The 55,518-nt window shown below is 63.6% G+C and carries 55 protein-coding genes (2 of these 55 running past the window's edge); 36 read left to right on the plus strand and 19 right to left on the minus strand.

Features of this window, described 5'->3' with window-relative positions:
- Nucleotides 1–518 carry the beginning of a diguanylate cyclase domain-containing protein gene (locus tag ACO06O_RS17420; RefSeq protein ID WP_421882622.1) on the minus strand. It extends 1,159 nt beyond the left edge of the window, so the window shows 518 of its 1,677 coding nt (coding positions 1–518); the start codon lies at nt 516–518; its stop codon lies off the left edge, out of view.
- A gap of 173 nt (nt 519–691) precedes the next feature.
- Between ACO06O_RS17420 and ACO06O_RS17425 the strand changes: the two genes are divergently transcribed.
- The 13 genes from ACO06O_RS17425 (at nt 692) to ACO06O_RS17485 (ending at nt 18,644) form a co-directional block, all read left to right on the plus strand.
- Nucleotides 692–2,299: a phytoene desaturase family protein gene (locus ACO06O_RS17425; protein ID WP_421882625.1), complete on the plus strand. Its 1,608-nt coding sequence runs from the start codon at nt 692–694 to the stop codon at nt 2,297–2,299.
- A complete protein-coding gene (locus ACO06O_RS17430; RefSeq protein WP_421882627.1) occupies nt 2,296–3,522 on the plus strand; it encodes a multidrug effflux MFS transporter in 1,227 nt (408 codons plus the stop codon). The genes ACO06O_RS17425 and ACO06O_RS17430 overlap by 4 nt, the downstream gene beginning before the upstream one ends.
- A gap of 193 nt (nt 3,523–3,715) precedes the next feature.
- Entirely contained in the window at nt 3,716–4,858 is a 1,143-nt protein-coding gene (gene dctP, locus ACO06O_RS17435) for a TRAP transporter substrate-binding protein DctP (protein ID WP_421882630.1), read from the plus strand.
- A gap of 117 nt (nt 4,859–4,975) precedes the next feature.
- Nucleotides 4,976–6,094, plus strand: coding sequence for a TRAP transporter small permease subunit (locus ACO06O_RS17440; protein WP_421882633.1), 1,119 nt, complete (start codon nt 4,976–4,978; stop codon nt 6,092–6,094).
- 3 nt (nt 6,095–6,097) lie between these two features.
- Nucleotides 6,098–7,450 (plus strand): TRAP transporter large permease, encoded by a 1,353-nt coding sequence (locus ACO06O_RS17445; protein ID WP_421882636.1) that lies wholly within the window; start codon nt 6,098–6,100, stop codon nt 7,448–7,450.
- Nucleotides 7,451–7,559: 109 nt separating this feature from the next.
- A complete protein-coding gene (locus ACO06O_RS17450; protein ID WP_421882639.1) occupies nt 7,560–8,228 on the plus strand; it encodes a glutathione S-transferase family protein in 669 nt (222 codons plus the stop codon).
- A gap of 26 nt (nt 8,229–8,254) precedes the next feature.
- Complete coding sequence (locus ACO06O_RS17455; RefSeq protein WP_421882642.1) at nt 8,255–9,016, plus strand: 3-hydroxyacyl-CoA dehydrogenase; 762 nt, start codon at nt 8,255–8,257, stop codon at nt 9,014–9,016.
- Nucleotides 9,017–9,281: 265 nt separating this feature from the next.
- Nucleotides 9,282–11,225: an acetate--CoA ligase gene (gene acs, locus ACO06O_RS17460; RefSeq protein WP_421882646.1), complete on the plus strand. Its 1,944-nt coding sequence runs from the start codon at nt 9,282–9,284 to the stop codon at nt 11,223–11,225.
- A gap of 245 nt (nt 11,226–11,470) precedes the next feature.
- A complete protein-coding gene (locus ACO06O_RS17465) occupies nt 11,471–13,537 on the plus strand; it encodes a methyl-accepting chemotaxis protein (protein ID WP_421882649.1) in 2,067 nt (688 codons plus the stop codon).
- 271 nt (nt 13,538–13,808) lie between these two features.
- Nucleotides 13,809–14,948, plus strand: a complete 1,140-nt coding sequence (locus ACO06O_RS17470) for an ATP-binding protein (protein WP_421882652.1) — start codon at nt 13,809–13,811, stop codon at nt 14,946–14,948.
- 95 nt (nt 14,949–15,043) lie between these two features.
- The gene (locus tag ACO06O_RS17475) at nt 15,044–17,491 is read left to right on the plus strand and encodes a caspase family protein (RefSeq protein ID WP_421882655.1); all 2,448 of its coding nucleotides are present in this window, start codon (nt 15,044–15,046) and stop codon (nt 17,489–17,491) included.
- Nucleotides 17,492–17,609: 118 nt separating this feature from the next.
- On the plus strand, nt 17,610–18,116 hold the full coding sequence (locus tag ACO06O_RS17480) for a PAS domain-containing protein (protein WP_421882658.1): 507 nt from the start codon (nt 17,610–17,612) through the stop codon (nt 18,114–18,116).
- 36 nt (nt 18,117–18,152) lie between these two features.
- The gene (locus ACO06O_RS17485) at nt 18,153–18,644 is read left to right on the plus strand and encodes a VOC family protein (RefSeq protein WP_421882660.1); all 492 of its coding nucleotides are present in this window, start codon (nt 18,153–18,155) and stop codon (nt 18,642–18,644) included.
- Nucleotides 18,645–18,671: 27 nt separating this feature from the next.
- Here the strand turns inward: ACO06O_RS17485 and ACO06O_RS17490 are convergent, their stop codons facing one another.
- Both ACO06O_RS17490 and ACO06O_RS17495 read right to left on the minus strand, forming a co-directional pair.
- The gene (locus ACO06O_RS17490; RefSeq protein WP_421882663.1) at nt 18,672–19,121 is read right to left on the minus strand and encodes a CBS domain-containing protein; all 450 of its coding nucleotides are present in this window, start codon (nt 19,119–19,121) and stop codon (nt 18,672–18,674) included.
- An 86-nt stretch (nt 19,122–19,207) separates the two neighbouring features.
- Entirely contained in the window at nt 19,208–19,981 is a 774-nt protein-coding gene (locus ACO06O_RS17495; RefSeq protein WP_421882666.1) for a class I SAM-dependent methyltransferase, read from the minus strand.
- Between the two features lie 107 nt (nt 19,982–20,088).
- Here ACO06O_RS17495 and gloB point away from each other — a divergent pair, with 107 nt between their 5' ends.
- From gloB to ACO06O_RS17555, 12 genes are all read left to right on the plus strand, one after another.
- Nucleotides 20,089–20,853: a hydroxyacylglutathione hydrolase gene (gene gloB, locus ACO06O_RS17500; protein WP_421882668.1), complete on the plus strand. Its 765-nt coding sequence runs from the start codon at nt 20,089–20,091 to the stop codon at nt 20,851–20,853.
- A gap of 31 nt (nt 20,854–20,884) precedes the next feature.
- Nucleotides 20,885–21,493, plus strand: coding sequence for a glutathione S-transferase family protein (locus ACO06O_RS17505; RefSeq protein ID WP_421882671.1), 609 nt, complete (start codon nt 20,885–20,887; stop codon nt 21,491–21,493).
- A gap of 9 nt (nt 21,494–21,502) precedes the next feature.
- Entirely contained in the window at nt 21,503–21,961 is a 459-nt protein-coding gene (locus tag ACO06O_RS17510; protein ID WP_421882674.1) for a cupin domain-containing protein, read from the plus strand.
- Complete coding sequence (locus tag ACO06O_RS17515) at nt 21,958–22,614, plus strand: ferredoxin (RefSeq protein WP_421882677.1); 657 nt, start codon at nt 21,958–21,960, stop codon at nt 22,612–22,614. Before ACO06O_RS17510 ends, ACO06O_RS17515 begins: the two co-directional genes overlap by 4 nt.
- 97 nt (nt 22,615–22,711) lie before the next feature.
- Nucleotides 22,712–23,275: a hypothetical protein gene (locus ACO06O_RS17520; RefSeq protein WP_421882680.1), complete on the plus strand. Its 564-nt coding sequence runs from the start codon at nt 22,712–22,714 to the stop codon at nt 23,273–23,275.
- A 13-nt stretch (nt 23,276–23,288) separates the two neighbouring features.
- Nucleotides 23,289–24,185 carry a hypothetical protein gene (locus ACO06O_RS17525; RefSeq protein WP_421882682.1) on the plus strand — a complete coding sequence of 299 codons (897 nt, stop codon included), beginning with the start codon at nt 23,289–23,291 and terminating at the stop codon, nt 24,183–24,185.
- A 17-nt stretch (nt 24,186–24,202) separates the two neighbouring features.
- A complete protein-coding gene (locus ACO06O_RS17530; protein WP_421882684.1) occupies nt 24,203–24,595 on the plus strand; it encodes a hypothetical protein in 393 nt (130 codons plus the stop codon).
- Nucleotides 24,595–25,125 carry a hypothetical protein gene (locus tag ACO06O_RS17535; RefSeq protein WP_421882687.1) on the plus strand — a complete coding sequence of 177 codons (531 nt, stop codon included), beginning with the start codon at nt 24,595–24,597 and terminating at the stop codon, nt 25,123–25,125. Before ACO06O_RS17530 ends, ACO06O_RS17535 begins: the two co-directional genes overlap by 1 nt.
- A gap of 9 nt (nt 25,126–25,134) precedes the next feature.
- Complete coding sequence (locus ACO06O_RS17540; protein ID WP_421882690.1) at nt 25,135–25,572, plus strand: hypothetical protein; 438 nt, start codon at nt 25,135–25,137, stop codon at nt 25,570–25,572.
- Between the two features lie 14 nt (nt 25,573–25,586).
- Nucleotides 25,587–26,615 carry a hypothetical protein gene (locus ACO06O_RS17545; RefSeq protein ID WP_421882693.1) on the plus strand — a complete coding sequence of 343 codons (1,029 nt, stop codon included), beginning with the start codon at nt 25,587–25,589 and terminating at the stop codon, nt 26,613–26,615.
- Nucleotides 26,612–27,325, plus strand: coding sequence for a hypothetical protein (locus ACO06O_RS17550; protein WP_421882696.1), 714 nt, complete (start codon nt 26,612–26,614; stop codon nt 27,323–27,325). Before ACO06O_RS17545 ends, ACO06O_RS17550 begins: the two co-directional genes overlap by 4 nt.
- 48 nt (nt 27,326–27,373) lie before the next feature.
- A complete protein-coding gene (locus ACO06O_RS17555; RefSeq protein WP_421882699.1) occupies nt 27,374–29,032 on the plus strand; it encodes a hypothetical protein in 1,659 nt (552 codons plus the stop codon).
- Between the two features lie 4 nt (nt 29,033–29,036).
- Here ACO06O_RS17555 and ACO06O_RS17560 read toward each other — a convergent pair whose 3' ends face one another.
- Together ACO06O_RS17560 and ACO06O_RS17565 are read right to left on the minus strand one after the other, a co-directional pair.
- On the minus strand, nt 29,037–29,828 hold the full coding sequence (locus tag ACO06O_RS17560) for a double zinc ribbon domain-containing protein (RefSeq protein WP_421882702.1): 792 nt from the start codon (nt 29,826–29,828) through the stop codon (nt 29,037–29,039).
- Nucleotides 29,807–31,390: a rhodanese-like domain-containing protein gene (locus ACO06O_RS17565; protein WP_421882705.1), complete on the minus strand. Its 1,584-nt coding sequence runs from the start codon at nt 31,388–31,390 to the stop codon at nt 29,807–29,809. Before ACO06O_RS17565 ends, ACO06O_RS17560 begins: the two co-directional genes overlap by 22 nt.
- 87 nt (nt 31,391–31,477) lie before the next feature.
- Between ACO06O_RS17565 and ACO06O_RS17570 the strand changes: the two genes are divergently transcribed.
- Genes ACO06O_RS17570 through ACO06O_RS17580 form a run of 3 tightly spaced genes read left to right on the plus strand, consistent with a single transcriptional unit; the run spans nt 31,478 to nt 34,107 of the window.
- A complete protein-coding gene (locus ACO06O_RS17570; RefSeq protein ID WP_421882707.1) occupies nt 31,478–32,404 on the plus strand; it encodes a methyltransferase domain-containing protein in 927 nt (308 codons plus the stop codon).
- A 39-nt stretch (nt 32,405–32,443) separates the two neighbouring features.
- A complete protein-coding gene (locus ACO06O_RS17575; RefSeq protein ID WP_421882710.1) occupies nt 32,444–33,019 on the plus strand; it encodes a TetR/AcrR family transcriptional regulator in 576 nt (191 codons plus the stop codon).
- Nucleotides 33,016–34,107 carry an alcohol dehydrogenase family protein gene (locus ACO06O_RS17580; protein WP_421882713.1) on the plus strand — a complete coding sequence of 364 codons (1,092 nt, stop codon included), beginning with the start codon at nt 33,016–33,018 and terminating at the stop codon, nt 34,105–34,107. The genes ACO06O_RS17575 and ACO06O_RS17580 overlap by 4 nt, the downstream gene beginning before the upstream one ends.
- Before the next feature lie 258 nt (nt 34,108–34,365).
- Here ACO06O_RS17580 and mutT read toward each other — a convergent pair whose 3' ends face one another.
- The 4 genes from mutT to ACO06O_RS17600 are packed head-to-tail and all read right to left on the minus strand — an operon-like array spanning nt 34,366 to nt 37,491.
- Nucleotides 34,366–34,815 carry an 8-oxo-dGTP diphosphatase MutT gene (gene mutT / locus ACO06O_RS17585; protein WP_421882715.1) on the minus strand — a complete coding sequence of 150 codons (450 nt, stop codon included), beginning with the start codon at nt 34,813–34,815 and terminating at the stop codon, nt 34,366–34,368.
- Entirely contained in the window at nt 34,812–35,384 is a 573-nt protein-coding gene (locus ACO06O_RS17590) for a GNAT family N-acetyltransferase (RefSeq protein WP_421882718.1), read from the minus strand. Before ACO06O_RS17590 ends, mutT begins: the two co-directional genes overlap by 4 nt.
- Nucleotides 35,365–36,597, minus strand: coding sequence for a bifunctional glutamate N-acetyltransferase/amino-acid acetyltransferase ArgJ (gene argJ, locus ACO06O_RS17595; protein ID WP_421882721.1), 1,233 nt, complete (start codon nt 36,595–36,597; stop codon nt 35,365–35,367). Before argJ ends, ACO06O_RS17590 begins: the two co-directional genes overlap by 20 nt.
- Nucleotides 36,598–36,627: 30 nt before the next feature.
- Nucleotides 36,628–37,491, minus strand: a complete 864-nt coding sequence (locus ACO06O_RS17600) for a peptidylprolyl isomerase (RefSeq protein WP_421882725.1) — start codon at nt 37,489–37,491, stop codon at nt 36,628–36,630.
- A gap of 287 nt (nt 37,492–37,778) precedes the next feature.
- Here ACO06O_RS17600 and secA point away from each other — a divergent pair, with 287 nt between their 5' ends.
- Nucleotides 37,779–40,556, plus strand: coding sequence for a preprotein translocase subunit SecA (gene secA, locus ACO06O_RS17605; RefSeq protein ID WP_421882728.1), 2,778 nt, complete (start codon nt 37,779–37,781; stop codon nt 40,554–40,556).
- A gap of 9 nt (nt 40,557–40,565) precedes the next feature.
- Entirely contained in the window at nt 40,566–41,198 is a 633-nt protein-coding gene (locus ACO06O_RS17610) for a tetratricopeptide repeat protein (RefSeq protein ID WP_421882731.1), read from the plus strand.
- Here the strand turns inward: ACO06O_RS17610 and ACO06O_RS17615 are convergent.
- Complete coding sequence (locus ACO06O_RS17615; protein ID WP_421882734.1) at nt 41,191–42,126, minus strand: AraC family transcriptional regulator; 936 nt, start codon at nt 42,124–42,126, stop codon at nt 41,191–41,193. The genes ACO06O_RS17610 and ACO06O_RS17615 overlap by 8 nt on opposite strands.
- A 99-nt stretch (nt 42,127–42,225) precedes the next feature.
- Here ACO06O_RS17615 and ACO06O_RS17620 point away from each other — a divergent pair, with 99 nt between their 5' ends.
- Both ACO06O_RS17620 and ACO06O_RS17625 read left to right on the plus strand, forming a co-directional pair.
- Complete coding sequence (locus ACO06O_RS17620; RefSeq protein ID WP_421882737.1) at nt 42,226–42,846, plus strand: LysE family translocator; 621 nt, start codon at nt 42,226–42,228, stop codon at nt 42,844–42,846.
- 113 nt (nt 42,847–42,959) lie between these two features.
- The gene (locus tag ACO06O_RS17625; protein ID WP_421882740.1) at nt 42,960–44,759 is read left to right on the plus strand and encodes an ATP-binding protein; all 1,800 of its coding nucleotides are present in this window, start codon (nt 42,960–42,962) and stop codon (nt 44,757–44,759) included.
- A 7-nt stretch (nt 44,760–44,766) separates the two neighbouring features.
- On the opposite strand, the gene ACO06O_RS17630 is transcribed toward ACO06O_RS17625, so the two are convergent.
- The gene (locus ACO06O_RS17630) at nt 44,767–45,345 is read right to left on the minus strand and encodes a TetR/AcrR family transcriptional regulator (protein WP_421882743.1); all 579 of its coding nucleotides are present in this window, start codon (nt 45,343–45,345) and stop codon (nt 44,767–44,769) included.
- 83 nt (nt 45,346–45,428) lie between these two features.
- Between ACO06O_RS17630 and ACO06O_RS17635 the strand changes: the two genes are divergently transcribed.
- The gene (locus ACO06O_RS17635; protein ID WP_421882745.1) at nt 45,429–45,854 is read left to right on the plus strand and encodes a VOC family protein; all 426 of its coding nucleotides are present in this window, start codon (nt 45,429–45,431) and stop codon (nt 45,852–45,854) included.
- A gap of 297 nt (nt 45,855–46,151) precedes the next feature.
- Here the strand turns inward: ACO06O_RS17635 and ACO06O_RS17640 are convergent, their stop codons facing one another.
- Together ACO06O_RS17640 and ACO06O_RS17645 are read right to left on the minus strand one after the other, a co-directional pair.
- On the minus strand, nt 46,152–46,775 hold the full coding sequence (locus ACO06O_RS17640; RefSeq protein ID WP_421882748.1) for a class I SAM-dependent methyltransferase: 624 nt from the start codon (nt 46,773–46,775) through the stop codon (nt 46,152–46,154).
- Between the two features lie 210 nt (nt 46,776–46,985).
- Nucleotides 46,986–47,405, minus strand: coding sequence for a winged helix-turn-helix transcriptional regulator (locus ACO06O_RS17645; protein ID WP_421882752.1), 420 nt, complete (start codon nt 47,403–47,405; stop codon nt 46,986–46,988).
- Between the two features lie 126 nt (nt 47,406–47,531).
- Between ACO06O_RS17645 and ACO06O_RS17650 the strand changes: the two genes are divergently transcribed.
- A complete protein-coding gene (locus ACO06O_RS17650) occupies nt 47,532–48,425 on the plus strand; it encodes an SDR family oxidoreductase (RefSeq protein WP_421882755.1) in 894 nt (297 codons plus the stop codon).
- A 328-nt stretch (nt 48,426–48,753) separates the two neighbouring features.
- On the opposite strand, the gene ACO06O_RS17655 is transcribed toward ACO06O_RS17650, so the two are convergent.
- The 5 genes from ACO06O_RS17655 to ACO06O_RS17675 all read right to left on the minus strand — a co-directional run bounded on the left by ACO06O_RS17655 (nt 48,754) and on the right by ACO06O_RS17675 (nt 53,668).
- Complete coding sequence (locus ACO06O_RS17655; protein ID WP_421882758.1) at nt 48,754–49,461, minus strand: hypothetical protein; 708 nt, start codon at nt 49,459–49,461, stop codon at nt 48,754–48,756.
- A gap of 1 nt (nt 49,462) precedes the next feature.
- The gene (locus ACO06O_RS17660) at nt 49,463–50,335 is read right to left on the minus strand and encodes an ABC transporter permease (protein ID WP_420418889.1); all 873 of its coding nucleotides are present in this window, start codon (nt 50,333–50,335) and stop codon (nt 49,463–49,465) included.
- A 12-nt stretch (nt 50,336–50,347) separates the two neighbouring features.
- Complete coding sequence (locus tag ACO06O_RS17665; RefSeq protein ID WP_421882761.1) at nt 50,348–51,382, minus strand: ABC transporter permease; 1,035 nt, start codon at nt 51,380–51,382, stop codon at nt 50,348–50,350.
- On the minus strand, nt 51,375–52,457 hold the full coding sequence (locus tag ACO06O_RS17670) for an ABC transporter ATP-binding protein (RefSeq protein WP_421882764.1): 1,083 nt from the start codon (nt 52,455–52,457) through the stop codon (nt 51,375–51,377). Before ACO06O_RS17670 ends, ACO06O_RS17665 begins: the two co-directional genes overlap by 8 nt.
- A 95-nt stretch (nt 52,458–52,552) precedes the next feature.
- Entirely contained in the window at nt 52,553–53,668 is a 1,116-nt protein-coding gene (locus ACO06O_RS17675; protein ID WP_421882767.1) for an extracellular solute-binding protein, read from the minus strand.
- 308 nt (nt 53,669–53,976) lie between these two features.
- On the opposite strand from ACO06O_RS17675, the gene ACO06O_RS17680 reads away from it, so the two are divergent.
- Nucleotides 53,977–54,813, plus strand: coding sequence for a pirin family protein (locus ACO06O_RS17680; protein WP_421882769.1), 837 nt, complete (start codon nt 53,977–53,979; stop codon nt 54,811–54,813).
- Between the two features lie 131 nt (nt 54,814–54,944).
- The gene (locus tag ACO06O_RS17685) at nt 54,945–55,406 is read left to right on the plus strand and encodes a GNAT family N-acetyltransferase (protein ID WP_421882771.1); all 462 of its coding nucleotides are present in this window, start codon (nt 54,945–54,947) and stop codon (nt 55,404–55,406) included.
- A gap of 7 nt (nt 55,407–55,413) precedes the next feature.
- Here the strand turns inward: ACO06O_RS17685 and ACO06O_RS17690 are convergent, their stop codons facing one another.
- Nucleotides 55,414–55,518, minus strand: partial view of a GFA family protein gene (locus ACO06O_RS17690; protein WP_421882774.1) — the 3' portion only. Its footprint extends 285 nt past the window's final position; only the last 105 of its 390 coding nucleotides appear in the window; the start codon falls outside the window, past its right edge; the stop codon is at nt 55,414–55,416.

A 55,518-nucleotide genomic window follows, 5' to 3' on the forward strand; every position in this document is an offset into this window, starting at 1 on the left:
GCGACACCGTCCGCATCCCGCAAGGGATAGGCGATATCGACGAATTTCATCGGCTCGCCGGTCGGATTCGGCAGCAGGGATGCCAGCAGGACCGCGTCATGAACGTCGCCGATGAAACGGTTCTGTATGCCTTCCTGGAAGACCGGGCGCTGGGCGATGTTCACGCCCTCGAGAACGCCACCGGATGCGACCAGAACCGTGCCATCCGACGACAGCAGTCCGATCCAGGAGAAAGTCGGGATCGCCTCCTGCAAGGCGTCGATCAGCTTCCGGGCGCGCTCCGGATCGTCCGGCGTGCTCAGATCGTCGATGACCGTCAGGGTGCGGACCTCGCTGGAGCGGGTCCACATGTCACGGTCCAGCTTGTCCGCCATCTGGAACGCGAGCTCCGCCAAGCCGTCGCCAATGTCGGTTTCCAGCCTTTCCGCCGCCAGATGCGTGACCATCGCGCCGACCGCCAGACTGACGGCAAGAATCGCGACGGCCAACGCCATGGCCGTCTGAAGACGCAAGCTCATCAATTCCGGGACCCGAAGGCCCCTCCCCTTTTTTTGCCCATCTAAATTTTAGCATGGGTGGCGCCGCCTTGTCTCCCGGAAGGTCGGGGCGTATTGGTCTACACGCTTTCGCGCCGGGTGGTTTTGTGTTTATTTGACCAATCGCTCAAAATAATTTGCCAGGGGTAAACGGAATGTCTGTGGAATCGACGGATGCGATCGTGATTGGCGCGGGCCATAACGGCCTGACCTGCGCGGGTTACCTGGCGCGCGCCGGGCTGAAGGTGACGGTGCTGGAACGGCGCGACGTGATCGGCGGCGCGGCCCTGACGGAGGAATTCCATCCCGGCTTCCGCAACTCCGTTTTCTCCTATCTGGTCAGTCTGCTGGACCGGGCGGTCATCCAGGATCTGGATCTCTACAAACACGGCCTGACCCTGCTGGAACGGCCCGGCGGCAGCCTGTCGATCCTGGACGGAGACCACATGTATCTGCCGCGCGATCTGAACGGCGCGCAGCAGGCCCTGGCCCGGTTCTCCAAGGCGGATGCCGAGGCCTATGGCGCGTTCGAGGACGTGCTGGAATCGCTGGGCGATGCGATCCGCGCGATCGCCAGCGAAGTGCCGCCCAATCTCGGCGGCGGACTGGGTGATCTGTGGAAGCTGTTGGGACAAGCCAATGTCCTGCGCAAACTGTCGGCCGAGCGGCAGGCCGATCTGGCGGAACTGATGACCATGTCCGTCGGCGATTATCTGGATCGCTGGTTCGAAAGCGACCCGATCAAGGGCCTGTACGGATTCGAAGGTGTGATCGGTAATTTCGTTGATCCCTATGCTCAGGGATCCGCCTATGTCCTGTTGCACCATGTCTTCGGACAGGTCGACGGCCGTACCGGCGCCTGGGCCTATGCCAAGGGCGGGATGGGGGCGATCACCCAGGCCATGGCGAACAGTTGCCGCGCGAAGGGTGTCGACATCCGCACCGATGCCGGCGTGAAAGAGGTGATTGTCGAGAACGGCAAGGCCGCGGGTGTCGTGCTGGAGGACGGTTCGGTCCTGAAGGCGAAGATCGTCTCGGCCAATGTCCATCCGCAGATCCTGTTCGGCCAATTGATCGACCCCGCCCTGGCCCCGGAACGGTTCGCCAAGCGGATCGACGGCTGGCGCAGCGAAAGCGCCACCTTCCGCATGAATGTCGCGCTGAGCGAGCTGCCGCGCTTCGACAGCGTCGATCACGACGAGGCGGGCCTGACCGCCATGAAGAACACGATCGATATCTGCCCGTCGCTGGATTATATCCGCGACGCCTATGACGACGCCAAGCGGGACGGTTGGGCCAAAGGGCCGATCGTGTCGATGTGCATCCCGACCCTGATGGACGACAGCCTGGCGCCCGAGGGTTGTCATGTCATGAGCCTGTTCTGCCAGCATTTCCGCCGCCACCTGCCGGACGGCCAATCCTGGGACGATGTGCGCGAGGATGTGGCGGATCACATCGTCGACACGGTCGCGCGGTACAGCCCGAATTTCCGCCAGGCCATCGTCGGCCGGCAGATCAACAGCCCGCTGGACATCGAGCGCAAATTGAATATGGTCGGCGGCGATATTTTCCACGGTGCGTTGCACCTGGACCAAATCTTCTCCCTGCGCCCGGCCCCCGGGCATGCCGACCATAGAATGCCGGTACACGGCGTCTATCTGTGCGGATCCGGCGCCCATCCGGGCGGCGGCGTCAGCGGCATTCCGGGTCGAAACGCGGCACGGGAGATCCTGAAAGACGTGAAGAGGAGACGGGTCGCGTGACCGATACCAGCGCCACCGCCGGGCGACAGAGCCTTCCCGAGTTCATTGCCCTTGTGGCGCTGTTGATTTCCATGGTCGCCCTGACCATCGATGCCATGCTGCCGGCCCTGCCGGCCATCGGCCGCGATCTGGCCGTTCTGCGGGCCAATGACACACAATTGGTCGTGTCCCTGTTCTTCCTGGGATTCGCCGTCGGACAATTGATCTACGGTCCGCTGTCGGACTCGCTTGGCCGGAAAGGCGTAATTCTGGCCGGGCTTGCCTTGTTCGGCGCGGGCTGCGTCCTGTCGATGACGGCGACCGATTACACCGTGATGCTGATCGGCCGGGTGCTGCAGGGATTGGGGGTCGCCGCGCCGCGCATCGTCACCCTGGCCATCGTGCGCGACCGTTATGCCGGGCGCGGCATGGCCCGGATCATGTCCTTCGTCATGGCGGTTTTCATCGTCGTGCCCGCCCTGGCACCCAGCCTGGGGCAAGGCATCGAACATCTGGCCGACTGGCGGGCGATCTTCTTCAGTCTGATCGCACTGGGTCTTATCGGTGGATTGTGGATGCACGTCCGGCTGGAGGAGACGCTGCCGCGCGAGAACCGAGCGCCCTTGTCGGCCGGCCGGGTCTGGTCGGCCGTGGTCGAGACCCTGAAGACCCGTGTCGCGGCCGGTTATACCATTGCAGGCGGTTTCATCTTCGGGGCCTTCGTCGGCTATCTCAGCACCGCGCAGCAGGTGTTCCAGACGGTCTATGGCGTCGGCGACGATTTCCCGATCTATTTCGCGGTCCTGGCCCTGTCGATCGGTGCCTCGTCGTTCCTCAACGCGCGGCTGGTGATGCGACTGGGCATGCGGTTCCTGTCTTTCCTCGCGGTCTTCGCCATGTCGGCCCTGTCGGCCGGTTTCGCCCTCGCGGCCTACTTCCTGGACGGCGGCCTGCCCTTCCTCGGCTTCATGGCCTGGGGGGTGCTCAGCTTCTTCTGGGTCGGGTTGCTGTTCGGCAATCTGAACGCGCTGGCCATGGAACCGTTGGGCCATATCGCGGGCACCGCCGCATCGGTCATCGGCGCCGGCAGCACGCTGCTGTCCATGGTGTTCGGTGTCGCCGTCGGTCAGGCTTTCGACGGGTCCGCTGTGCCGCTGATCGCGGGATTCGCGGTTCTGGGCCTGGGATGTGGCGTAACCATGCTGATCACCAATCGTGGGTGGCATGGCGCTGATTCCGCATAACATTCTGTAACCGCGTACAAAACCCAATCTCTGTATATTTTCCGCAGCGCGGAATTAATTCCGGCTGATGGATTCTCATTGCCATTGGTAAGACCAATTGTAATAATTCTAATTCTTGGGTCGCGTGCTACGGACCGCAAAAAAAGACGGTTCGACTCACGGCCTTCCACGGGAGTTAGGAGGAAACCGTCCCATGGCAGACACGAAGCAACCGAAGCCGGGCATCGACCGGCGCAATTTCTTTAAAACAGCCGCCATCACCGGGGCCGCATTCGTCGGCGCCGGCGCGACGGCGGGCGGGCTGGCCAAGCCCTGGATCCGCACCGCCGCGGCGGCCGGCACCAACTGGAAAATCCAGACGTCCTGGCCGGGCGGCGTCGGCCTGCAGATCTTCAAGGATTGGTGCGGCAGCATCGCCGAGAAGACCGGCGGCGAACTGTCCCTGGAACCGTTCGGCGCGAAGGATGTCGTCGGCGATTTTCAGCTTTTCGACGCGGTGAAGAACGGCGTGTTGCAGGCGATGAACCCGTTCACGCTCTATTGGGCGGGCCGGATTCCGGCCTCGGTGTTCCTGAGTTCCTATCCGTTGGGCCTGCGCAATCCGCATGAATGGGATGTCTTCTATTACAGCCTGGGCGGACTGGAGAAGGCGCGCGCGCTGTTCGCGGAACAGGGCATGCATTATGTCGGTCCGATCCATCACGGCCCGAACATCATCCATTCGAAAGTGCCGATTCAGTCGATCGACGACTTCCGGGGCCGCAAGATGCGCCTGCCCGGCGGCATGGTCGCGGAAGTGTTCCAGGCGGCCGGCGCCAAGACGACGCTTCTGCCCGGATCGGAGATCTTCCCGGCGCTGGAAAAGGGCACGATCGACGTGGCGGACTATGTCGGCCCCGCGATCAACTATGCGCTCGGCTTCCACCAGGTCACCAAATACATCTCCATGGGCCCGCCGGGCTTCATGTCGCTGTATCAGCCGGTCGACTTGATGGATCTGACCGTCGGCATGGATGCCTGGAACGCCCTGTCGCCGCAGATGAAGCAATTCGTCGAAATGGAAGTCCACGTCTATTCCGACATGCATCACGCGGCGATCCAGAAGGCCGATCAGGAAGCCTGGAAGAAGTTCGACGAAGCCGGGACCATCGTGACGCGGCTTGGAGAATCCGATGTCGAGAAGTTCACCGAACTGGCGATCCCGCGCTGGTACGCCTGGGCGAACAAGGACAAGCACGCGGCCGAGATCTTCAAGATCCAGCTCGACTACATGATGTCGGGCAGCCTCGGCTATGTGACGCCGGGCATGGTCAAGGATCAGAAGCTCGACCTCTAGTCGGCTCCCCTGTCGGTAGTTCCCTGTACCGGCGGTCCTGGGGGCGCGCGTCCGAAAGGAAGCGCGCCCCGCAGGCACCGTATCCTATTCGCTTATCGACGGTTCGGAGTGACATGAATGCCTGATTTGGAATTCGTACTGCCGCACTGGCTGTACTGGGCGGGGCTTGTCGCCTTCCCGCTCATTGCCATGGCCCTGGTCAAGCGCGCCTCGGCCAAGGGCGGCACCAACCAGACCAATGTCGGCGTCGGCTATCTCTGCCTGATCACGGGCGGGTTCGTCGGCATGCACCGGCACTACCTGAAAAGCGTGCTGGGCTTTCTCTATCTCATCCCCTTCATCGGCATCCTGGTCTGCAACACGTCGGGCCGGGACGCGCGCATCGTCCTGTCGCAGGTCAAGAACGACATCCTGTCCTATGAATTCGAGGTAAAGCATTTCGGCAAACGCGTCGCCGACGGGTATGACGATCAGGACAAGCTGACCGCCGCGCAAACCGCGCTGGAAACCGCCCAAACATCGGTGACCGAGGCGCAGGAAACCGTGGTCTTCTATAACGACCTTGCCGGCTGGCTGGCGATCGCCATTGCCGTGGGCCTGTTGATCGACGCGATCCTGCTGCCCCGGATGGTCGCCCGATACCGCGCAACCGAACCGGTGCGGGCCGACGACCCGCCGGTCGACGACAATCGGATCGATCTGTCCGGCAAGCCGTCCTGGTACCGTCCGATCGCGCATCTGAGCCGCCTGAGCGGTGAATTCGTGGCCTATTGGTGCGTCATCGCGGTCTTCGTCTACTACTACGAAGTCCTGGCGCGCTATGTCTTCAATTCGCCGACGAACTGGGCCCATGAAAGCATGTTCCTGATGTTCGGCATGCAGTATCTGATCTGCGGCGCCCATGCCTATCTGACCGACAGCCATGTGCGGGTCGATGTGTTCTATGCCCGGTTCAGCCGCCGCAAGAAGGCGCTGGCCGATATCGCGACCTCGTTCTTCTTCTTCGTCTTCGCCGGGACCCTGCTGATCACCGGCTGGATCTTCGCGATGGACGCGATGCGACAGATGTCGGGCCCGTCCACAAGCTGGGAGGTCAGCTTCACCGAATGGGCGATCCAGTACTGGCCGGTCAAGCTGGCCATGGTTCTGGGCGCGCTGCTGCTGGTCCTGCAGGGTCTGGCGAAACTGGGCGAGGATATCGCGATCGCGGTCCAGCCAGATGTGAAGGAGGGCTGATCCATGGGCCTCGATATCCCGATTGAATGGCTCACCCTCCTGATGTTCGGCAGCCTCTTGGTGCTGCTGATGGCGGGTCTGCCGCTCGCCTTCGTCACCGGGGGGCTGGCCTGCGTCTTCCTGTTCCTGGTCGGCGACAGTGCCAAGATCCTGAACATCGTGCCGTCCCGCATATTCCCGCTGATGACCGATTATCAGCTCTCCGCCATACCCCTGTTCATCTTCATGGCGGCGATACTGGAAAGGGCGGGCATCATTCAGGACATGTTCGACGTCATCTATAAGCTGCTGGGCGGTCTGCGCGGCGGTCTGGCGTCGGCGACGATCCTGGCCTCCACCATCCTGGCCGCCATGGTCGGCGTGATCGGTGCCGCGGTCGTGACGATGGGCATCATCGCCCTGCCGTCGATGCTGAAACGCCAATACGATCCCAAGATCGCCATGGGCGCGATCATGGCCGGGGGCACGTTGGGCATCCTGATCCCGCCGTCGATCCTGGCGATCATCTATGCCGTCGTTGCGGAACAGTCGGTCGGGGAGCTGTTCATCGGCTCCGTCATTCCGGGCCTGCTGCTGTCGGGCATGTATATCGCCTATGTCTCGATCCGGTGTGCCCTGGACCCGAAGAAGGGCCCGGCCATCCCGATCGAGGAACGCATTTCGGTCCGGCAGAAGTTCGCGCTGATGCGCGAGATGCTGGCCCCGACCGTCCTGATCCTTCTGGTTCTGGGCGTCATCTTCACCGGGGTCGCGACACCGGTGGAGGCAGCGGGGATCGGTACGTTCGGCGCCTTCATGGTGGCGGCCCTGCATCGCCGGCTGAGCTGGATCACGGTGCGCGAGGCGTGCGTCACCACGATCAAGGCCTCGTCCATGGTGCTGTGGATCATCTTCGGCGCCACGGTCTTCGTCGGCCTCTATGTCTTCGAAGGCGGTCAGACCTTCGTGCAGGAGGCGATCGACGCCACCGGCCTGGGCGATTGGGGTGTCCTGATCCTGATGATGTTCATCCTGGTCATTCTGGGCATGTTCCTGGACTGGGTGGGCATCCTGTTGCTGTGCGTTCCGATCTTCATCCCGATCATCAAGACCATGACTTTCGGCGGCCATGTGGCGCCGGAGGAAATCATGGTCTGGTTCGGGGTCCTGTATCTCGTGAACATGCAGATGTCGTTCCTGTCCCCACCATTCGGCTATGCGCTGTTCTACCTTCGGGGTGTGGCGCCGCCGGAAATTCCAATGAGCGACATCTTCAAGTCAGCCCTGCCCTTTCTGGCGCTCCAGATCCTGGGCCTGGTGCTGTGCATGACGTTCCCCGGTCTGATCACCTGGTTGCCGAGACTGGTCTACGGTTGATCCGCCGCACGGAACGAAACCTCAGAAAGCATCCCTGGGCGGGTCGGGAAACCGGCCCGCCGCTTTGTTCGTTGCCGCACTGCAAGATCGGCGCTATATGCGAAGCGTCATGATGCTTCTCTACCACCTCTGGCTTTCCCCGCATTGCCGCAAGGTCCGGCTGATGCTGGGCGAAAAGCAGCTGTCCTTCGAGACACGGATCCAGAAGACCTGGGATCGCGACGAGGCCTTTCTTGCCGTCAATCCGACGGGCGAGGTGCCGGTGCTGGTCGACGAGGACGGCAACCGGGTCTGCGGGTCGCAGCCGATCTGCGAATATCTGGACGAGATGTATGGCGATCAGCCGCTGATCGGCACCGGCGCCGTGATGCGCGCCGAGGTGCGCCGCCTGATCGAGTGGTTCGACAACAAGTTCCACGAAGAGGTCGGCGTCAATCTGGTCGAAGAAAAGATCATGAAGCGGTTCCTCGGCCTGGGTGAGCCCAGCTCGTCCGCCGTGCGCGCCGGGGGCCGGAACATTCACACGCATCTGGGCTATATCGGCTGGCTGGCGGAACGCCGGACCTGGCTGGCGGGGGACGAATTGACCCTGGCCGACCTGACGGCCGCGGCCCATTTGTCCTGCGTCGACTATGTCGGCGACGTGCCCTGGGACGATCATCCGGAGGCCAAGGATTGGTACGCGCGCATCAAGTCGCGCCCGTCCTTCCGGCCGATCCTGGGCGATCACATTCCCGGCGCGCCGCCGCCGAAACATTACGCGGATCTGGATTTCTGACCGCGAAGGCTTAAGGGAGCGAAACCATGAACATCGACGGAATGCCCGCCATCGTGACCGGCGCTGCGTCGGGTCTGGGCGAAGGCACGGCCCGCGCGCTGGCCGCCAAGGGCGCGAAAGTCACCTTGCTGGACATGAACGGCGACCGGTTGGAGCAGGTGGCGGCGGAAATCGGCGGCCTGCCGATCCTGTGCGACGTCACCGACGCGACCGATGCCGAAGTCGCCGTCGCGAAGGCGCATGAAACCCATGGCGCCTGCGCCATCGCGGTGAATTGTGCCGGAATCGCCCCCGCTGCCAAGATCGTCGGCCGCGACGGCCCGATGGACCTGGACGCCTTCCGCCGGGTGATCGAGGTCAATCTGATCGGCACCTTCAACATGCTGCGCCTGACCGCCGCCGACATGGCGACACGGGAGCCGAACGAGGACGGCGAGCGCGGCGTCATCGTAAACACGGCGTCCATCGCCGCTTTCGAAGGCCAGATCGGCCAGGCGGCCTATGCCGCGTCGAAGGGCGGCGTGGTCGGCCTGACCCTGCCGGCGGCGCGGGAATTCGCGCGTACCGGTGTGCGCGTCAATGCCATCGCGCCGGGCCTGTTCGGGACGCCGATGCTGCTGGGCATGCCGCAGGAAGTCCAAGACAGCCTGACCTCGACCCTGCCCTTCCCGCAGCGTTTCGGGAAACCGGAAGAATACGCCGCACTGGTCGTCCACATGGCCGAGAACACGGTCATGAACGGCGAATGCGTCCGCTTGGACAGCGCGCTGCGCATGCAGCCGCGTTAACGTCCCCGAGACGCGCGAACCCTATTTCGTTATCAGATTGACGACCAGCATCAGCTCGGAACCGGTCAGAAAACGCCGTTCGATGGCCGGTGCTGCAGGGATGGTGACCGGGCCCCGTTTTCATGCGACCATCCGCGCAGTTGCGTACCGCGCGGGCCATTGCGATGGTTTGTGGCGCTAGAACGCGGAAAGACGGGTGTTTCAAGCCCGCGCTGGTCAATTCGAGCCCCTGGAATGGGGTGGTCTGAACGAGGGGAAACGCATAATGCAGTCCGAAGTTTTTCCGGTCCCATCCGACGCCGCCGAGCGCGCGCTGATCGACAATTCCAAGTATCTGGAAATGTACGAACAATCCGTGAAAGACCCTGACGCGTTCTGGGGCGAACACGGGAAACGGATCGACTGGATCAAGCCCTACACCAAGGTCAAGAACGTCGATTTCGACATCCCGAACGTCTCGATCAAATGGTACGAGGACGGCACGCTCAATGCCTCCTACAACTGTATCGACCGGCATCTTGAGACGCGCGGCGACCAGACCGCGATCATCTGGGAAGGCGACGATCCCAAGGACGATGCAAAGATCACCTACCGTCAGCTGCACGAGCATGTCTGCCGGCTGTCCAACGCGCTGAAGGATCAGGGCGTCAAGAAGGGTGATCGGGTCTGCATCTATATGCCGATGATCCCCGAAGCCGCCTATGCCATGCTGGCCTGTGCCCGGATCGGCGCCGTGCATTCCATCGTCTTCGGCGGTTTCTCCCCCGATGCGCTGGCCGGCCGTATCCAGGACAGCGACTGCGTCGCGGTCATTACCGCCGACGAGGGCCTGCGCGGCGGCCGCAAGGTGCCGCTGAAGGCCAATACCGACAAGGCGCTGGCCAATTGCCCCTCCGTCAAATCCTGCATCGTCGTGAAGCGCACGGGCGGGGACATCGGCTGGGTCGACGGCCGCGACGTCTGGTATCACGACGTCACCGCCGCCGCCGCGCCGGATTGCGCGCCGGAGGAGATGAATGCGGAAGACCCGCTGTTCATCCTTTATACGTCGGGATCGACCGGCAAGCCGAAGGGTGTCCTGCACACGACCGGCGGCTATATGGTCTATGCCTCGATGACGCATGAATACGTCTTCGACTATCACGACGGCGATATCTACTGGTGCACGGCGGATGTCGGCTGGGTCACCGGCCACAGCTATATCGTCTATGGTCCGCTGGCCAACGGGGCGATCTCGCTGATGTTCGAAGGGGTGCCGAACTACCCGGACAGCTCCCGCTTCTGGCAGGTCTGCGACAAGCACAAGGTGAACACCTTCTATACCGCGCCGACCGCCATCCGCGCGCTAATGCGCGAAGGCAACGGACCGGTCGAGAAATGCTCGCTGGACAGCCTCCGCCTGCTGGGCTCGGTCGGCGAACCGATCAACCCGGAAGCCTGGATGTGGTATCACGAAGTCGTCGGCAAGAAGCGCTGCCCGATCGTCGATACCTGGTGGCAGACGGAAACCGGCGGCATCCTGATCACCCCGCTGCCGGGCGCGATCGACCTGAAGCCTGGATCGGCGACCAAGCCCTTCTTCGGTGTCCAGCCGCAGATCGTCGACAATGACGGTCATCCCCAGGAAGGCGCGACGGAAGGAAATCTGTGCATCGTCGAAAGCTGGCCCGGTCAGATGCGCACGGTCTATGGCGACCATGAGCGCTTCATGCAGACCTACTTCTCGACCTACAAGGGCAAGTATTTCACCGGCGACGGCTGCCGCCGCGACGAAGACGGTTATTACTGGATCACCGGCCGCGTCGACGACGTGATCAACGTGTCCGGCCACCGTATGGGCACGGCCGAGGTAGAAAGCTCCCTGGTCGGTCATGCCAAGGTCGCCGAGGCGGCGGTCGTGGGTGCGCCGCATGACGTGAAGGGCCAGGGCATCTATGCCTATGTCACCCTGAATGTCGGGGAAGAGCCGACGGACGAGCTCAAGAAGGAGCTGGTCCAGTGGGTTCGCAAGGATATCGGCCCGATCGCCAGACCGGACTGGCTGCAATGGGCGCCGGGCCTGCCGAAGACCCGGTCCGGCAAGATCATGCGCCGTATCTTGCGCAAGATCGCGGAGGACGATTTCTCCAATCTGGGCGATACGTCGACCCTGGCCGATCCGGGCGTCGTCGACGACCTGATCGACAACCGGCAGAACAAGAAGAAATAATCGCCTCCCATTTTGCGAAGGCGACGGGAAAGGGGCTGCTTCGGCAGCCCCTTTCTTTTGTCTGCCGGGGTGGAATGTTGCGCGAACGGAGCTCCTTACCATAGCCCGGCGCACTTCCGGCGCCACGCCGGGCAATAAGGCAACAAATGCTCAAACGAGCACCTCATCCTCACAAAACCGTCATGTATTTTGTGCCATTAGAGGCCGCTTCCCAAGTCCCCTGCCACAGGATCCCAGAGCCTCGTATGTCTATCAAGTTACGCATCTATATCGTTATCGGTATTCTCTCCCTCACCCTGGCGGCCGTTGCCGGCCTGGAGTTCGCGAACTCATACGCGCAGGTCAACACCCTCGATCAGATGTTACAGCGCGAAACCGCGTCCCGGCGCCTGGAAACAGCCACCCGCGACCTTGTATCGGTGCGCAACCTGGTCGACCTTTACGCGACGACCAAAGCTTTCCCGGCCGGAACCAGCGAAGAGGACCTGAATCGGATTGCCGCGACATTGACGGACACGGTTTCGGTGCTGCTCATCGCGCCGGAGATCAAGGCCATCACAGGCCACGGGGAAGACATGCTGGTCAAACTTGAGACCGCAATGGCCCTCCGCCGCGAGGTGCAAGCGACGATCGGGCGCGGGGAATCCGCGTCGAAGGAGTTGTTGGCCCGCTGGGACGAAACCGTGGACATGTTGCTGCGCCAGGTCATCAACCTTCGGCGCGACCTGGAAGCCTCCGCAGCCGGGGCGTCCGGTACCGCCGCCCTTTTGGACATTCGAGACATGCTGACCAGTTTGGCGGAGATTTCCGGTCGCGAACGGGTTCAGATCTATCGCTATGTCCTGAAGAACATCCCGATGTTCCCGAACGAGGTCATCCCCCTGCGGGCGCTGGCCGGCGGCATTTCGGTGCGATTGGGCGATATCCGAAACAATGTGACCCGCCTATCAGAGGAACCGGCCATCGCGACGTCCGGCGCGGTCGAGGTCTATGCCACCGAGGTCGAGACGATGCGCGATACCGCGCTGACTTCCGGCCAGGCCGCGATGGATTACCCGATGACTGCGGACGAATGGTATCAGACCTCGCAGCGCGGCACGGCGGCGATCTATGATGCGATCGATGCGATCAACGCGCGGGTCGAGCGGAATCTGAGCGCGGTGCGCGACACGGCCACGACGGGGCTCTATGTTTCGGGCGGCGGCATCGTCTTTATTCTGTTCGCAATCGCTTTCGCCATCTGGACGACGCAATCGCGCATTCAAAAGCCGATATCGCAACTAACCAAAGTCATGACCGAACTGGCACACGGCAATATCGACGTACCGTCGCCGGATTTCCGTGCCATTCCGGAACTGGCGGAAATGGGCGTGGTCATCGACCGCTTCAAAGACGAAGCCCGGGCGAACGAAACCTATCGGAACGAACAGGAAGCCTTCAAAAAGAAGGTTGTCGCGGATCAGGGCCGCCGAAACATCGAATTGGCCGATCAGTTCCAAGCGGCTCTGGGCACGGTTGTTCAAGATTTGGTGTCCAATGCAGAATCCCTCGCGGGTTCAGCCGGGGACGTGCGATCCAAGGCGCGCGATAGCGCTGCGCGCGGTCAACGGATTTCCGAAGATACCGTCAAGGCGGAGGCCGACATCCAGGCGATCGCATCGGCGATCCACGAGCTCGACACGGCGATTCATGAAGTGGCTCAGCAGGTCGGTTCCGCCGCAAGTCAGACCCAGGAAGCGGCAGAGCGTTCCCGAGAGGCTGCTGGGCGCGTCGATCATTTGAACCAGACCTCCGCTGCCATCCGGGACGTGGTGCGGCTCATTTCCGATATCGCGGAACAGACCAACCTGTTGGCGCTCAACGCAACCATTGAGGCCGCGCGGGCCGGGGAATCCGGCAAGGGTTTCGCCGTCGTCGCCAACGAAGTGAAGACCTTGGCAACGGAAACCAAACGCGCCACGACACAGATCGCCGAACAGATCGGCGGCATGCTGAACGACATCAACGCGACAACCGACATCGTCAAACAGATCGCGACAACCGTCGACCGGGTCAGCGAAACCGTCCAAGGCATTACCGCGGCTGCGGAAGAACAGAGCGTCACGACGAATTCCGTAGCCGAGTCTATGTCCGGCTCCTCCCGTCGCATGATCCAGGTTCGAAAGGATGTCGAGACCATGGCCCAACTCGCCCGGGAAACCGGCGACGCCGTCGCCGATGTTGCCACGTCGACCGAAACACTGGCCCAGGCCAGCAGCGCATTGCAGGCCGAAACATCAACTTTCCTGGAAAGTGTTCGGGCGCAGGGTTGAGGAAACTTGTATTCGGAATTCGCTGGATAGCTCCTTCGCTGAAGCGATGGATGCAGACTCGTGAATTCCACTCCCCAAGGTTGCTATCCGTGATATTTTTGACGCATTCGCCCCTTTGCTGAGCAGTTAGAAAGCTTGAATACTTGCGGGTGGCGAGTCCGGACGCCTAGGATAACGGCGCTTACCTTGGGGGCAGGGTTGGCAGGGTACGGTTCCCGGATTTGCGGGTGAGCACCCTAGGTAATGGTGGGATTCGGGTAGTTAACAGGTAATGGACGACGAGAAGAAGGCCGGTCCGCGGCGCCTCTCAGATGACGAAACCCGTGCGCGGCGTGCCGCCGCGATTGCCAAGCTGGGCTATTGGGACGCGGATCTAGAGAACAACATCCTGCACCACTCCAGAGAGTATGTCAGCGTGCACGGCCTGCCGCCGGACACGGTCGTCACACGCCAGGAACAAGTCCTGGAACTGATCCATCCGGACGATATCGAGCGCGTGACTGCTGAATTCAATATGGTCGACCGTGCGAAGATGCCCTACTCGACCGAGTATCGGATCATACGTCCGGACAATGGCGAGATCTCTCATATCCAGGAAATCGGGGAGATCGTCACGGACGAGGCCGGTACGGTCATTGGACATACCGGCACATCCCAGGATGTCACCGAACAGCGGTACAATCGGGCCAAGTTGGAACGCGCCTTGGCGGAATCGGAAATGAATCTGCGGTCGCGCGACCTGTTCCTGGCCAATATGAGTCACGAGTTGCGCACACCCTTGAACGCGATCAGCGGCTATGCCGAACTCCTGACCACTCTGGATGCGACGCGTTTGACGGCCGAGAAGGCCAATGGCTATGTCCGGGCGATTTTACAAGCCTCCCAGCACCTGACGAACATCATCAGCGACATCCTGCTGCAGGTCGAATTGCAACGCGACATGCGCCCTGCAGAACATCAACTGGTCGACATCGCGGAGTTCGTCGACGATGCGATCGGCATTTCGGGCCTGCGCCTGGAGCCCGACTTTGGCCATATCAATATCGACATTCAGCCCGTGGACGCCGTCGCGCGGTTCGATACCCGCCTGGTCAGCCAAGCGTTGATCAATGTGCTGGGCAACGCGGTCAAGTATGCCGGCCTGGAAAAGGGCATAACCGTCGGATTTCGGCCGGATGCGGCCGGCTGCTACCTGTTCGTGGAGGACCACGGAGACGGGATGACGAAGCTGGAAATTCAGCGCGCGCGGGAACCCTTCTTCCGCGGCGCTCAGGCGGTCCGCAAGGCCATACCCGGCACCGGCCTGGGCCTGTCGCTGACCCACCGAATCATGGCCCTGCACGGCGGCAGGCTGGAGATCACCAAAGCCGAGCACGGCGGCACCCGCGTGACCTTCTATTTCCCGTCCTGAATTCCCGTTCCGACTTCGCCCGCCGAGCAAAAACTTCCATATTCCTGCCATTGCGGTACCGTGAGAGGGCTCAGGAGGAAAAGCGGGGGAATGTCATGGACGCGCCACCTCAGCGTCATTGGTTGTTCAGGGCCGTGGGATGGCTCGCATTACTGATCTGCGCGACGGCCTGGTCGGCGCAATCCCATGCCGAACGGCGGCTGGCCCTGGTAATCGGAAACGGCGCTTATACGGTCGGCCCGTTGGCGAATCCGGTCAACGACGCGGCCTTGATGGCGGATACGCTGCGCGGCGCGGGCTTTGAGGTCAGTCAGCATGAAAATCTCGGCTATCGCGATCTCCAGCGGGCGGTGGTCGCATTCGGCCGCGACCTGAAGGCTGCGGGTGAAGATACCGTCGGGATGGTCTTCTATGCCGGACACGCCGTCCAGGCGGATGGCGAAAATTACCTGATCCCGGTCGACGCCAATATCCAGGACTCGCTGGATCTGCGCATCACGACCCTGGAAGTATCGACCTTGATGGCCAGCCTGCGCTCCGCCGGGAACCGTCTCAACCTGGTCGTTCTGGATGCCTGCCGCAACAATCCCTTCCCGTCGATCAGCCGGTCCGGCTCCGGCGGCCTGGCCAAGATCGAGGCGGCCTATGGCACGCTGCTGGCCTATTCGACCGCACCGGGAGAAGTCGCCGCCGACGGTACCGGGCGCAATTCCCCCTATACGGCAGCCCTCGCCAAGGCGATCCGGACACCGGGCCTGGCGGTCGAACATGTCTTCAAGCGGGTCCGCGTCGATGTGATGGAGCGAACCGGGAACCGTCAGGTACCGTGGGAAAGCTCGTCCCTGACCGGCGACTTCATCTTCATCGACCGGCCGCCGGAACCGGTCGTCGCCGCCCCCCAGGCACCGGCCCCGGTACCCAACAACACAGCGGAGATCGAGTACTGGAAGGGCGTCGCGGCCAGCAACGACCCGGCCGCCATCCAAACATATCTGGACGCCTATCCGGACGGATTGTTCACCGCACTGGCACAACAGCGCATCGCCGCGCTGCAAGCCGGCCAGGCACAGGCTGCTCGCAGCCAACACGAAGCCGCGGCCCGGTCAGCGTGGGACGCCGTAAAGGACAGCGACGATCCGGTGCTGCTGCAATCGGTCGTCGATCGCTATGGCGACACCGTCTATGCCGAAATCGCGCGGGTGAAACTGGACAGCCTGGCGCAGCGGGCCGAAGCGCCTCCACAACAGATCGCCGCGCTGCCGCCCCCCGCCGCCGCGCCGCCGCCGGGCGGAACGGAGCGCTATGAAGGATCCTTCGTGGCACAGCGGACCTGTTACGGCGGCGGCACCTGGTGCGGCGGCAATACGACATTCGACATGGCGATCGAAGTGATGGGGAAGTCCGTAACGCTGACTCTCCGCGGCGCGCAAACCAGTCTGACCTTGAACGCTGAAATGCGCGGCGACCGTTTCGCCGCCACCAAATACGTTACCGGCGTGAGCGGCAGCGAAGCCTTTTACTTCACCGGAACGCGTGTCGGGAACTCCTTCCAGGTCGATGCGAGGCGCGGCACTCCCGATGCCGTCTTCCTTGGCGAGGCGAAGCGGGTCGATTCCGGCCTTCCCGCCACCGCCGCCTCTACCCCCGTGAACAATCAGGCGGAGTTGCTGTTCTGGGATTCGATCAAGGATAGCCCGAACAAATCCGACTATGAGGCCTATCTGTCCCAGTTCCCCAATGGCGTATTCGCCGCCATCGCACAGGACCGCGCGCAACGGGGCTATCACCCCCAAATTGCCAGTCTGTCCCCCGCGGGCCACAGCTTTGACGGCACGTGGCAGGGCCGATTTGTGCGCGGCTATGTCGATCGGGGCGATCGATACACGAAATTCGCATACTTCTGTAAGGACGAGGAAACTCTCATTGCAGGGGTCGAGATTCAAAACGGCAGGTTCACCGGAACCTTGGTATCGCCGAACGGGTATGCGCGAAGTTGGGATACCGTCGTTGCGCCCGACGGAAGAATTGAGGGACGGATCGGTACCGATGTTCAGGTCATCGGGCAGGCCTCCGGCAATACGATTGCGATGAAGCTTTCCTACGAACTGACCGGATATGGCGGCTGCAGCGGCGAATTGACGCTGACAAGGCACGCCCAGACACAGGTCGCCGCGCTGCCGCAAGCGGTCGCCCCCGCCGCGCTCCCGCAGGCGCCGCTGGACGGGGAATGGAAACTGATCATCGAGACGGATATCCCGAACCCGCAAGCAAGATGGTGCCGGTGGGGCGAGAGCGTCGAAGAGCTGGTTACGGTGAAGGACGGGAAACTGGATACGCGCGTCTCAACGAATATGGGACACAGCGCCCAGATAAAACTGTCCCTGGCTGAAACCGGCGCGGACTATTTCGCCAAACCGCAGGGCTGGGGACAGCATTTATTCTACGGTGATCTGGACCGGCGGGGCGATGACTTCCACGGCGAGATCTTCATCACCATGTCGAACGCCAGATGCAATCAGATCGTCACCTTGCGCCGCCCCTGATCCCGCCCCCGATGGGCGCGCCCTTGCCTCTCGACCTAAAGTTTATCTTTCGACGTGTCTATTTCATTTTCAGACAGACTTTGGTTAGCTTGGCGCATACCTGAACCGGAGCATAGTCTTGGCGCTGTCGATCGATTTTAGTTTCGTCCGTTCGCGAAAAGTCGTCGCGCTCGCGGAATACTGGCGGATGAAATGCAATGGCGGCACCTGGCCGACACGGGGCGATCTTGCGCCGACCGATCTAAAGGAGCTTCTGCCGAATATCGTCCTTAGTGAGGTGACGCGCAGCCCGCTGCAGGTCTATTACCGATTGGTCGGGACCCGGGTTGCAGAAATGTCGCGTCTCGATTTCACCGGGCGTTGGCTCCACGACATGAACCCGGCCTCCGTCGACCCCGGAATTTGGCACAAAGGTTATGAAATGCTGTTGGAAACCGGGCAGCCGGTTTTCGGCAGGACAGGGATCCCCATCGCCGAGGGCAGCGAAATCATGCTGGAGGAAGAATTCGGCCTGTTTCCCCTTGAACTGGGCGTATCCGACCGGTTCCAATGCGTCGCTGTGGAGGATTACGGCGACGCGCAGCATATCGATCCGGAGATTCTGCGCGCCATGCAGCCGCGCTGACGGCCGGGTCCTGAAATTAGACCGGGAGGAGGAAGGATGTCCGAGATCCAGGGTTTACACCACAACGCCTATCGCTGCCGCGATTCCGAGGCGACCCGCGCCTTCTATGAGGGCTTCCTGGGCCTGCCGCTGGTCCATGCGTTCGAGATACGCGAAACCAAGACCGGGCGGGACACGCGGGTCCTGCACAGCTTCTATCAAATGAAGGACGGGTCCTGTCTGGCCTTCTTCGAAGTCCCCGGATCGCCTTTCGATTTCAAGGACCAGCATGATTACGACCTGCACATCGCCCTGCAGGTGGATCGCGAGACGCTGGTCGCCATGTTCGAAAAGGGCAAACAGGCCGGCATCGAAACGCGCGGCATCGCGGATCATCACTTCATCGAATCGATCTATTTCCGCGACCCGAACGGCTATGTCATCGAATTGACCACGCCGACCGGCAAGGCCCCCGAAATACTGCAAAAGGCGAAGGACGAGGCACACGGAATCCTGTCCCTCTGGCAGGACACCAAACCGTCGGATTAGCCGCCGAGCCCCCGTCCGCTCAGACGGTCACCCGCCGGGTGTCGCATCGCCTGAGAAGAACGCCTGGAACGCCTTCGCCCGTGCCGCGGGGGAAGTCTCCTTCTCGAAATGACGCAGCAGGTCCGACATGCTGATCACCCCGACGATCGCACCGGCCTGGGCGACCGGCATGTGGCGGAACTTTCCGGCCGTCATACGCTCGAAGATATCGTGCGGATCGTCCGTCGGCAGACAGGTCTTCACCGCCGTCGTGGCAATACCGGAAACCGGCCGTTTCGCGTAGTCGCCGCCGCCGACCGCAACGTCATGGACAATATCGCGTTCCGAAATGACGCCGAACAGCGACCCGTCCGCGTTCAGAACCAGCAGAAAGCCGATCCGGTGTTCGGACATGATCTCGGCGGCGTTCTGGATCGTGTTGTCCGGTGCTACGCTCAGCGGTGCCGGATGGCCCTCGATAATCGTTGCGATGGTCATAGCTCTTTCCCAAACATCCCCACCTGACTAGGCCTAACGCGACCCCGTAAAGGCCGCAAAGCAAACCTTTGTGAACGCTGCCCGTTTCAGCCCGCGCCACCCACCCGCACAGACGGTTCGGCACGGCCTCTTCCGGCCACTGCCGGGCCGATTTCCGACACCGGAACCAGGCGCGGTCGGAAGGCGACGCGCCGCGCGGGCGTGGCGGCGTAGACCTGCTTATGCGCCTCGACGAACAGGGCGCCCCCCAGTCGCGGGCACCAGCGCCGCCCGATTCGTTCCACCGCCGGCCCGGTCCGTAATACCAGGTCCCAATCGCTTGGCGGCATGTAGAGCGCCCGGGTCGTCAGCAAGGGTTCGAACAGGCTGTCCTTCAGCAGCTTTTCCATCTGATATTTGCTGTAGGGCTTGCCATGGCCGAAGGGCGTGCGTTCGCTGCGCGCCCAAATTCCCCGCCGGGCCGGAACCACCGCCAGCAGCCGGCCATGCCCGGACAGAACCCGCCAGCATTCGCGCATCATGGCGCGCAGATGTTCGCTGTTCTCCAAGGCGTGCACCAGCAACAGCCGGTCGATGGACAGATCGTCGAAAGGAAGCGACGTCTCATCGGCCAGCGCAACCCGGTTCGGCTTGCCGCGCGGCCAATGGGTCACGCCTTGATGGGCGGGCATGATCGCCAGGATCCGGTTGGCCTCGCCCTCGAACTGTTTCAAATAGGGTGTCGCATAGCCGATCCCGGCGATGGTGCAACCGTTGACGTCCGGCCAATGGGCGCGGATCTCCGCCTGCACGATCCCGCGCGCGGCCTTGCCGAGACGGCTTCGGTAGAAGCGATTGAAATCGACGACGTCACTCCACATGACGCGCACTATATCAGGGACGACGGGCCGGCACATCCGCCGATCGCGTCCCTTGCCAAACCGCCCGGGCCCGTGAAACTGTAGCGCCCGAACCAGGGAGAGTAGCCATGCTGGATATCCGCCAAATCCCCGTCCTGAACGACAATTACGTCTATCTGGTCCGTGAAACGGAAACCGGATCGACCGCCGTCGTCGATCCCGCCGTCGCCGCGCCCGTGCTAGCCGAGGCGGACCGGCTGGGCTGGAAGATCACGCATATCCTAAACACGCACCATCACGGCGACCATGTCGGCGGCAATATCGAAATTCAGTCGGTGACGGGCTGCCACATCGTCGGACCGCGCGCCGACCGGGATCGGATTCCGGGCATCCAGACGGAGGTCGGCGACGGCGATGTCTATCGCTTCGGTTCGGCAGAAGCCCAGGTCTTCGACGTACCGGGTCATACACGGGGCCATATCGCCTATTGGTTCGCCGCGGATGACGCCCTGTTCTGCGGCGACACGCTGTTCGCGTTGGGCTGCGGGCGGGTATTTGAAGGTACCCATCCACAGATGTGGCACAGTCTGGGCAAGCTGCGCGCCCTGCCGGACAGCGCGCGGGTGTTCTGCGCCCATGAATATACCCAGGCCAATGCCCGCTTCGCCCTTTCCGTCGATTCGGCGAATGGCGCGCTGAAGGAGCGCGCGGCGCGGATCGACGCAGCCCGCGCGAAGGGCGAACCGACCGTGCCGTCCCGCCTGGGCGAAGAGAAGGCAACGAATCCTTTCCTGCGGGCGGACGACCCGGATCTGGCCGCGGCCCTCGGCCTGACCGGGGCCAGCGCCGCCGAGGTCTTTTCCGAAGTCCGGACCCGCAAGGACAATTTCTAAAGCGAACCGTCGACCCTGGAGGAAAATGCGAATGAAACTGCTGTTCAGCGACACGTCCCCCTACGCCCGAAAATGCGTTGTCGCCGCCCATGAAAAGGGCCTGGCTGACCGGATCGAAATCGAGCGCCTCAACCCGTTCGAGACCGACTTCCACGAGGTGAACCCGCTAAACAAGGTGCCCTGTCTGGTGCGGGAGGATGGGCCCAGCCTGTTCGACAGCTTTGTCATTTGCGACCATCTGGACCGCTTGGGCGGGGGCAATCCCTTGATCCCGGCTGCCGGGACCGACCGCGACCGGGTGCTGCGCCTACATGCCATCGGTCAGGGCATAACCGACGCCGCCCTGAACCTGCGCAGTCAGGTCATGCGCGACGCGAAGTTGGATACGCCGCTGCCGAAGGACTGGTTCATCGACCGGCAATGGTCGGCGATCCAGAAAAGCTGCAAGCTGTTGGATCAGGAAATCGACAGCCTGCAGGGCGCGTTGGATCTGGGACAGATCTCGGTCGGAACGGCGCTGGGCTATCTCGATCTGCGCTTCCCGGAATCGGCATGGCGGCATCACGCGCCGGCTCTGGCAACCTGGTACGAGACATTCTCGCAGCGCCCGTCCATGCAGGCGACGGCACCCAAGGGCTGAGCATAAGCCATGTCCGATCTGACGGCACAGCGGATCGTCGAGATGCTGAACCTCCAGCCGCATCCCGAAGGCGGCTGGTACAGCGAAACCTACCGCCACGATCCCGGCACCGGCGGACGCGGCGCCTCGACGGCGATCTATTATCTGCTGGAGGCGGGCGACCGGTCGGCATGGCACCGGGTGAAGGATGCCGATGAAGTCTGGCATTGGCATGCCGGGGCGCCGCTGGCCATGACCCTGTCGCCGGACGGGCGCATCAGCACGTCCCATCGGCTGGGGCCGGATCTGGTGTCGGGACAGCGCCCGCAACTGGTCGTCCCGGCCGGTCATTGGCAGACGGCTATGAGCGTCGGGCATTGGACCCTGGTCGGCTGCACCGTCGCCCCGGCCTTCCAGTTCGAAAGCTTCGAAATGGCTCCGCCCGGCTGGGAACCCGGAAAGGGCCCGCCGGACGGTCCAGCGACATGACCTACGATGGAATCGCGACGGATCTGGCGGCGGTCGGCTTGGCCGCGCGCGGCGGATTTCACCCCGGCCCGGCGGATGCGGCCCCGACGACCTGCCGCAGCGTCATCCTGATCGGCAATGTCGGGCCGGACTTCTGGCCGCATTTCGAGGCCGGACGCCGGGACGAGCCCAACGCGCTGGATTCCTGGACCAAACGCCAGGTGGACCGGATCGCGGCCAAAGCCGGCGGCTGGGCCGTCTATCCGTCCGACGGACCGCCTTACTTCCCGTTCCAGCGCTGGGCCATGAAGGCGGAACCGGTTCATCCATCCCCCATCGGCATGTTGATCCATCCCGATTTCGGCCTGTGGCATGCCTATCGCGCGGCGATCTGCCTGCATGACGCGGTACCTTTGCCGGCGCGGGACGAAAGGCCCAGCCCCTGCACCGCCTGCGCTGACAAACCCTGCCTGACCACCTGTCCGGTCGGCGCCTTCACCGGACAAGGCTATGACGTGCCGGCCTGCGCCGCGCATCTGCTCACGGAGGACGGCCGCGATTGCGTCGAGCAGGGATGCCGGGCACGCCGCGCCTGTCCGGTTGCCGGGCCCGACCTTTACGCCGCCGGTCAGGCCGCTTTCCACATGCGTGCCTTCGTCGCCGCCCGCGACTGAATCGACCACCCGCCGCAAACACCCCATCAGAAAAAACGCCTGCCCCTTCGATAGCCGGTTCCGAAAGAAACCCGAACCGACCGATCGGAGGTCACCCATGCGCACCGACCCGTCCCCCATTCTGCGCCGCGCCCTGTTCGCCATGATCGCCGTGGCCGCGCTTGGCGCCTGCACCCTGAACAATCAGAAGCCGACCGACGAGGGGATCGGCTTCCGCAGCCAGCGCTTCGACGACATCGCCGCCATGCGGGAATATCGATCCTGCGTCGATGATGCGGCCGAGCTCGACCGACAGGCCTATGCGACACGGGCGACCGCCAAATACCTGGCCAGCGCGCGTCTGTTGGAAAGCTGCGAAGCGAAACTGGGCGCGGGTGCCGCGACCCTTCCGCCGGAAGAACGGATGCACGCTTACGGGCTTGCCGTTCAGAATTACATCAAGGGCGGCGACATCGATAAGGCGCGGGAAACGCTGAACCGGTTCGAAACCGCCTTTGCCGGGCAGGATCTCTACTATTCGGACGGCTCATCCTTCACCGACACGATGGGCGCCCTGTTGGGCCGGTATGACGGCAAGGATTTCGGTCAGTTCTCGACCCTGAACGTCAGTGCGGACCTGAAGGCGGAAATGCGCCGCGTGTCCTATTGGGCACAGAATTGAGGAGGAGCCGGAGATGCAACGCCTTCGATCCCTCAAGCGCCGATTGACCGCCGGGGCCGCCCCTTTCGCCCTGGCCACCGCCCTCTCGTTCAGCCCTCTTCCCGCCTTCGCGGCAACGGATGGCCCAACCTGGGCGCCGACGGCCTCCGAACGGCTGGTCAAACTGCCCACCGTCTATCTGAAGAAGTCGATCGACCGGGATTTCCAATCCTCCGGTCTGGCCGCCGCGATCCGCGACCGCACGGACGAGTTGGGGTCGACGCAGCAGGCAATCCTTGAACTGCAGGACGCCATGGAGATGGCCGAGGGCGAGGTGCGGATCGAGCTGAAGCATCAGTTGCTGGCCCATAAGCAGGCCTTCGTTCAAGCCCTGGGCACGCGCATCGATCTGCAGCGGCGCGAGGCGGAAACCCGGGCAAAGCTTTACGAGAAACTATTGGACCGGATCGGCGCCGAAGAGGCGGCGATGACGCCGGCGCGCCAGGAGTTGGTTGCGGCCCAGCACCTGGCGCGCCAGCGGTTCGAAAGCGCCATCGGCGATGTCGACATGGACGTCTTCGGCAGCGGCGCGGAGATGAGCCGCTATTCCGAGAAATATGCCGAGAACCGGGCCGCCATCGAGGCCCTTGCCGCCAAGATCGCCGCCCATCCGATGAACCGGATGCCGGTCTTCGACGGCGAGGAAATGGACCGCAAGACCTATCTGCAGCGCCTGGCGGAGGACAGCCGCACCACGCTGGCCCTGTTGGGGCAGGAAGAGGAACTGCTGGGCTATATGGGAAAGCTGGTCGCGCTGGACGCCATGGCGCTGCATGACGAGATCGCCACTGCCCAGGCGGAAGAACAGGGCATCGACCCGGATCAGGCGGGGGTCGAATTGTCCGACGCCGCGCGCCTGTTCCTGAACTGAGCGAAGGGAGACCCGTTATGGTGAAACGCATCCTTTTGGCGGCCTGTTTGACCGCCGCGGCAATGGCGCCGCTGCCGGCCCTGGCCGCTGACACCTTGGAAAACCTGGAACGCGAACGGGCGTTGACCGTGCGGACCCTGATCGACCCGGCATTGGGGCCGGGCGACCGCGCGGGCAAGCTGGAAATCGCCACCCGGCGGCTGACGGACCTGGAACGCATGGCGATCCGCGACGACAGCCTGACCGGCGACACCTCGCCCGTCGTCCGGGTCGCCTTCAAGAACTATGACCTGACCTTCCTGGTCCACGCATCGGTCGAACGCAATGTCACCCTGATCGACCAATGGATGGAGCAGGTCGGCATCTCCACCGACAGCCTGATGACCGCGCGGGTCGGGAGACGCTATTGATGGCCGGGACACGGCGCCTTCCCGCGATGACGACCGGACCGGCGGCCCTGCGCGGCAGTTCGCTGCTGCTTGGCGTCGCCGTTCTGGCGCTCGCCGCCGGGGTGGCGGCGACGGATCTCGGCGCCGCCGACATCCTGGATTGGCTGGCGGATACACTGGGAACCGCCTTTCTGGGTCTGCTTGGACTGCTATGCGGGGTCGCGTTCTGGGCCTGGGTCCGGATCGTCCAGAACCATCCGCGCCGCGATTTCTGGCTGGAGGCCGGATTGCACGCCGCCGCCGCCGTCGCGACCCTGGCGCTGACCTTCACCCTGTTGGGCATCAGTCTGGGGATCGGCACGCTGGCCCATACCGAGCTGACGCCGGAGACGGTGCAGCCGGTCATTGCCGACCTGACCGAACAGTTCAGCCTGGCCTTCATGACCTCCGTCATCGGCCTGCCCGTCTCGGCCGGGCTGCGCGCTGCGCTGCTGCTGACCGACAGCGCCGCATCCCCGCCGGACCTTCCCGATCCTGACGAGAGCGCTTAGGAGACCGCGATGAAATTCCTTGTCTTCAATACCGTGGTTCTGGCCGCTTTGGGATATCTGTTCCTGTCCGACGGGCGTCTGGACATCCCATTCCCACGCAACGCGCCGACGACCGCCGCCGCGCCGGCAGCCACACCGGAAGCGCATGACGTCGCGGTTCTGCCGGAGCCGGCCGAACCGCCGCCGGCAATAGAGGCGCGCGCACCGGAGGAGACCGTCTTCACCCCGCCGCCGGCAATGGAGGAGGCCGAACCCGTCGCGACCCTGCCCGTGCCGGAAATCCCGGCCCCGCAGGAAACCGCCCTTCCAGAACCAGGGCCGTCACCCGCACCCCAAGTGACGCTGGCGGAAGGAACGGAAGTGATGTCCCGGACCGAGCGCACGCGGGAATTGGACCGGCTGATCGAAGATATGGAGTTGTTCTATATCGAGCGGATCGCCCGCTGACGGAAGGGGAGGGCATGGGCACCAAGACCACATCCTGGGACGGCGCCGCCATGATCCTCTGCGGCACGGCGGTGGCCCTGCTGATCCTCTCCGCCTTCCGGATTCCGCCCGCCCCGCCCTTGGAACCGCAGCCCCAAGAGATCGAGGAAGCGCATCTCGATCAACCGTCCGCCGACCGGACGTCCTCCATGCCGGTCGCGATCCTGCTGCCCGCGCCGCCTGCGGTCTCCACTCCCGCCGCGCCGCCGGTGAACACCGCCGAACCGGCGCGACCGGTTCGATCCGAGCCGATCCCCGTCGAGCCCCTCAAACCCCGCCCTCGGGAGACCGCGCCAACGAGGGCCGCCGCCCCGCCTGCGATCCTGCGGCCGGTCGAACCGATCGTTCCGGAACCGCCCAAGACGCGGCAAGAGGACCCGCCGCCCCCTAAAACTCAAGAGGCGATCACCCCGCCAGCCCCGCAATCGGAAACGGAGATCGTCGTTTCCGAGACGGCCCCGGATTCCGCGCAGACCCTGCGGCAGGGCCGGGCCCTGCTGCGCCTGCTGGAACAGGATGCGGGGCCGGATCTGCGGATCGCCTGGCCCGCCGACGGCTCGCGCCGGGAAGCGCTTTACGCCGCGCTGACCGCCTGTTTCGGGATGGAAAGCGTGCTGATGGACGGGACCGGGCGGCTGTATCGCGCGGCGGCCCCTGCCGGTGTATCCCAACCGCCCGACATGGCACGACACAGCGGCTTCGTCCGGGCAGTCGAGGGCGAAATGCCCCGCAGCGAACGGCAGGAACTGGATCCGATTTACCGCCATCACCGCCTGTCCCCTGGCAGCGCAAGGCCGGTGCGGCTGTTTCCGCGCCATGCCGACGCGATGCTGCTGGGGGGCCTGTCCGATCTGCTGGGGGGATTGCGAGGCGGTCAGCGGATCGAGGCCCGCTATACGATGGGCAGCGGCGAAGTCGCGGTGACGGATATCCGTCGTGACGGCACCGTCATTCCCGGCAGCGTCCGCCTGCGGCCACGCCAGAACTGCAGGGCGGCGACATGACCCGGTACATCCTGCTGCTCATCCTGCCCTTGCTGACGGCGGCCTGTGTTCCGGATGGGCCCAGACCCTATGGTGCGCAGGCGGACCTGCCCCCCGATCTGGACCGCTCGACGGAGGTGGACCTGTCCGATGCCTATTTCGCGGCGCTGCCCGACTGCGTCACCATCCTGCCGATGGGGGCAGGCACCGATGGCGGCGCGCCGGTCCTGGAAGCCGCCATGACCCGGCATGCGCGCGACCGGTTCTCGCGTGTGATCGGCGGACCAGAGCGCCGGGCGCTGATGGACCGCCTTCTGGTCGACCTTACCGTCCCGGAAGACCGCGCCTATTTCGCGCACCGGACCCGCTGCGGGCATTTCCTGACCTTCGCGCCCTGGGGCGGAGAAGACCTCTATGCCGTGGTCTATAGCCGGAAGGCGGTCGGGATCGCGGCCCAGTTGACGGATGGCGGAGACAGCGCACCGTTGTGGCGCGCCCGGCATGTTACGGTGCGTTCGGACGGGTCGCTGCCGCTGTCGCCCTTGGGTGTGGTGATCGGTGCCTTTGAGGCGGCCCGACTGGAAGGGGATACCGACCTGCCCAATTCCATGGCGGACGACGTCGCCCGTCGGTTGATCTCGACCCTACCGGATCTCGGATTGCGGACCGGGTCGACGGTTCTGACGAATGGTGGCGTCCTGGATGGCGATCCGCTGACGATGGGCGATTGACGGCGGGTGCCGGTCGATCCACTCTCCGGCGCCTCAGGAGGCGAGGGAATGATGGTCAAGGGTCCGATTCTGATCGCGGCGGCGGCCGGCCTTCTGGCCACGACAGCGACCGCGCAAGTGCCGGGAACCCAGTCGGTACTGGGGGCGACCGGCACGGCGGCCGGTTTGGCGCAGGATATCCTGTCCACCGTGGAACCCGGCAGCCGGGTCGCCCTGCGCCCCTTGCGCGGCACAACCTCAAACCTGACATCCGGCGTCGCACGGGACCTGTATGAAGCCGTTCTGGACGGATTGTTCGAGGCGTCTGGTGGCGCGCATACGATCCTGACCCGCGAACGCCTGAATCAAGTCTATGAGACCTGCGAAGAGTTCTTCACCTGCGGCGATTATGCAGCCCGGTTGGAAGCGGCCCGCGCAGAGGTCGAGGTCCAATGTGCTGCCTCCCCGGGTGTGGAACGGGTGCGCCTGTTCTGTTCGGCGGTCGACATCGAAACAACGGTGACGGTCGGGCGCGGCAGCGGCGATTTCCCGTTGGCAAGCCTCGCCCCGGCGCAGGACTGGGCCCAGGCTATGGCCGGGATCGCCGCCGAGTTAAATGCGGCCGTCGCCTTGCCCGGCAGTTTGGGCCGGGCGCATATCATCGACCAAACGACCGGCACACATACGGATTTCGCCGCCCTGCTGACGAACAAGCTGCGGTTCGAACTGGGGCGGCGCATGACCTTGCGCCAAGGCGACCTTGTCGACGCCGCGCAGGCGCGCCGTCAGCTGGGCTATGAAGACGAACCCTTGCCGGTGTTTCCGGGCTATGTGCTGAACGGCGTGATCTGGCCGGCGGGGGAAAGCCGGGTGACGCTGACCGTCGATCTGAACCATGACGGCCGGACATTGGCGCTGGCCTCGGTCGATATCGCGCGCGACAGCATTCCCGCTCAATTTCGGGAATCGGCATCCCCGAACGGTCTTGTTTCCGCTTCGGCCCAGGCCGTCCCATCCGATAGACTGGATCGGCAGTCGGCGATCCGCGCGGCGACCAACCTGGCCCGGGCGCGATTGATCGCGCAAGCATTGGGGACACAGGGACCGGCCGTCGGGATGATCGCCACCGAGGCCGATGCCACCCAGGCCTTGGGCGGCGCCCTCAGCCTGGGCATGCCCTATGACGAGGTGCTGGAAGTCCTGGAGCCGGCGGAAGCGGATGGGCGCATCTCCGTTCACCTGACCGGCCGGGTCGCGCCGGTTGGCCGGAACAGCGGCCCCGACATCCGCGCCGCCTTGAGCCGGAGCATCTATGAGACCGGGGACGCCATCGCCCTGACCATTTCGTCGGACCGCGCCGCGCGTATCGGGATATTCGCCTGGGGTGCGGACAACCGCGTGGTCCGGGTCTATCCGGTAGACGGGATCGCCGCGCCGGAACTGATGGCCGGGGACGCGGTCACCCTTCCGGCTGCGGCCGAGGACCGGCAGATCCAATCCGCGCCGCTGGAATTGGCCGACATCGACAATCCCGAAGATCACGAAATGCTGATCCTGGTCGCGGCGGACCGGACCCTAGCATTCGAGACCCTGGCCCCGCCGCTGGGCGCCGACGCGCAGGAGACCGCCGCCCGGGCAACGGACGGGTCGGGATTCTTTCAGGCCCTGGCCGCGCATGATCTGTCGGCGGTGACCATCCTGGCGCTGCCCTATCAGATCCGCGAGTGAGGGGTCAGACCGGCGCGGATTCCCGAACCACTCGGGCCAAGGTCAGAATGTCGACCGCCGCCGCACCGTCCCTTTTCAGGCGCCTTGCGGCCGCATCGACCGTCGCGCCGGTGGTCATGACATCGTCGATCAGAAGGATACGCCGGCCGTCGATTTCCGCCTTACGGTCCGGATTTGTCCGGAAGGCCCCCTCGACATTCCGCCGCCGCGCCGACGCAGACAGATGGCCCTGGATCGGCGTATGGCGCTTGCGGATCAGCGCATCGGACAGAAGCGGCTTGCCATAGGCGGCGGCCAAGGGCCGTGCCAGAAGAACCGACTGGTTATAGCGCCGGTCGAACAGGCGGCGGCGATGCAGCGGCACCGGTGCGATCACATCCGCTTCCGCCAGCAAATCGGCACCGGCCCGCATCATCCAGCGCGACAGGCCGGGGGCCAGATCGGTACGGTCACCATGTTTGAATGCGATCAAGATCTTCGCGATCCCATCGTCATAGGCGACGGCCGCCCTGGCCCGGTCGTAATGCGGCGCATTGGCCAGGCAGGCGCCGCAGCGCGCGCCGACGCCGAAATCCAGTTCGAACGGATAACCGCATTGGCCGCATTGCGGCGCGGAGACGAAACGCGTCTTGCGCCAGCAGGCGATGCACATGCCGCCATGACTGCCGGTTTGCACTCCGCACGCGGCGCAGCGCGGTGGCAGGACCAGGTCCAGCAGCGCCGATCCACCGCGCCGCAGCCGGGCCATGGGCCCATCGGGCGCGACGGTCCCGTTCAGGGGTCGAATGTCGGCCATGTCAGGGTGCCTTCCTGCGCCACTTTGGGCACCAGGGCGACCTCCCAATCCAGGTATCGCTGCATCGCCGCCTGGTCCAGTTCCAGGTCATAGGGCTTGTGGAAGACATCGTCTTCCGCCGAATAGGGCTGCCCGATCCCGTCTTCCATTTCGCCGCCGGCGGCACGCCATGCGGCATTGCCGCCGTCCAGGACCTTGACCCGATGCACCCCGGCCCGCGTCAGATCCTGCGCCGCCAGGACCGCCATGCGCGGATCGTCCGCCGTGAAGACGATCCACCGCGACGCCAGGATCGGCGCCAGGTCTTGCATCGCCCGGGCCCGGATCGCGAATTGCGCCCCTTTCGGATGGCCGCGCCGATGGGCCAGACTCTTTGAGAAATTCACCATCGGCGTATCCGTCATGGCCATGGCGTCGGCGGCCGAGATGCGGGCAACGGACATCAGATCCAATTCATAGACATGGTCCTTCGGGATTCCTTCTTCCGAACCGCGTGTGCCGATTCCGCCCGCCAGCACAGCCACATCCGGCCACCCCATCTGGATCAGCCAGGACGCGGTCATGATGGCCCGGACTTCGTTATCGTCGGCCAAGACAATCCGGGCATTCTGCACCCCGACATATTCGTCGGTCGCCTGGACCAACTGACCGCCCGGCGCGTGCCGGAAACCCGGGATATGTCCGGCCTCGAATTCCTCCTTGGTGCGGACGTCCAGTTGGAAGGTCGTACGGTCCCCTTCCGAAAGCCAGGCCTGCAGCCCGTCCCAGTCGATCCGTTGCACGCCGAACCGGTCGGCGACCTTCGCCGCCGCCGCGCGCGCCCATTGATCGGCCGGACCGTCGGGGAAAGGCGCCACATCCGACGCGCCGCGCGCGCAATCCAGCCCGGCCAGCATCCACCCCATGGTACCGTTTTCCAGTGCGACCACCCGGTTGGGCACACCGGCATTGATCAGCGATTGCGCCCCGATGATCGACCGGGTCCGTCCGGCGCAGTTGACGACGATGGTCGTATCTTCGTCGGGGACGGCTTGTCGGACTCGGTGGACCAGTTCGGCCCCCGGCGCATCGACCCCGCCCGGAATGGACATGTTGTGGAATTCCCGGAAGGGGCGGCTGTCCAGGATTGCCAGCTTGTCGCCCCGGCGTTGCATCGCGTCCAGATCCCGGGCCGAGATATGGGGCGTCCCGAATTGGGCTTCGACATACTCCCCGAAGGCCTTGGACGGGACATTGACCCCGCTGAACAGAATATGACCGGCCGCTTCCCAGGCATCGACGCCGCCGGTCAGGATCGAAACATCCGTCCACCCGGCGAAGCACAGGATGTCGGCCGCTTTATCCGCCAGCCCCTCGCCCGCGTCGCATAAAACCACCGGCACGTCGCGGCGCGGAATCAGCCGCCGGTATTCCAACTCCAACCGGCTGAGCGGCAGATTGACGGCGCGCAGAATGTGGCGCTGTCCAAAGGCACCCTGCTCGCGCAAGTCGATCAGGGCGATTTCGCCCCCGCCCTTCAATTGGCGGTGCAGGCTGTCGGCGTCGATGGATTTGGCGGTCACGCGCGCCCCCTGTTTCGTAATTCGGGCCGGCAGTGTAAGAGGTTGGCCCGGGCTTGGGAATTGTTAGTGACACCGGATTGGGACCGAATGCCGACGGACGGGATCGACCAGATCGAGATATTCGACCGCGCCTTGCTGCGCGACCGCCGGGACCGCAGCGCCCGGCGCGGCGGCGACCATGATTTCCTGTTCCAGGAGGTCGCAGGACGTTTGACCGACAGGCTGGAAGACGTTTCGCGCCGGTTCGATTTGGCTTTGGACCTGGGTGCGCGGGACGGAACGCTGGGCCGGGCGCTGCTGACTTCCGGCAAGGCCGGGAAAGTGATCTTCGCCGACCGCGCGACCGGTTTTGCCGCGCAATGTCATGAAGGCGGCCCATCCATCGTCGCGGACGAAGAAATGCTGCCCTTCGCCCCGGGCAGTTTCGATCTGATCGTGTCCAATCTGGCCCTGCATTGGGCGAACGATCTGCCCGGCGCGCTGGTCCAGGCGAATCGGGCCCTGCGTCCCGACGGGCTGTTCCAATCGGCCGTACTGGGCGGCGAGACCCTGTCGGAGCTGCGCCATTGCCTGATGGATGCGGAGGAAGAAATCAGCGGCGGCGTCTCGCCCCGGGTTTCGCCGATGGTCGATCTGCGGGACGCGGCGGGTCTGTTGCAGCGCGCGGGCTTCGCCCTGCCGGTCGCCGATCTGGACCGGATCGAGGTCACCTATGACGACCCGTTCCGGCTGATGGCCGATCTGCGCGCGATGGGCGAGACAAATGCCCTGCGGGACCGGTTGCGGCGCCCGACGCGGAGGGCGGTCTTCCTTCGGGCCGCCCAGCTTTATGGGGAGCGGCACCGACGCTCGGACGGACGGCTGACCGCCCGGTTCGACATCATCTATCTGCATGGCTGGCGGCCGGCGGAAACCCAGCCCAAACCGCTGCGCCCCGGCAGCGCCAAATCGCGGCTGGCCGACGCCCTGGATACCGACGAGGTCGGGGCGGGCGATCCGACAAAGCCGGAATAGACGTCAGGCCCTCTTGCAAAAGTAAAACGATCGTTCTACATGTGCGGTATGACAAACACCGCACAGCAAATATCCGCGCGCCTCGAATCCTGCTTCGCCCATTCCGGCTTCGCAGAGCCCGGCGTCGACGCCGTCCGCGCGGCGGCGGGCGTCAGCCTGCGAACCCTCTACAAATATTTCCCGTCGCGCGAGGATATGGTGGTCGGCGCCTTGGACCATCGTCATCAGCGCTATCTCGAAGGCCTGAAGGAAGGCGTTCCGGACGGCCCCGGACCGGCCCCGATCCATCATATGATCGAGCGGGTGGCCGCCTGGATGACCGACGAAGCGTCGACCGGTTGCCTGTTCCTCAGCGCCTTGGCGGCCCATCCCGGCAGTGCCGCCATTCAAGCGGCCGTCGCGCGCCATAAGGCCGAAACCCGGGCCGTGCTGGCCGAATTCGCCCAGCGCGCCGCACCGGCACTGTCCGGGGCGCGGCGCGGCGCAATCGCCGATGCGCTGTTCGTGATGCATGAAGGCCAGGTCGCCGCCAGCGCGACCTGCGGCGCCGAGAGCGCCGCCAATGCGGCCCATTCCCTGGCCGACACGATCCTGACCGAAAGGGTGATGCAATGACGAAAGATCTGCCTGAAACGATGCGCGGCGTGGTCCTGACCGGCCATGGCGGGTTCGACAAGCTGGAATACAGGACGGACCTGCCGGTTCCCCGTCCCGGGCCGGGCCAAATCCTGATCCGGGTCGCCGCATCCTCGGTCAACAATACCGACGTCAACACGCGCATAGGCTGGTATTCCAAATCCGTGCGCGGGGATACCGGCACCGGCGGGGCGTCGGGTTTTACCGACAATGTCGACACCGATGGCGGCTGGGCCGGGGTGCCGCTTCATTTTCCGCGCATTCAGGGGGCCGATTGCTGCGGACGGATCGTGGCCGTCGGTGACGGCGTCGACGCTGCGCGGATCGGCGAACGGGTTCTGGTCCGCACCATGCAGACCACCGGCGCGGGCGGGAAGGATTACGGCAGTTGGACCTATGGGTCGGAATGCGACGGCGGTTTCGCGGAATATGCCATCGCCGATGCCCCGGAAGCGGAACCGGTGCGGTCGTCCGACTGGACCGATCTGGAACTGGCCACCATTCCCTGCGCCTACACCACCGCGGAAGGCATGTTGCAGCGGATCGGACTGGGCGCACAGAAAGTCTTGATCACCGGTGCGGCGGGCGGCGTCGGTTCGGCGGCGATCCAATTGGCGAAGCGGCGCGGCGCAACGGTCACCGCCATGACGTCGCCGGAGAAAGCCGAGGCGATCCGCGCGCTGGGCGCCGATGCGACCCTGGGCCGGGACGATGTCATTCCGGGTCAGGAATTCGACGCCGTCGTCGATCTGGTGGCAGGACCGCGCTGGCCGGACCTTCTGGATTCGATCCGGCCCGGCGGCCGCTATGTGACGTCCGGCGCGATTGCCGGGCCGATTGTCGAACTGGATGTGCGCACGCTCTATCTGCGCGATCTGACGCTGTTCGGGTCGACCTATCAGCCGCGCAACATTCTGCCGGACATTATCGGCTATATCGAACGCGGTGAGATCAAACCGGCCGTCGCCGCAACTTATCCCCTGGAAAGACTGGTCGACGCGCAGAAGGCGTTCCTGGAAAAGCGTTTCGTCGGCAAGATCGCCATCGACGTGGCCGCGGACGGCTAGAGCGGTATGCGTTCAGATGGAACCGCCTGAGACGCTGTCTTCGGTTTCCTGGTTAGGAGCGGTGCGCGTAGCGATGCGGGGCATCGGAAGCGTGCAGCGACGCGGTCCAGGGAGCCGAAGACGGCGCCGAAGGTCGGTATGGCGCGCCGCCGGTGTCGTCGCGACGGCTGGACGATGCCCCGCATCGCCTGCGCCGACGCTCCTAACCGACAACCCGCCATGCCGATCTCAGGTGATTCCATCTGAACGCATACCGCTCTAAACCCAGTCGCGGAGCTGCGCCACCAGCGGGACGTCCGCCGGGGGCATCGGGTAATCGCCCAGCCGCGCCGGCCGGACCCAGGCGAGCTCTTGACCTTCGCGCGGTTGCGGATTGCCCTGCCAGACCCGGCACACATAGAGCGGCATCAGCAGGTGGAAATCGTCATAGGCATGGCTGGCGAATCCGATCGGCGCCAGACAGCTCGCCCGCGTGTCGATCCCCAGCTCTTCCTGCAATTCGCGGATCAGGGCGCGTTCCGGCGTTTCGCCCTCGGCGACCTTGCCGCCGGGAAATTCCCACAGACCGGCCATCTTCTTCCCTTCGGGCCGCTTGGCGATCAGGATCCGTCCGTCGCGGTCGATCAGCGCCACGGCGACGACCAGCAGGATCGGCACGTCGCGTTCCGCCTCGAACAATCCCTCGCTGACGTCCCAACAGCCGCTCATCCGCCGCCTTCCTTCCAATCCGCCCGATCCAATTCATACCAGTTTACATCGACATCGCATGCGCGCGCCGGGGCATGGATGCGGACGACCTTCTCGAACCGCATGCCCAACCTCCGGATCAGACGGTTCGACGGTTCATTGGCAAGAAAAACCCGCGCATAGAGCGATGTCAGTCCCAGATCGCGGAAGGCATGGTCGATCCCGGCCCGCGCCAGTTCCCCACCGAAGCCCTGGCCCCAGACCGATCTTGTCACAATATAGCTGATTTCCGCCCGGCCCGGATCGTCCTCTGCGAAAGTCAGGCCGAACTGACCGACATAGGTGGCATCGTCCTGTTTCCGCGCGGCCAGAAGCCGGTACGTCCCCTGGTCCCGTTTGGCCAGGGCTTCCGTTATGAACTTCTGCGCCCCGTTTTCCGGATAGGGATAGGGGATGCTGGAGGTATAGCGGACGGATTCCCAGTCCAGACAGCTCGCCTGCACATCCCCGGCATCGTCGAGGGCGATGGGTTGCAGAAACAGGCGGGCGGAACGAAGGGGATAGCCGAATTCAGCTTCGGTAATCGGCATTGATGTCGATATAGGCATGGGTCAGATCGCAGGTCCAAACCCGGGCCTTGCCCCGTCCGACGCCGACATCCACCTCGATATGGATCTCGCGGCCCTTCAGATGTTCGGCCACCGGTGCTTCGTCATAGCCTTCGACGCCTTCGCCCTTCTCGACGATGAGGACGCCGCCCATGGAGACGGTCATGCTGTCGCGGTCGGCCCGCTCTCCGGCCTTGCCAACGGCCATGACGACGCGGCCCCAATTGGCATCCTGTCCCGCGATCGCGGTCTTCACCAGCGGCGAATTGGCGATCGACAGGCCGATCGTGCGCGCCGCCTTGTCGGAGGCTGCGCCGGTCACGTCGATGGTGACGAATTTGGACGCGCCCTCGCCGTCCTTCACCACCTGATGCGCCAGATCGGTCAGCACATCCAGCAGCGCCGTGCGGAACCCTTTCAGCGCCTTGTCCGACGACTTCTTCGGCGCCGTATTGCCCGCCGCGCCGGTCGCGGCCAGCAGCAGGGTGTCGCTGGTCGAGGTGTCGCCGTCGACGGTGATGCAATTGAAGCTTTTATCCGTCGCCTTGCGCAGCAGCTTCTGCAGGATCGCCGGCGGAATGTTGGCGTCGGTGAACACGAAGGACAGCATGGTCGCCATGTCCGGCGCGATCATGCCCGATCCTTTCGCGAAACCGGCGATGGTGACGGGCACGCCGCCGATCTCACAAGTCGCGGACGCGCCCTTGGGGAAGGTGTCCGTGGTCATGATCGCGCGCGACGCCTTGCGCCAGCCATCGGCCGACAGCGAGGCATACAGCTTCGGCACGGCTTTCGTAATCCGGTCCGCGGGCAGTTTCTGCCCGATCACCCCGGTGGAAGCGATCAGGATTTCCTTCCTGCGGCATCCGATGGCATCGGCCGCCGCGGCCGCCATATGCTCCGTTCCTTCCATCCCGGCGCGGCCGGTGAAGGCGTTGGCGTTGCCCGCATTGACCAGAATGCCGCGTGCCTTGCCCTTCTTCAGGACCTGCGCGCACCATTCGACCGCCGAGGATCGGGTCAGCGACGTGGTCAGCACCCCGGCGACCGACGATCCGGGCGCCAGCTCCGCCATGAACAGATCAGGGCGGCCCTTGTATTTCACGCCCGCGGCATAGCCGCCCAAGGTCACACCGGCGATTTCCGGCAGATTGGGAAAGCTACTGGGGGCGAAGGGCGATACGGCGTCGGCCATGGCGCGGTTTCCTGATTTCGGTTGCGTCCGTTACTGCGGGGCGGGCAAGGGATTGCCGTCCAGATCGAAACGCTCGACCTGCGCGCCCTGAATGGCTTCTTCGATGACCGCGCGGACATGCTGTTCCGCCAGTTGCTGGCGGAAGCGCGGGGCCAGTTCCTCATAGGAAGGCGGCGTGATCTCACGACGCTCGTCCACCAGGATCACGTGCCAGCCGAACTGGGACTGGACCGGATCGCCGGTAAAGGTGTTCGGCTGCAGCGCGAAGGCCGCATTCTCGAACGGTTCAACCGTTTCGCCGCGCGCGAGCCAGCCCAGATCGCCACCCTTTGCCGCGGAGCCGCTGTCCATGGAAACTTCCTTGGCCAGATCCGCGAACGGCGTCCCGTCGGTCACTTTTTGAATGATATCGCGCGCCTCTTCCTCGGTCTCGACCAGGATGTGGCGGGTCTTGATTTCCTCGCCGCCCGGCTGCTGCGCGACCCAATCGTCATAGGCCTTCTGAACCTCGGCGTCGGAAACGCGGGCTTCCGCCTCGTTGATCAAGAAATATTGATAGATCAACTCATTCTCGGCCTGGCGCATGCGTTCCTGAATTTCCGGCAGGTCCTGGACGCCCTCTTCGCGCGCCTTCGTCGACACGACGCGGCGGCCGATGACTTCCTCCAGCAACAACGGATAAAGCTGCTGCACGCCCTGGGCCTGAACCTCGCGCGGCAATTCGCGGAACAAGCGGACCAGATCCGCTTCGGTCACGGCTTCGCCGTTGACGGTCGCGACGGTCTTACCGCCGGACTGCGCCGCTGCGGGACCGGCACCGGTGAAGGCGGCGGCCGCGAAGACCAGGGCGGCGGCCGACAAACCGATGCGAAACTGCGGCGACAAAAGCGGCATAATGAACCTCTTCGAAATGTGACATGAACCGGTACAAGCGACCCCCGTGAGGCCGTCCTTTTTCGCAGCGCAAGAAACCACGTCCCGCCGCCGACCACAAGCATTACAGCGGGGTTTCTCCGGCCTCCGGGGCAGGCACGCGTTGACAGCCGGGCAGCGGCCCCTTATCTCCAAACGCGCGGATGCGCTGCCCGGATTTCCCGGATTTTCGCATCTCTCTCGCGGTCGGGCTCTGCGGCTCCTCCTTCGTCGAACCAATTGCTCCAATCACAAAGGTCACGTCTTTCATGCTGGGCGGTTTGCTAAAGAACGTGTTCGGGTCCGCCAACGACCGGATCGTGAAACAGATGCGCAAGCGCGCCGAAAAGATCGGGGCGATGGAGCCGGAACTGGAGGCGCTGGACGATGCCGCGCTGAAGGCGAAAACGGCGGAGTTCCAGAAGCGCCTGGCCGAGGGCGAAAGCGAAGACGACATTCTTGAGGAGGCCTTTGCGGTGGTCCGCGAGGCCTCCAAACGCGTTCTGGGCATGCGGCATTTCGACGTCCAGCTGGTCGGCGGGATGGTCCTGCATCAGGGCAAGATCGCGGAGATGAAGACCGGGGAAGGCAAGACCCTGGTCGCGACCCTGGCGGTCTATCTGAACGCGCTGTCCGGCAAGGGCGTCCATGTCGTCACCGTCAACGATTACCTGGCGCGACGCGATGCCGGCTGGATGGGCCGGATTTACGAGTTCCTGGGGCTGAGTGTCGGCGTGGTCGTGCCCGGCCTGGACGAGGTTGGCCGTCAGGCGGCCTATCGCTGCGACATCACCTATGCGACGAATAACGAGCTGGGCTTCGACTATCTGCGCGACAATCTGAAGTTCCGCCTGGACCAGATGGCGCAGCGCGAACCGCATTTCGCCATCGTCGACGAGGTCGACAGCATCCTGATCGACGAGGCGCGGACGCCGCTGATCATTTCCGGCCCGACCGACGATTCCTCGGAACTCTACATGACCGTCGACGCGCTGATCCCGCTGCTGACGGAAGAGGATTTCGAGAAGGACGAGAAGCAGCGCGCCGTGACCCTGACCGAAATCGGCCAGGAGCGGATCGAGGAATTGCTGCGCGAGAAGACGTCCCTGTTGGGCGAAGGCGGGCTGTATGACGTCCAGAACGTCACGGTCGTGCATCACGTCAACCAGGCCTTGCGCGCGCACAAGCTGTTCACGCGCGACGTGGATTACATCGTCAAGGACAACAAGGTCGTCATCATCGACGAGTTCACCGGCCGCATGATGGAAGGCCGGCGCTATTCCGAAGGCCTGCACCAGGCCCTGGAAGCCAAGGAGAAAGTGGCGATCCAGATGGAGAACCAGACCCTGGCCTCCATCACCTTCCAGAATTATTTCCGAATGTACGAGAAACTGGCGGGCATGACCGGCACGGCCATGACAGAGGCCGGGGAATTCGCCGAGATCTACGGCCTGGAAGTCGTCGACATCCCGACCAACAAGCCGATGCAGCGTATCGACAATGACGACGAGGTCTATCGCACCTCGGCCGAGCGCGACGCCGCCGTCGTGCAGCAGATCCTGGAATGCAACAAGAAGGGTCAGCCGGTCCTGGTCGGCACGGTGTCGATCGAAAAGTCCGAACAGCTGGCCGGCGAGCTGAAGAAGAAGGGCATCCGGCACCAGATCCTGAACGCGCGCCAGCACGAACGCGAGGCCTATATCATCGGCGAGGCGGGCGTTCCCGGCGCCGTGACCATCGCGACCAACATGGCCGGCCGCGGCACCGACATTCAGTTGGGCGGCAACCTGGAACTGCGCCTGGAACGCGAGTTGGCGGAGATCGAGGACGAATCCCTGCGCGCCCAGAAACAGGCGCAGATCAAGGACGAGATCGAGACCCGCAGGAAAGAGGTTCTGGCCGCCGGCGGTCTGTTCGTCCTGGGCACGGAACGGCATGAAAGCCGCCGCATCGACAACCAGCTGCGCGGCCGGTCGGGCCGTCAGGGCGATCCGGGCGAATCGAAGTTCTTCGTAAGCCTGGAAGACGATCTGATGCGCATCTTCGGGTCGGAGCGCATGGATGGCGTGCTGCGCCGCCTGGGCCTAGAAGAGGGCGAGGCCATCGTCCATCCCTGGGTCAACAAGGCGTTGGAAAAGGCACAGTCGAAAGTCGAGGCCCGCAACTTCGAAATCCGCAAGCAGTTGCTGAAATTCGACAACGTCATGAACGACCAGCGCAAGGTCGTGTTCGAGCAGCGCAAGGAACTGATGGGCGATGACGATGTCAGCGAAACCATCAAGGACATGCGCGCCGAGACGGTGGACGAAATCGTCGACCGCTGCATTCCGGAAAAGGCCCTGCCCGAGGAATGGGCGCTGGATTCCCTGCATGAGGAATGTCTGCGCGTCTTCGGTCTGGACCTGCCGATCCAGGAATGGGCCAAGGAAGAGGGCGTCGGTCATACCGAGTTCCGCGACCGCATCGGCGACGCGATCGACCGCAAGATGGCAGAGAAGGCGTCCCGCTATGGCGCCAACATCATGCGCATCGCCGAACGCAGCCTGCTGCTGCAATTGCTGGACAATGCCTGGAAGGACCATCTGCTTCAGTTGGACCACCTTCGGCAGGGGATCGGCCTGCGTGCCTTCGCCCAGCGCGATCCGCTGAACGAATACAAGACAGAGGCTTTCGCGCTGTTCGAATCCCTGCTGACCGGGCTGCGCAGCCAGGTGACACAGGTTCTGTCCCATGTCGAACTGCGCACCGACGCGGAAGAGAACCTGGCGCGGCGACAGGCCCCGACGGCCCAGCAGGAACTGCGCCCGGCCGCCGAGGACGATATCGCCGATGCCTCCGGCGGCAGCGCCCGAGAACCCGCGGCACAAACTTCGGCCGGCACGCAGCCGGTGTCAGACGACACGCCGCCCCCGGGCTTCGTGAAGCATGAGGCGACGGGCCGCTGGCTGCATCCGGGCGACCCGAGCACCTGGGGCAAGGTCCCGCGCAACGCGCCCTGCCCTTGCATGTCGGGCAAGAAATACAAGCACTGCCACGGTAAGGCCTGACCGGACGCCATGCCGACCGCCGCCGATAAGCGTCAGGATCTGACCCGGCAGGCGGTCGCGGCGTTTCAGTCCGGCGACAGTGCGACGGCCGACCGGTTGTTCCGCAAACTGGCGACCGACAAGAAGGCGGATGCCCAGTCACTCTATAACTATGGTGTCTTCCTACGCCGCTCCGGGCGACCGGCGGACGCGGTCTACTGGCTGAACCGCTGCCTGCGTAACGCGCCGGATCGGGCGGATGCGCGGATCGAACGCGGCCTCGCCCTGTCCGATCAGGGGGAGTTGACCGGCGCGGTCGACGACCTTGCGGCCTTCCCCCGCGATCCGGTCGCCCTGCGCGCCCTCGCCAACATCCAGACCGGACTTGGCCAATGGACGGAGGCGAAGACCAGTCTTTCGATATTGCATTCCCTGGAAGCGTGGACCGAGGCCGATGGCCTTCTGATGGTCCGGCTTTTGTTGGAAACCGGGCAGATCGACGATGCACATACGCTCTGTCGCTCGCTGCGCGCCGCAAATCCCAATCTGGCTCCGTCGCTGTTGAAATCGCTTGGGCAGCGTTCGAAGGGGCGGCTCAGCCTCGATGAAACCCGCCTGGCCCGGCTCATCGGAGACGACCCCGTCGAAAATCCGGTCAGCTAGCGTCCAACCGCCGGAACGCGCCGGGCCCCAGTCCGGTTTCTTTCTTGAACCGGATTGAAAAGGACGGCACGGATTCATAGCCACATCGCGCGGCGATCTCCGAAACGTCCAAATCCGTATGGCGCAAGAGATCACGCGCCCGGATCATACGCCAGAGCCGCAGATAGGCTGCGGGCGCCATTCCGGCCCGCGCCGCGAAAGCCTCCGCAAAGGCCGTGCGGGACATTCCCGCCTCTCGTGCCAGATCCGAAAGTGTCCAGCGGGCCTCTGGCCGGTTGTGAATGGCTTCCACCGAACGACGCAGGCGCCTGTCCGCCAGAACCGTCAGGAAACCGGGCGTGGCCGACATCTCCTTTCCGGTCAGGCGGCGCAGCGCATACAGCAGCAGCATCTCCATGGACCGAGTCAGGATCGCCGTTCCGCCGGGCTGCCCCCCGTCGTGTTCCGCCGCCAGTATGCCCAGCAGCGCGGTAAGGGGTGGATCGTTCCGGATCTCGGCGGCGCGCAGTACGACCACCTTCGGCAATTGCGACAATACGGGATGGTTGAAACCCGCTCGGAAACGACAGAACCCGCATAGCAGCGTCGTACAGGCGCCGGTCTCGCCATATTGAAACCGCCCGTCCGGCGTCAGCGTGCCGGCCGAAAGGGCTTCGTTCAGCGGAACTGCGGGCCGGCTGTTGTCCCGAAACAGTGTTTGCGTCGCGCCGTGGGGGATCAGGACCCAATCGCCCGCCGCCAAGCCTATCGGCGGCAGTCCGGGCACCGTCACCATACAATCCCCGTCCAGACCGCCATGAATCCGAATCGTATCGCCGTCTTCGGGAATAACGATCGCGAAATCCCCGCGCAGATCCGCCGTGAAATACATTCCGCCGGTCAGACGCAGCGCGTCCAGGACATCGCTCAGGGGGTCGTTCCGGACCATCGATTTTGGACGATTCGATATAAAATCTGATCTGGGAAGAATGGTCGTCCGAAACTTCTCCGTCAATAGTCGGCGCTCAACCTACATATGAGGAAGCCGATGACACTTGAATCCAGCCTGGCCCTGATCGGGTTTGCCTTTGTCATGTCACTGTCGCCCGGTCCTGGAAATTTTCTGCTGCTCAGTTCCGGGGTAAATTTCGGGTTCGGCCGATCCCTACCGCTGGTCCTTGGGATCAGTTGCGGCTTTCTGACCATGGTGTTCGGCATCGGCATCGGGTTAGGGGAAATCCTGCAGCGCGCACCGGCCATCCTGACGGTCCTTCGCGTCCTATGCGCGGCCTATGTGATGTATTTGGCCTGGAAGATTTCGCGCATCCGATCGTTGGGAAGCGGGTCGGACGGAACGCTGGCGAAACCGATCGGGTTTGTCCAAGCGGCCATGTTTCAATTGGTCAATCCCAAGGCCTGGGCGGTGGCATTCATCCTGACGGTTTCCTATACGGACCCGGAAAACTATCTGAGCAGCCTGCTGATACTGATCGCCCTGTTTGCGATCGTTAATCTGCCGACCATCAGCCTTTGGGCGGTGTCCGGTGTGGCCTTGCGGCGCGTGCTCTCCACCGACACGCGGCTCAGGCTTTTCAACCTCGTCATGGCTGGCTTGCTGATCGCCACCATGATCCCCGTCCTTGCCGACCGAAGTCTAATCGGGGGCTGAGCCCACTCGCGCCGAGACCCGCCCAAACTTCCGAATTGGAAAGAATTCGGGATTCCCGTTATCATAAGCAGTCTTGAATGTGAAATGGTCCGGGACCAATCGAGCACAGGCGGATGGGCGAAGATTTCAACGTTTTTCTGTTGTTGCTGAACAACATATCGATCTTTGTCGTTCTGATCGTCGGGTACTCCTATCTGATCGATCAGGTCCGCGGCTGGCCGACGGTTCGCCGGCAGCTCTTACTGGGCGTGTTCTTCGGCCTGGTCACTCTCGGCAGCATGTATGTCAAAATTCCCGTTACCGAAGGTGTGATTGTCGATCAGCGCAATGCCATCATTGTCTTGAGCGGCGCCTTCGGCGGACCGTTTTCCGCCCTTGCCAGCGCGGCAATTGCCGGTGCGTTTCGGATCTATTTGGGCGGCAGCGGCGCCATGGCCGGGGTCTTCGGCGTCACCCTGTCCGCCCTGGTCGGCGCAGGCCTGTACTATATGCGCTGGTACAAGACGGACGTCGTTACCCTGGCGGTCGGCGCCGTCCTGGCCGTCCTGTTTACCGCGCCGGGCTTTCTGTTGGTCGGCGATCTCGCCTTCGGATTCGACCTGATGATGCGGATGCTGCTTCCCTGGGGCAGCGCGATCTTCATGGGCATTTTTCTGGGTGGCCTGTTGTTGTCCCGCGAGGACCGACGCCAGAAAGCGGAACTGGAAAAGCGGAAGAGCGAGACGCTCTACAAGCAATTGTTCGACAGTTCCTTGGTGTCGCTCTGGATCGTGGACCTGAGCGCGGTCTGGGACCGGTTACAGGAACTGCGTGCCGCGGGCGTTACCGACCTTCGGGCGCATCTGGCCAAGCATCCGGAAGAATATGACAGGCTATCGGCCCTATCCGCCATCCTGCATGTCAACAAGGCGTGCCTTGATCTGTATGGCGCCTCTTCATTTGACGAGTTGATCCGTCACCGGCAATTCGTTCTGGGCCCAAAAGTCGATGAGGTGCGTGCCGAGCAATTCTGCGCTGTCTGGGAAGGACGTGACAGCCTGGTGATAGACGCCGAGCATCGAACACTGAAGGACCAACCACTGTCGGTGATCGTTTCCATGCCGATTCCCAAGGACCGGTCCGAATCGGTGGCCGTCCCCGTCAGCGTCATGGACCTGACTGACCGGGTGGCGGCCGAACGGGAAAGGGATCACGCGCTGCAGGAAGCGCGGGACGCCAGCCAGGCGAAATCCAAATTCCTGGCGGCGATGAGTCATGAATTGCGCACACCGCTGAATGCCATCCTCGGCTTCGCGGAAATCATATCTCATCGCCTCGTCGGCCCCCCAGGGGGCGGAAAGTACACCGAATATGCCGGCCATATCCATTCCAGCGGGAAGCTTCTCCTGTCCCTGGTGGATGACATTCTGGACATCGCGGCGATCGAGGCGGGACGCAAGAAGTTGCACTTTGCCGAGTTCGAATTACCCGATGTGGTTGGCGAAAGCATTGCCATGCTCGATACCAAAGCTAGTGCCGCGGGCGTCTCGATCCGGTCCGAGTTGCCGGACGCACTGCCGATGGTAATCGGGGACCGCCGCGCGGTGCAGCAGGTTCTGCTGAATCTGCTGTCCAACTCCGTCAAGTATACGCCAACCGGCGGCCAGATCCTGATTGCGGCCGACCGCCTGAACGATCGTATGGCCATCCGCGTCGCGGATACCGGAAAGGGCATTCCCCCGGAACGGTTGACCGATATCCTAGAGCCGTTTGCCCGCGGTGAAACCGACCCCCATAAAGCCCAGGACGGTTGGGGGCTCGGCCTGTCCATCGCCCGGTCCCTGGTCGAACTGCACCATGGCGAGTTTCAGATCAGCAGTACGCTGGGCCAGGGCACGACAGTGACCTTCGACCTGCCAAGCCGACCTCACTGACCATCTCTTAGCGGAACAGACCCAGCAGCATCTGCCGCATCGCCCCGGCATAGACCGCGGGGTCCGCACCTTCCGATACGGCCAGCGCGGCACGGTCGAACGCGGCGGATAGCAGGCTCGCCAATTCTTCAAGCGGCAGGTCGTCCCGACCGAATCGCCGCGCCGCGTGAGCCAGCCCGTCATATAATGTGCCGCCGCCGGTTTCCCGATCGATCGCCGCAAGCGCATCCGCGCCCAGGACGGCCGGTCCGTCGATCAGCAGAATCCGGCTGCGCCCCGGATGCCGCATCGCCTGAAAATACGCCTCCGCGCCGGTCACAAGTGCGTCGATCGGATCCGTCTGGTCAATCGACGCCTCCTCAATCTCCTCCGCAACGGAATGTGCTTCCTGGACCACCACGGCCCGGAACAAATCCGCCTTGTCGGTGAAATGATGGTACAGCGCGCCGCGCGTGACCTCTGCCGATTTGACGATTTCGGGCGTTCCCGTCTCGGCATAGCCCTTTTCGACAAAGAGGGCACGGGCGGCGGACAGCAATTTCCCGCGGGTTTCTTCGGACCGGTCGCGGTTTGAGCGTCGGGCCATCTTTTCCTGTTGCATACATGCAGCCTGTATGTTAGTTAATCACTACATACACACTGTATGTATCTTTTTACAGGAGATCAACAATGCGCTGCACCCAGTACTACCCCGTGATCATGACCGGCGATGTCGCCGCCACGTCCCGGTTCTATCAGGACCATTTCCGTTTCCGGGCGGCGTTCGAGGCCGATTGGTATGTCCATCTGCAATCGACCGAGGACGAAAAGGTGAACCTCGCCATTCTGAAGGGCGACCATGAGACCATCCCGGAAGTCGGCCGGGGCCGCGTTTCCGGCCTGCTGCTGAACTTCGAAGTCGAGGATGTCGACGCGGTCTATGATCAGGCGAAGGCCGACGGCCTGCCGATCCTTCTGGATATCCGCGACGAGGCCTTCGGCCAGCGCCATTTCATCACCAGCGATCCGAACGGCGTGCTGATCGACGTCATCAAACCGATCCCGCCCAGCGCCGAGTTCCTGGCCCAATACGCCCCGGACGCGGTGCCTGTCTGACGCCGCGCATGTTGCCGGACGTCATAGCCGCGATGGCGGGCGTTCAGGGAGGATCGGCACATTCGTGCCGGTTACCCCTGGATCCCCGCCTGCGCGGGTATGACGAAGAAAATGAGGGCCGGTTCACGTGAGCCAATCCCGATAAGGTCCCAGCGGGTACGCCACCGGCCCACGCCCGCCCCACCCGATCCGTCATTCCCGCGCAGGCGGGAATCCAGGGCAAGGAGACACGACTGTGCCGGCTTCAGGAGGATTCCTGCTTCCGCAGGAATACCGACGTCGGGCAGCCTTACGGCCCTAAACTTTTCGCGCTACCACGAAGTGAGACGGCGGCGATTTCGGGAAGTCGCCGGTCTCGACAATGTCGAATCCCGCCTCGCGGATCATCTTTTCCAACGCCCCGGTGGACATGAAGCGCACATAGGGCGCCTTGCCGAATACTTGCATGACGGCAATCGGCAACCACATCGCGCGCCAGATCCCCTGCAGGCAGACCGATTTCGAGATGAACAGCCCGCCCGGTTCGACGCGGTCACGGATCTCGGCCAGGACCGCCGGAAGGGTAGGCAGGAGATGCAGGATGTTAAACGCCGTCACCGCATCATAGGTCCCGGCACCCAGGCTGCCGTCGCCCGGCGCGGCCTGGCGGAAATCGACATTCGCCACCCCCTGGTCGCTTGCCTTGCTCTGGGCGATTTCGATCATGCGATCGGAAATATCGGTGCCGGTGATATGCCCGGCGGCATCGGCCAGTTTCAGCGCGGTCGTGCCGGTTCCGCAGCCGATCTCCAGCACCCTGTCCGTCGGTTTCAGATGGGCCCGAACCCGGTCCAGCGTGTGTTCATAGGCCGGCATGTTCTTCACCGGGCTCGCCGCGTACTTATCCGCCGCCTTGTCCCAGAATGTCCGCGCCGTTGTCATTGAACCCTCCCCATTTTGGCACAACCGATTTAGAGCGTCGGCATTGCAGGCGCAAGCAACGGTCGATGAAGTTTAACGGTCTTTTTAGGGAGTCCTTTGCTACCAACCCGGCGACACAAGGGGAACCAGGATATGCGCATGCCCCGACGGACCGCCAGACTGAAAGGGTTGCCCAGATCGTAGGATTCTTCGAAGAGGCCCTGCGCTGACCTACTCCACGGCCTGGACGGCTTCCTCGTAATCCAACCGGGCCGCGCGGATTGCCTCGTGGCTGTCGGATGCCCAGGTGATCAACCCGGAAAGGGGCTGCAGGATCGACTGTCCCAGAGGCGTCAGCGCGTATTCGACGCTGGGCGGCGTTGTATCGAACACCGTGCGTTTCACGAAACCGTCCCGCTGCAGGCTGCGCAGGGTCTGTGTCAGCATGCGCTGGGATATGTCCGGGATGCGCCGCCGCAATTCCCCGAAGCGATGCGGCCGGCTACCCAGGGTCAGCAGCATCAGCGTGCTCCATTTATCGCCGATCCGGTCCAGCACATCGCGCACCGGGCAGCCTTCCAGCGCCTGCGCGTCCTGGGCGCGGGCAAATTCCGCGACGACCCCGCGGACCGTCTGATCGGGCTCTTCCACCCACCGTCTCCTTCCAGCCGGTTCCCTGAAGGTAACCATCTGCGTTGAAACTGCCTTCTTTTCGAACGGCCTGCAATTCCCTTTATAGCGCTGGTCTCTTTTGTATACCAACTTTCGGAGCGTAACATGACTGACAAACTTCTGGTAACCGGTGCCTCGGGCCGTCTCGGTCAGGCGGTGATCCGTCATCTTCTCGACACCCTGTCCGTCGATCCCTCCCGCATCGTCGCCGCCTCCCGCACGCCGGAGAAACAGGCCACACTGGCGGAGAAGGGGATCGAAACCCGCCGCATCGATTTTGACGACCCGGCCGCTGCGGGTGCCTTGACCGGCATCGGTCGGATGCTGCTGATCTCGACCGACGCGCTGGGCGAACCGGGCAAACGCCTGTCCCAACACAAGGCCGCCATCACCGCCGCCAAGCAGGCCGGTGTCGGTCATGTGGTCTACACGTCCATGCCCAATCCGGAAGGCTCCCTGATCCCCTTCGCGCCGGATCACCTGGGCACGGAACAGGCACTGGCCGAGAGCGGCCTGGGTTGGACCGTGCTGCGCAACGGCTGGTATATGGAGAACCTGTTCATGTCCCTGCCCGGCGCGGTCGCGTCCGGCCAGTGGGTCAGCGCGGCGGGCGGCGGCAAGCTGGCCCATATCGCGCTGGACGATTGCGCCCGCGCCGCCGCGACCGCCCTGGCCGATGGGGTGACGGCGAACCGCCTGCTGACCTTGACTGGTGGCCAGGCTCGCAGCACGGCGGACATCGCCGCGCTGGTATCCAACCTAACCGGCCGGACGATCGAAGTGGTGCCCGTGTCGGACGAGGCCCTGCGCCAGGGCATGATCACCCATGGCGTCCCGGAAGTCCTGGCCCCGATCTTCGCCTCCTTCGACGCCAATACCCGCGAAGGCAAGATCGCCATGGTGACGAATGATTTCGAAACGCTGACCGGAGCGAAGCCGCGGGCGCTGGAGGATTTCCTGACCGCCAGTAAGGGCGCGCTTCTGGCCCAGGCGGCGTAGTCTCAAGACCGATCCTCTCAACCTGTCACCTCGGCGAAAGCCGGGGTCCAGGGAACAGGGCACCCGCCCTGCACTTGGCTCTGGATTCCGGCTTTCGCCGGAATGACGGGCGTGTTCAGCAAGGAACCAGGATTAGGAACGCAAAGGACGCGGCGTTTTCGCAGAGGACGCCGAGACGTCCTGCCCCCCCTCCGCGTCCTCTGCGATCCCCCCTCGCGCTCCGCGTTCCAACGATCCCGTGTTCCTGCGAAAGCAGGAACCTTCGACGGCCCAGCAGAGCGCGGGGACAGAGAAGATCCCTGCTTTCGCAGGGATGCGGCTTTAAGGATTAGCCGCCGCCCGCGCGGAAGTTCTTGCGGTAGCCCCCGCGCGCATCGCCGATCCGGTCCAGGGTCTCCTCGACCTTATCCGCATCCTCCCCGTCCAACGTGCCGAACACCGCTTCAACGCCGCGCGGAACGGGCCAAAGCTGGGCGACCGGCGTGCCGGCGGGCAGGGTTCCGGTCCAATCCCTGTCGGTCCACAAGGCCGGGAAATGGACAAAGCCGTGACTGAACGCGTCGCAATCGACCAGGCCGGTGAGGGTGCGGAAGGGCAGGTCGAAGCGGTTGACCGGGTGGGTGAACAGCACGGACCAGCCGTCCGGCACCTCGACGGTCCAGGCGCTGTTGAACTTTATTGCGGCCATGCCGGGTTCCGCAAAGGGCACGCCGTCCAACTGGGCCGAGACATGCAAGGAAATCGGCGACCGCGTCAGGCGATTCTGGGCGGCCGGCGGCAGATCCCAATCCCAGGCGAAATCCGGCCCGTCCGTTACCGCGACGTCGCAGAGCAGCGGCATCAGCCAGCCGCCGCCCATCGCGTCCAGGAAAGGCGGACAATGTTTCACCGTCCGCACATCCTGGCCGATCAGCGCGCTATGCGCCTCCTGCGGCATGGCTTTCAGCCAGTCCGGCAGCCCCTGCCGCCCCGACACCGGCCGCGGCAGAACCTCCCGCCATTCCGGCGGACAACGAAAGGTGATCTGGACCGTCAACTTACTTCAGGGCCGCTTTCCGTTTGCGCTCGCGTTCCTTCTGGATCGTATACAGCGTGGCGGCGGCCACGGTGACGATCACGAACAGGACACCGATCACATTGATAACGGGCGACAGGCCGAAACGGAAGCGCGAGCCGATTTCCGTCACCAGGGTCCAGTCGCCACCGATGGCGAAGACCGTCGTATTGTAGTTTTCGATCGACTGCAGGAAGGCGATCACCGCCGCCGTCAGAATGGTCGGCATCAGGAACGGCAAGGTGATGCGTCGGAACATGAAGAAACTGGACGCGCCGAGATCCAGCGCCGCCTCTTCCAACACTCGGTCCTGACGCTGCAGACGCGCCATGAACAGCAGCATGGAATAGGACGCGATGAAGCTGGCCTGGGCCAGGATCGTCAGCAACAACCCGCCCGACACATTGACCCGGCCCCAGAAGATCAGGGTCGAAATACCGAGAATGATCCCCGGCATCAGCAGCGGCGAGACCAGCGTCGCATAGAGCACATTGTTGAAGCGGCTTTGCAGTCTGGTCAGGATGAAGGCACCGGACAGGCCGAGCGGCAGCGAGATGCCGATCACGCCTGCGGCGACAATCACCGAATTGACGATCCCCTGCAGGATGCGGTCGTCCTCCGCCAGTTCCCCGAACCATTTCAGGGTCCAGCCGCGCCACTGCGTGACCGACGGGTACTCATAGGCGTTGAACGCGGCCAGCGACATGACCAGCAAGGGGGCGAAGAGATAGAGGAAGAAGACCCCGATATAGATTTTCAGGATCACTTCGGACCATTCGGTCCCGGCCCGGCGTCCGGCCGGAGCGGGGGCGCCGGCCGCGACGGTGACGGCGGAATCAGAGGTGGTGGCGGTCATTCTGTCGTCCCCCTATTTCGCGATGTCGCGGATGCCGACCTTGAACACCTTCATCATGATCAGGATGAAGGCGAGGCAGACCAGCACCAGGCTGAAGGAATAGGCGGCCCCGACATTCCAGTTCTGGCTTTCGAAGAACTGGCGGTAGATCAGCTGCGAGAACCAATCGCCCGACTTCCCGCGCGTCATGATCTGCGGCACCGAATAGGAGCCGACCGACAGCATGAAGGTCATGATGCAGCCGACCGCGATCCCCGGCTTGGCATGGGGGATGACGACCCGCCAATGGGTGCGGAAGGTCGATGCGCCCAGGTCCCGCGACGCCTCCAACTGATTCTTATCCAGCGTGTCGACCGTGTTGTAGATCGGGAAGATCATGAACAGGACATAGGCATAGATCAGCGCGACGAAGACCGACCCGGAGTATTCCAGGAAGGGAACCCAGCTCTTGCTTTCGAAATTGACCAGGCCCAGCCAGGCCAGGAAACTGTTCACCACCCCCTGATAATCCAGGATCATCAGCCAGGCATAGACGCGCAGCAATTCATTGATGGCATAGGGGATGATCAGCCCCAGCAGCAACAGGGCCGCCCGCTGCGGTGTCGCCAGCTTGGCGATGGTGAACGCGATCGGGTAACACACGATCAAGGCCAGAACCGTCACCATCAGCGCATAGACGATACTTTTTACAAATATCGTGAAATGTAGCGACGACATCTTGGTGTAGTTCTGCAATCCATAGACCGTCGGCGGATCGGTCTCCTGCGCCTCCAGTTCCGCGATGGTCGCTTTGAGGCCGTCGACCTCTTCCTGCAAGGCGACCTTCTCGTCACCCTCCTTGCTGGTCAGGTCGTATTCCATCAGGCCCAAGTCGGAATAGGCCCGGTCGATTTTCATGCCCAGCTGATCGTCGCGGTCGATGATCCACAGCGAATGTTCCAGCATGAAGGCCTGGGGCAGGATGATGAGGATCAACAGCCAGAACGCCGTCAGCGTCACGAAGACGGTGGTCAGCCCCTTGCCGTAACTTCGGATCAGCTCATTCATTGTCGACCTCGCCCGGGCGCATGACGATGGCGTCGCCCGCGTTGAAGCCGACCTTGGCCGCGCCCGCCAGATCGCCGTGCCGGCCGCGATTGGCCTCATGCACGATGAAGGGTCCGGCATCGGTCTTGAAGAACAGGTTCACATAGGCGCCTTCCAGATCGCGGCGCTCAAAATGCGCCTCGAAGCTATTGTCCGGGATGACGCCATTGACCAGAACCGTGCGCTCCGGTCGGACGAACAGCATCGCCGTCTCCCCGGCGGACAGCCCGTCCTGGTTCAACCCGCGCAGCGGGCCTTGCGGGGTTTCGACGACGGCATATTCCTTGTCGGCCTGCGCGACCTTACCCTGCAGCACATTGTTCTCGCCGACGAAGGTCGCGACGAAGGGCGTTTTCGGATTGGCGTAGATATTGTCGACCGTGTCGACCTGTTCCACCACACCTGCCTTCATCACCGCGATGCGGTCGGACATGGTCAGGGCCTCGCCCTGGTCATGGGTGATGAAGATGAAGGTGACGCCGGTCTTGCGCTGGATTTCTTTCAATTCAGCCCGCATGTATTGGCGTAGTTTCAAATCCAATGCCGACAGCGGTTCGTCCAGCAACAGTACCGCCGGCTCCACCGCCAGGGCGCGCGCGATGGCGACGCGCTGCTTCTGGCCGCCGGACAATTCCGCCGGTGTCTTTTCCTCGTGACCCTGCAGCCCGACCAGCGCCAGCAGTTCGAAGGCGCGGTTGCGGCGGGTCTTCTTGTCGATGCCGCGCGCCTCGAGACCGAAGGCGACGTTTTCCCAATTACTCATTAACGGGAAAAGCGCGAGGTTCTGGAAGATCAGGGCCGTGGGCCGTCGCGCCGGGCCCAGCCCGCGCATATTGTCCTCGCCGATGAAGACCGACCCCTCGGTCGGCTCGATAAAGCCGGAAACCATGCGCAGGATCGTCGTCTTGCCGCAGCCCGACGGGCCAAGGACGGAGAAGAACTCGCCCGCGTTGATCTTCAGATTGGTTTTCTGGACGGCGGTGAAATCGCCGAATCGCATCACAACGTCTTCCAGACGCACATCCTTGCCGCGCATGGGCTCCCCCTTCCCAGAATATCAAAAAACAAATACTGCCCTTGAAGCGGTAAACCCGGGCGGTGATGGCCGCCCGGGTTCCCGAAACCGACGCCTTAGGCGTTGGTGATCTTTTCCACGTATTCCTGACGCAGCGGCGCGAAATACGGGGTATCGGCCTGCCACCACCAGAGATTCGCCAGAGCCTCTTCGGTGTAGACTTCGTTGAACTGGTTCTTGTAGTCCTCGCCCGCGAATTCGGCCGCGCCTTTGACCGCCGAATTGTAGCCGGTGTTCATCGCGAACATGCCGGCCATTTCCGGCGCCAGCATGGCGTTGATGAAGGCATAGGCCTGGTCGACATTGGCCGCACCGGCGGTGACGCCCATGGAATCCATCCAGGTGATCCCGCCTTCTTTCGGCATGCGGTACTTCCACTTGGCGTTCTCACGGTTCAGCAGCAGGCCCGTCGTGTCCCAGGTCTGGCCGATCGTGGCGCCGGCATCGGTGAAGGCCGCCGTGGCTTCCGTCGCGTTGTTCCAGAACGCTGCGATGTTCTCCTTGCGCTCCAGGATGAACTTCGTGCAGCCGTCCCACACGCGGCGGGCATCGTCTTCCGACTTGTAGATGTCCAGCGCCCGGTTGGACGGGACTTCGCCGGTGGCGTCCAGATAGATCGCGACGCCCATGATGACCGACTTCTGACGGAAGGCGGCGGCACCCTTGGCTTCCGGCGTCCACAGCGACCCGAAGGAGACCTCGTCACGGTCCATCGGCCATTTTTCGCTGTCATAGGTGATGGCCTCGGTACCCCAATCGAACGGCAGCAGGTAACGCTTTCCGCGATAGGTGGCGCCCAGGTTGATCGAGTCGCGGACCATCGACGGGATGATGTTGTCCATCGCGACCTTGCTCTCGTCCAGCGGGGCCAACAGGTTGTTCGGATAGTAGTTCGGGCCGTTGGTGACGGACGGGAAGATCACGTCGAAGCCCTTGCCGCCGGCGGCCAGCAGCTTGTTTTCGGCTTCGTCGTTCGAACCGAAGGTCGACAGGTTGACCTTGATCCCGGTGTCGCCTTCGAACTTCTGGATCATGTTGTCCTGGATGTAGTCGCCCCAGGCGAAGACGTCGACCTGACCGGACGAGGCCAGGGCGTCATGGGCGCGCAGGATGGCCGGCGCGGCCAGGATGGCGGCGGTGCCCTTCAGGACGGAACGGCGGGAAAAGGACATGGGTTGCTCCCCCTTGATGTCGGATGCGATGAAAGAATCATGGATCCGCGCGGATTCGTGCCGCGCGGGGGTCTCCCTTACGCTTGTCTGTTGACCGTAGCGTGATGGCTTCGTTTCCGAATGATGACGAAACAATCGATGAGATTGTGACAGCCGAATTAAGGTAAGATGATACCGCCTCCGAAACCCTTTACCGCCCTGCGATGGACGGACTGTTTCCAAGCAGGTGGATTTTTCAAAGGTCGATCCGAACTATATCGACATTCGGTGAATTGAATGCCCGAACGGCATAGGAATGGAGACGCGCAATGGTCATCGACCGGATCATCAAAGGCATGGAAACGTCGGATGGCGACGGGGTGCGGCTGACCCGCATGATCGGCACGCCGCAATGCGACATGATCGATCCGTTCCTGATGCTGGACCGGTTCGACAATGACGACCCGGATTCCTATATCGGCGGCTTCCCCGACCATCCGCATCGCGGGTTCGAAACGGTGACCGTCATGTTGGACGGCCGCCTGCGCCATCGCGATTCGACCGGCGGCGAAGGCGTGATCGGTCCCGGCGACGTGCAATGGATGACCGCCGGGCGCGGCATCATCCATTCCGAAATGCCGGAACAGATCGCGGGCCGGATGCGCGGCTTTCAGCTGTGGGTCAACCTGCCCGCGTCGAAGAAGATGGCGCCGGCCGGCTATCAGGATCTGACCGACGCGAATATCCCGGTGGTGGAGAAGGACGGGGTGACCGTCCGTGTGATCGCCGGCGCCTATGACGGCGTCGACGGACCGGCCCGGACCCAGACCGATATCCGCCTGCTGCGCATCGACGCCGCGCCCGGTGCGAAGATCCCGCTGCGCGCGCCCGAAGGCCATAATGCCTTCGTCAGTGTCTATGAAGGAACGGTTTCCGGTCCCGGCGCACAGGGCGCGGCGCGCCATGTCGATGCGCCCTCCCTGGCGGAACTGACCGGCAGCGGCGAGGTCGTCCTGACGGCGGGGCCGCAGGGCGCGGCCCTGTTCTATGGCGAGGGCCGTCCGATCAACGAACCGGTCGCCCGCTATGGTCCCTTCGTCATGAACAGCCAGGACGAACTGATCCAGGCGGTCCGCGACTTCCAGAACGGCCGGCTGACGGCATAACGGGCCCCAACCCGCACGGTACGGCAATTCGTCGCGTTCGAGCGCCGGGCATGGCGGTCCCGCATGTTGACCGACATGCCAGACCTTGATTTGTAAAACTCGTCGAAAATGGTCGAAAGATTGGACGAGCGATGACCCGTGTTGCGCGGCCGGCCCGCCCGGAAGACAGCGCCGAGATGCTGCGGCTGATGATCGGATTGGCGGAGTTTGAGAAGAATATCGACGATTTCGCAGTGACCGAAGAGGCGCTGCTGGAACGCGGCTTCGGCGAGAAGGCACAGTTCCGTGCCCTTGTGATCGACGCGGCGGACCGTCCCGGCCTGGCCGGGATCGCGGTTCTGTACGAAATCCCCTTCACCTATACGCTGAAACCCAATCTGGTCCTGAAGGAACTGTTCATAGACCCGCGCGACCGGGGCCGGGGCCTCGGGTCGGTGCTGTTCACCGCCGCGACGGAGATCGCCAGGACCGGCGATTATGGGGAGCTGATCTGGACCGTGATGAACGGCAACGAACCGGCCGAACGCTTCTATCGCGGCATGGGCGGAGAGCCGGATGTGAAATGGAACAACTGGGTCTACCGTTTGCGCTGACGGCGGTTCAAGGCGTATCCAGCCAGGGATGCCGCCGGTCCGTGTAGACACTCTTGGTCGGTTTCGGGAAGGACGGGTCGGCAAAGGCACCCACGGCGACGGCGACATAGCC

It is taken from the genome of Pacificispira sp. (assembly GCF_965228185.1).
In the GTDB taxonomy this organism is placed as follows: Bacteria; Pseudomonadota; Alphaproteobacteria; order UBA8366; family Aestuariispiraceae; genus Pacificispira.

What these genes read in the sequence shown, in the direction of transcription:
- ACO06O_RS17425 (WP_421882625.1), top strand. Translation starts at nt 692, where the DNA reads ATGTCTGTGGAATCGACGGATGCGATCGTGATTGGCGCGGGCCATAAC.
- dctP (WP_421882630.1), top strand. Translation starts at nt 3,716, where the DNA reads ATGGCAGACACGAAGCAACCGAAGCCGGGCATCGACCGGCGCAATTTC.
- ACO06O_RS17440 (WP_421882633.1), top strand. Translation starts at nt 4,976, where the DNA reads ATGCCTGATTTGGAATTCGTACTGCCGCACTGGCTGTACTGGGCGGGG.
- ACO06O_RS17445 (WP_421882636.1), top strand. Translation starts at nt 6,098, where the DNA reads ATGGGCCTCGATATCCCGATTGAATGGCTCACCCTCCTGATGTTCGGC.
- ACO06O_RS17450 (WP_421882639.1), top strand. Translation starts at nt 7,560, where the DNA reads ATGATGCTTCTCTACCACCTCTGGCTTTCCCCGCATTGCCGCAAGGTC.
- ACO06O_RS17455 (WP_421882642.1), top strand. Translation starts at nt 8,255, where the DNA reads ATGAACATCGACGGAATGCCCGCCATCGTGACCGGCGCTGCGTCGGGT.
- acs (WP_421882646.1), top strand. Translation starts at nt 9,282, where the DNA reads ATGCAGTCCGAAGTTTTTCCGGTCCCATCCGACGCCGCCGAGCGCGCG.
- ACO06O_RS17465 (WP_421882649.1), top strand. Translation starts at nt 11,471, where the DNA reads ATGTCTATCAAGTTACGCATCTATATCGTTATCGGTATTCTCTCCCTC.
- ACO06O_RS17470 (WP_421882652.1), top strand. Translation starts at nt 13,809, where the DNA reads ATGGACGACGAGAAGAAGGCCGGTCCGCGGCGCCTCTCAGATGACGAA.
- ACO06O_RS17475 (WP_421882655.1), top strand. Translation starts at nt 15,044, where the DNA reads ATGGACGCGCCACCTCAGCGTCATTGGTTGTTCAGGGCCGTGGGATGG.
- ACO06O_RS17485 (WP_421882660.1), top strand. Translation starts at nt 18,153, where the DNA reads ATGTCCGAGATCCAGGGTTTACACCACAACGCCTATCGCTGCCGCGAT.
- ACO06O_RS17490 (WP_421882663.1), bottom strand. Translation starts at nt 19,121, where the DNA reads ATGACCATCGCAACGATTATCGAGGGCCATCCGGCACCGCTGAGCGTA.
- ACO06O_RS17495 (WP_421882666.1), bottom strand. Translation starts at nt 19,981, where the DNA reads ATGTGGAGTGACGTCGTCGATTTCAATCGCTTCTACCGAAGCCGTCTC.
- gloB (WP_421882668.1), top strand. Translation starts at nt 20,089, where the DNA reads ATGCTGGATATCCGCCAAATCCCCGTCCTGAACGACAATTACGTCTAT.
- ACO06O_RS17505 (WP_421882671.1), top strand. Translation starts at nt 20,885, where the DNA reads ATGAAACTGCTGTTCAGCGACACGTCCCCCTACGCCCGAAAATGCGTT.
- ACO06O_RS17510 (WP_421882674.1), top strand. Translation starts at nt 21,503, where the DNA reads ATGTCCGATCTGACGGCACAGCGGATCGTCGAGATGCTGAACCTCCAG.
- ACO06O_RS17515 (WP_421882677.1), top strand. Translation starts at nt 21,958, where the DNA reads ATGACCTACGATGGAATCGCGACGGATCTGGCGGCGGTCGGCTTGGCC.
- ACO06O_RS17520 (WP_421882680.1), top strand. Translation starts at nt 22,712, where the DNA reads ATGCGCACCGACCCGTCCCCCATTCTGCGCCGCGCCCTGTTCGCCATG.
- ACO06O_RS17525 (WP_421882682.1), top strand. Translation starts at nt 23,289, where the DNA reads ATGCAACGCCTTCGATCCCTCAAGCGCCGATTGACCGCCGGGGCCGCC.
- ACO06O_RS17530 (WP_421882684.1), top strand. Translation starts at nt 24,203, where the DNA reads ATGGTGAAACGCATCCTTTTGGCGGCCTGTTTGACCGCCGCGGCAATG.
- ACO06O_RS17535 (WP_421882687.1), top strand. Translation starts at nt 24,595, where the DNA reads ATGGCCGGGACACGGCGCCTTCCCGCGATGACGACCGGACCGGCGGCC.
- ACO06O_RS17540 (WP_421882690.1), top strand. Translation starts at nt 25,135, where the DNA reads ATGAAATTCCTTGTCTTCAATACCGTGGTTCTGGCCGCTTTGGGATAT.
- ACO06O_RS17545 (WP_421882693.1), top strand. Translation starts at nt 25,587, where the DNA reads ATGGGCACCAAGACCACATCCTGGGACGGCGCCGCCATGATCCTCTGC.
- ACO06O_RS17550 (WP_421882696.1), top strand. Translation starts at nt 26,612, where the DNA reads ATGACCCGGTACATCCTGCTGCTCATCCTGCCCTTGCTGACGGCGGCC.
- ACO06O_RS17555 (WP_421882699.1), top strand. Translation starts at nt 27,374, where the DNA reads ATGATGGTCAAGGGTCCGATTCTGATCGCGGCGGCGGCCGGCCTTCTG.
- ACO06O_RS17560 (WP_421882702.1), bottom strand. Translation starts at nt 29,828, where the DNA reads ATGGCCGACATTCGACCCCTGAACGGGACCGTCGCGCCCGATGGGCCC.
- ACO06O_RS17570 (WP_421882707.1), top strand. Translation starts at nt 31,478, where the DNA reads ATGCCGACGGACGGGATCGACCAGATCGAGATATTCGACCGCGCCTTG.
- ACO06O_RS17575 (WP_421882710.1), top strand. Translation starts at nt 32,444, where the DNA reads ATGTGCGGTATGACAAACACCGCACAGCAAATATCCGCGCGCCTCGAA.
- ACO06O_RS17580 (WP_421882713.1), top strand. Translation starts at nt 33,016, where the DNA reads ATGACGAAAGATCTGCCTGAAACGATGCGCGGCGTGGTCCTGACCGGC.
- mutT (WP_421882715.1), bottom strand. Translation starts at nt 34,815, where the DNA reads ATGAGCGGCTGTTGGGACGTCAGCGAGGGATTGTTCGAGGCGGAACGC.
- ACO06O_RS17590 (WP_421882718.1), bottom strand. Translation starts at nt 35,384, where the DNA reads ATGCCGATTACCGAAGCTGAATTCGGCTATCCCCTTCGTTCCGCCCGC.
- argJ (WP_421882721.1), bottom strand. Translation starts at nt 36,597, where the DNA reads ATGGCCGACGCCGTATCGCCCTTCGCCCCCAGTAGCTTTCCCAATCTG.
- ACO06O_RS17600 (WP_421882725.1), bottom strand. Translation starts at nt 37,491, where the DNA reads ATGCCGCTTTTGTCGCCGCAGTTTCGCATCGGTTTGTCGGCCGCCGCC.
- secA (WP_421882728.1), top strand. Translation starts at nt 37,779, where the DNA reads ATGCTGGGCGGTTTGCTAAAGAACGTGTTCGGGTCCGCCAACGACCGG.
- ACO06O_RS17610 (WP_421882731.1), top strand. Translation starts at nt 40,566, where the DNA reads ATGCCGACCGCCGCCGATAAGCGTCAGGATCTGACCCGGCAGGCGGTC.
- ACO06O_RS17615 (WP_421882734.1), bottom strand. Translation starts at nt 42,126, where the DNA reads ATGGTCCGGAACGACCCCCTGAGCGATGTCCTGGACGCGCTGCGTCTG.
- ACO06O_RS17620 (WP_421882737.1), top strand. Translation starts at nt 42,226, where the DNA reads ATGACACTTGAATCCAGCCTGGCCCTGATCGGGTTTGCCTTTGTCATG.
- ACO06O_RS17625 (WP_421882740.1), top strand. Translation starts at nt 42,960, where the DNA reads ATGGGCGAAGATTTCAACGTTTTTCTGTTGTTGCTGAACAACATATCG.
- ACO06O_RS17630 (WP_421882743.1), bottom strand. Translation starts at nt 45,345, where the DNA reads ATGGCCCGACGCTCAAACCGCGACCGGTCCGAAGAAACCCGCGGGAAA.
- ACO06O_RS17635 (WP_421882745.1), top strand. Translation starts at nt 45,429, where the DNA reads ATGCGCTGCACCCAGTACTACCCCGTGATCATGACCGGCGATGTCGCC.
- ACO06O_RS17640 (WP_421882748.1), bottom strand. Translation starts at nt 46,775, where the DNA reads ATGACAACGGCGCGGACATTCTGGGACAAGGCGGCGGATAAGTACGCG.
- ACO06O_RS17650 (WP_421882755.1), top strand. Translation starts at nt 47,532, where the DNA reads ATGACTGACAAACTTCTGGTAACCGGTGCCTCGGGCCGTCTCGGTCAG.
- ACO06O_RS17660 (WP_420418889.1), bottom strand. Translation starts at nt 50,335, where the DNA reads ATGACCGCCACCACCTCTGATTCCGCCGTCACCGTCGCGGCCGGCGCC.
- ACO06O_RS17665 (WP_421882761.1), bottom strand. Translation starts at nt 51,382, where the DNA reads ATGAATGAGCTGATCCGAAGTTACGGCAAGGGGCTGACCACCGTCTTC.
- ACO06O_RS17670 (WP_421882764.1), bottom strand. Translation starts at nt 52,457, where the DNA reads ATGCGCGGCAAGGATGTGCGTCTGGAAGACGTTGTGATGCGATTCGGC.
- ACO06O_RS17675 (WP_421882767.1), bottom strand. Translation starts at nt 53,668, where the DNA reads ATGTCCTTTTCCCGCCGTTCCGTCCTGAAGGGCACCGCCGCCATCCTG.
- ACO06O_RS17680 (WP_421882769.1), top strand. Translation starts at nt 53,977, where the DNA reads ATGGTCATCGACCGGATCATCAAAGGCATGGAAACGTCGGATGGCGAC.
- ACO06O_RS17685 (WP_421882771.1), top strand. Translation starts at nt 54,945, where the DNA reads ATGACCCGTGTTGCGCGGCCGGCCCGCCCGGAAGACAGCGCCGAGATG.